This is a genomic window from Rhodococcus sp. IEGM1428 (assembly GCF_050321865.1).
GTDB lineage: Bacteria > Actinomycetota > Actinomycetes > Mycobacteriales > Mycobacteriaceae > Rhodococcoides.
Window position 1 is genome coordinate 114,713 of sequence record NZ_JBNQFW010000008.1, and the last position, 57,671, is coordinate 172,383.

49 protein-coding genes and 2 pseudogenes (2 of these 51 running past the window's edge) are annotated in these 57,671 nt (G+C 61.1%); 27 read left to right on the top strand and 24 right to left on the bottom strand.

Annotation, left to right across the window (positions count from 1 at the left end):
- The 3 genes in view from ACQR3T_RS26275 to ACQR3T_RS26285 are tightly spaced (at most 46 nt apart) and all read left to right on the top strand, a layout consistent with a single transcriptional unit that may run on beyond the window.
- Positions 1-314, top strand: partial view of a PucR family transcriptional regulator gene (locus tag ACQR3T_RS26275; protein WP_428695494.1) — the final stretch only. 1,294 nt of this gene lie to the left of the window's left edge; the window shows 314 of its 1,608 coding nt (coding positions 1,295-1,608); the start codon falls outside the window, past its left edge; it ends in the stop codon at positions 312-314.
- A 30-nt stretch (positions 315-344) separates the two neighbouring features.
- On the top strand, positions 345-686 hold the full coding sequence (locus ACQR3T_RS26280) for a cupin domain-containing protein (RefSeq protein WP_428695495.1): 342 nt from the start codon (positions 345-347) through the stop codon (positions 684-686).
- Between the two features lie 46 nt (positions 687-732).
- Positions 733-2,157 carry an aldehyde dehydrogenase family protein gene (locus tag ACQR3T_RS26285; RefSeq protein ID WP_428695496.1) on the top strand — a complete coding sequence of 475 codons (1,425 nt, stop codon included), beginning with the start codon at positions 733-735 and terminating at the stop codon, positions 2,155-2,157.
- 59 nt (positions 2,158-2,216) lie between these two features.
- Here the strand turns inward: ACQR3T_RS26285 and ACQR3T_RS26290 are convergent, their stop codons facing one another.
- From ACQR3T_RS26290 to ACQR3T_RS26320, 7 genes are read right to left on the bottom strand one after another with little or no spacing between them, the layout of a single operon-like run.
- Complete coding sequence (locus ACQR3T_RS26290) at positions 2,217-2,687, bottom strand: DUF3237 domain-containing protein (RefSeq protein ID WP_428695497.1); 471 nt, start codon at positions 2,685-2,687, stop codon at positions 2,217-2,219.
- Positions 2,684-4,360 carry a CocE/NonD family hydrolase gene (locus ACQR3T_RS26295; protein WP_428695498.1) on the bottom strand — a complete coding sequence of 559 codons (1,677 nt, stop codon included), beginning with the start codon at positions 4,358-4,360 and terminating at the stop codon, positions 2,684-2,686. Before ACQR3T_RS26295 ends, ACQR3T_RS26290 begins: the two co-directional genes overlap by 4 nt.
- Before the next feature lie 4 nt (positions 4,361-4,364).
- Complete coding sequence (locus ACQR3T_RS26300) at positions 4,365-5,249, bottom strand: ABC transporter ATP-binding protein (protein WP_428695499.1); 885 nt, start codon at positions 5,247-5,249, stop codon at positions 4,365-4,367.
- Positions 5,246-6,055 (bottom strand): ABC transporter ATP-binding protein, encoded by an 810-nt coding sequence (locus ACQR3T_RS26305; protein WP_428695500.1) that lies wholly within the window; start codon positions 6,053-6,055, stop codon positions 5,246-5,248. The genes ACQR3T_RS26300 and ACQR3T_RS26305 overlap by 4 nt, the downstream gene beginning before the upstream one ends.
- Complete coding sequence (locus ACQR3T_RS26310; protein WP_428695501.1) at positions 6,052-6,912, bottom strand: ABC transporter permease; 861 nt, start codon at positions 6,910-6,912, stop codon at positions 6,052-6,054. The genes ACQR3T_RS26305 and ACQR3T_RS26310 overlap by 4 nt, the downstream gene beginning before the upstream one ends.
- 2 nt (positions 6,913-6,914) lie before the next feature.
- A complete protein-coding gene (locus ACQR3T_RS26315) occupies positions 6,915-7,868 on the bottom strand; it encodes an ABC transporter permease (RefSeq protein WP_428695502.1) in 954 nt (317 codons plus the stop codon).
- A complete protein-coding gene (locus ACQR3T_RS26320) occupies positions 7,868-9,499 on the bottom strand; it encodes an ABC transporter substrate-binding protein (protein WP_428695503.1) in 1,632 nt (543 codons plus the stop codon). The genes ACQR3T_RS26315 and ACQR3T_RS26320 overlap by 1 nt, the downstream gene beginning before the upstream one ends.
- 277 nt (positions 9,500-9,776) lie before the next feature.
- On the opposite strand from ACQR3T_RS26320, the gene ACQR3T_RS26325 reads away from it, so the two are divergent.
- A complete protein-coding gene (locus tag ACQR3T_RS26325) occupies positions 9,777-10,376 on the top strand; it encodes a TetR/AcrR family transcriptional regulator (protein ID WP_428695504.1) in 600 nt (199 codons plus the stop codon).
- A 408-nt stretch (positions 10,377-10,784) separates the two neighbouring features.
- Here the strand turns inward: ACQR3T_RS26325 and ACQR3T_RS26330 are convergent.
- Positions 10,785-10,990: pseudogene (locus ACQR3T_RS26330) on the bottom strand (hypothetical protein).
- Between the two features lie 297 nt (positions 10,991-11,287).
- Here ACQR3T_RS26330 and ACQR3T_RS26335 point away from each other — a divergent pair.
- Both ACQR3T_RS26335 and ACQR3T_RS26340 read left to right on the top strand, forming a co-directional pair.
- Positions 11,288-12,568, top strand: a complete 1,281-nt coding sequence (locus tag ACQR3T_RS26335; RefSeq protein WP_428695505.1) for a hypothetical protein — start codon at positions 11,288-11,290, stop codon at positions 12,566-12,568.
- A gap of 514 nt (positions 12,569-13,082) precedes the next feature.
- A complete protein-coding gene (locus tag ACQR3T_RS26340) occupies positions 13,083-14,120 on the top strand; it encodes a YncE family protein (protein WP_428695506.1) in 1,038 nt (345 codons plus the stop codon).
- A gap of 359 nt (positions 14,121-14,479) precedes the next feature.
- Here the strand turns inward: ACQR3T_RS26340 and ACQR3T_RS26345 are convergent, their stop codons facing one another.
- Positions 14,480-15,697 (bottom strand): DUF3761 domain-containing protein, encoded by a 1,218-nt coding sequence (locus ACQR3T_RS26345; protein ID WP_428695507.1) that lies wholly within the window; start codon positions 15,695-15,697, stop codon positions 14,480-14,482.
- A gap of 1,125 nt (positions 15,698-16,822) precedes the next feature.
- Between ACQR3T_RS26345 and ACQR3T_RS26350 the strand changes: the two genes are divergently transcribed.
- From ACQR3T_RS26350 to ACQR3T_RS26370, 5 genes are all read left to right on the top strand, one after another.
- Positions 16,823-17,518, top strand: coding sequence for a peptidoglycan-binding protein (locus tag ACQR3T_RS26350; protein ID WP_428695508.1), 696 nt, complete (start codon positions 16,823-16,825; stop codon positions 17,516-17,518).
- A gap of 218 nt (positions 17,519-17,736) precedes the next feature.
- Positions 17,737-18,033 (top strand): hypothetical protein, encoded by a 297-nt coding sequence (locus ACQR3T_RS26355; RefSeq protein WP_428695509.1) that lies wholly within the window; start codon positions 17,737-17,739, stop codon positions 18,031-18,033.
- Positions 18,034-18,169: 136 nt separating this feature from the next.
- Positions 18,170-19,207 (top strand): DUF4185 domain-containing protein, encoded by a 1,038-nt coding sequence (locus ACQR3T_RS26360; protein ID WP_428695510.1) that lies wholly within the window; start codon positions 18,170-18,172, stop codon positions 19,205-19,207.
- A gap of 295 nt (positions 19,208-19,502) precedes the next feature.
- Positions 19,503-21,161, top strand: coding sequence for a glycosyltransferase family 39 protein (locus ACQR3T_RS26365; protein ID WP_428695511.1), 1,659 nt, complete (start codon positions 19,503-19,505; stop codon positions 21,159-21,161).
- Positions 21,162-21,652: 491 nt separating this feature from the next.
- A complete protein-coding gene (locus ACQR3T_RS26370; RefSeq protein WP_428695512.1) occupies positions 21,653-22,624 on the top strand; it encodes a cytochrome D1 domain-containing protein in 972 nt (323 codons plus the stop codon).
- A 357-nt stretch (positions 22,625-22,981) separates the two neighbouring features.
- On the opposite strand, the gene ACQR3T_RS26375 is transcribed toward ACQR3T_RS26370, so the two are convergent.
- Together ACQR3T_RS26375 and ACQR3T_RS26380 are read right to left on the bottom strand one after the other, a co-directional pair.
- Positions 22,982-24,223 (bottom strand): sigma-70 family RNA polymerase sigma factor, encoded by a 1,242-nt coding sequence (locus ACQR3T_RS26375; RefSeq protein WP_428695513.1) that lies wholly within the window; start codon positions 24,221-24,223, stop codon positions 22,982-22,984.
- Between the two features lie 1,049 nt (positions 24,224-25,272).
- Entirely contained in the window at positions 25,273-26,061 is a 789-nt protein-coding gene (locus ACQR3T_RS26380) for an RNA polymerase sigma factor (protein ID WP_428695514.1), read from the bottom strand.
- Between the two features lie 510 nt (positions 26,062-26,571).
- On the opposite strand from ACQR3T_RS26380, the gene ACQR3T_RS26385 reads away from it, so the two are divergent.
- The gene (locus ACQR3T_RS26385; protein ID WP_428695515.1) at positions 26,572-27,975 is read left to right on the top strand and encodes an SIR2 family protein; all 1,404 of its coding nucleotides are present in this window, start codon (positions 26,572-26,574) and stop codon (positions 27,973-27,975) included.
- A gap of 398 nt (positions 27,976-28,373) precedes the next feature.
- On the opposite strand, the pseudogene ACQR3T_RS26390 reads toward ACQR3T_RS26385, so the two are convergent.
- Positions 28,374-29,550 (bottom strand): annotated as a pseudogene (locus ACQR3T_RS26390) (site-specific integrase).
- Positions 29,551-31,015: 1,465 nt separating this feature from the next.
- On the opposite strand from ACQR3T_RS26390, the gene ACQR3T_RS26395 reads away from it, so the two are divergent.
- From ACQR3T_RS26395 to ACQR3T_RS26415, 5 genes are all read left to right on the top strand, one after another.
- Positions 31,016-31,819 carry a ParA family protein gene (locus ACQR3T_RS26395; RefSeq protein ID WP_428695516.1) on the top strand — a complete coding sequence of 268 codons (804 nt, stop codon included), beginning with the start codon at positions 31,016-31,018 and terminating at the stop codon, positions 31,817-31,819.
- A 590-nt stretch (positions 31,820-32,409) separates the two neighbouring features.
- Positions 32,410-32,877: a hypothetical protein gene (locus tag ACQR3T_RS26400; protein ID WP_428695517.1), complete on the top strand. Its 468-nt coding sequence runs from the start codon at positions 32,410-32,412 to the stop codon at positions 32,875-32,877.
- A 90-nt stretch (positions 32,878-32,967) separates the two neighbouring features.
- Complete coding sequence (locus ACQR3T_RS26405; protein WP_428695518.1) at positions 32,968-33,906, top strand: DUF2637 domain-containing protein; 939 nt, start codon at positions 32,968-32,970, stop codon at positions 33,904-33,906.
- 236 nt (positions 33,907-34,142) lie between these two features.
- Positions 34,143-34,955, top strand: a complete 813-nt coding sequence (locus ACQR3T_RS26410; RefSeq protein WP_428695519.1) for a DUF6924 domain-containing protein — start codon at positions 34,143-34,145, stop codon at positions 34,953-34,955.
- Positions 34,956-35,797: 842 nt separating this feature from the next.
- Positions 35,798-36,310: a helix-turn-helix domain-containing protein gene (locus ACQR3T_RS26415; RefSeq protein WP_428695520.1), complete on the top strand. Its 513-nt coding sequence runs from the start codon at positions 35,798-35,800 to the stop codon at positions 36,308-36,310.
- A gap of 28 nt (positions 36,311-36,338) precedes the next feature.
- Here ACQR3T_RS26415 and ACQR3T_RS26420 read toward each other — a convergent pair whose 3' ends face one another.
- The 7 genes from ACQR3T_RS26420 to ACQR3T_RS26450 all read right to left on the bottom strand — a co-directional run bounded on the left by ACQR3T_RS26420 (position 36,339) and on the right by ACQR3T_RS26450 (position 43,902).
- Positions 36,339-36,671 carry a transcriptional regulator gene (locus ACQR3T_RS26420; RefSeq protein WP_428695521.1) on the bottom strand — a complete coding sequence of 111 codons (333 nt, stop codon included), beginning with the start codon at positions 36,669-36,671 and terminating at the stop codon, positions 36,339-36,341.
- Positions 36,664-37,257 (bottom strand): hypothetical protein, encoded by a 594-nt coding sequence (locus ACQR3T_RS26425; protein ID WP_428695522.1) that lies wholly within the window; start codon positions 37,255-37,257, stop codon positions 36,664-36,666. The genes ACQR3T_RS26420 and ACQR3T_RS26425 overlap by 8 nt, the downstream gene beginning before the upstream one ends.
- 1,114 nt (positions 37,258-38,371) lie before the next feature.
- Complete coding sequence (locus ACQR3T_RS26430) at positions 38,372-39,169, bottom strand: AAA family ATPase (RefSeq protein ID WP_428695541.1); 798 nt, start codon at positions 39,167-39,169, stop codon at positions 38,372-38,374.
- Positions 39,166-39,975 (bottom strand): DUF3658 domain-containing protein, encoded by an 810-nt coding sequence (locus tag ACQR3T_RS26435; protein WP_428695523.1) that lies wholly within the window; start codon positions 39,973-39,975, stop codon positions 39,166-39,168. Before ACQR3T_RS26435 ends, ACQR3T_RS26430 begins: the two co-directional genes overlap by 4 nt.
- A 1,172-nt stretch (positions 39,976-41,147) precedes the next feature.
- Positions 41,148-42,584 carry an APC family permease gene (locus ACQR3T_RS26440; protein WP_428695524.1) on the bottom strand — a complete coding sequence of 479 codons (1,437 nt, stop codon included), beginning with the start codon at positions 42,582-42,584 and terminating at the stop codon, positions 41,148-41,150.
- A complete protein-coding gene (locus ACQR3T_RS26445) occupies positions 42,581-43,147 on the bottom strand; it encodes a RidA family protein (protein ID WP_428695525.1) in 567 nt (188 codons plus the stop codon). The genes ACQR3T_RS26440 and ACQR3T_RS26445 overlap by 4 nt, the downstream gene beginning before the upstream one ends.
- Before the next feature lie 164 nt (positions 43,148-43,311).
- Positions 43,312-43,902 (bottom strand): response regulator, encoded by a 591-nt coding sequence (locus ACQR3T_RS26450; RefSeq protein WP_428695526.1) that lies wholly within the window; start codon positions 43,900-43,902, stop codon positions 43,312-43,314.
- 128 nt (positions 43,903-44,030) lie between these two features.
- On the opposite strand from ACQR3T_RS26450, the gene ACQR3T_RS26455 reads away from it, so the two are divergent.
- The 6 genes from ACQR3T_RS26455 to ACQR3T_RS26480 all read left to right on the top strand — a co-directional run bounded on the left by ACQR3T_RS26455 (position 44,031) and on the right by ACQR3T_RS26480 (position 47,851).
- Positions 44,031-45,290, top strand: a complete 1,260-nt coding sequence (locus ACQR3T_RS26455) for an NAD(P)/FAD-dependent oxidoreductase (protein ID WP_428695527.1) — start codon at positions 44,031-44,033, stop codon at positions 45,288-45,290.
- Positions 45,291-45,824: 534 nt separating this feature from the next.
- Positions 45,825-46,178, top strand: coding sequence for a DarT ssDNA thymidine ADP-ribosyltransferase family protein (locus ACQR3T_RS26460; RefSeq protein ID WP_428695542.1), 354 nt, complete (start codon positions 45,825-45,827; stop codon positions 46,176-46,178).
- A 557-nt stretch (positions 46,179-46,735) separates the two neighbouring features.
- Complete coding sequence (locus tag ACQR3T_RS26465; RefSeq protein ID WP_428695528.1) at positions 46,736-46,972, top strand: hypothetical protein; 237 nt, start codon at positions 46,736-46,738, stop codon at positions 46,970-46,972.
- A gap of 52 nt (positions 46,973-47,024) precedes the next feature.
- The gene (locus tag ACQR3T_RS26470; RefSeq protein WP_428695529.1) at positions 47,025-47,324 is read left to right on the top strand and encodes a hypothetical protein; all 300 of its coding nucleotides are present in this window, start codon (positions 47,025-47,027) and stop codon (positions 47,322-47,324) included.
- A 36-nt stretch (positions 47,325-47,360) separates the two neighbouring features.
- The gene (locus tag ACQR3T_RS26475) at positions 47,361-47,690 is read left to right on the top strand and encodes a hypothetical protein (RefSeq protein WP_032393544.1); all 330 of its coding nucleotides are present in this window, start codon (positions 47,361-47,363) and stop codon (positions 47,688-47,690) included.
- Complete coding sequence (locus tag ACQR3T_RS26480; protein ID WP_155289013.1) at positions 47,687-47,851, top strand: hypothetical protein; 165 nt, start codon at positions 47,687-47,689, stop codon at positions 47,849-47,851. Before ACQR3T_RS26475 ends, ACQR3T_RS26480 begins: the two co-directional genes overlap by 4 nt.
- Before the next feature lie 75 nt (positions 47,852-47,926).
- On the opposite strand, the gene ACQR3T_RS26485 is transcribed toward ACQR3T_RS26480, so the two are convergent.
- The 3 genes from ACQR3T_RS26485 to ACQR3T_RS26495 form a co-directional block, all read right to left on the bottom strand.
- Positions 47,927-49,108, bottom strand: coding sequence for an IS30 family transposase (locus ACQR3T_RS26485; RefSeq protein ID WP_428695543.1), 1,182 nt, complete (start codon positions 49,106-49,108; stop codon positions 47,927-47,929).
- A gap of 461 nt (positions 49,109-49,569) precedes the next feature.
- A complete protein-coding gene (locus tag ACQR3T_RS26490; RefSeq protein WP_428695530.1) occupies positions 49,570-50,319 on the bottom strand; it encodes a hypothetical protein in 750 nt (249 codons plus the stop codon).
- Between the two features lie 308 nt (positions 50,320-50,627).
- Complete coding sequence (locus ACQR3T_RS26495) at positions 50,628-50,834, bottom strand: hypothetical protein (RefSeq protein WP_428695531.1); 207 nt, start codon at positions 50,832-50,834, stop codon at positions 50,628-50,630.
- Between the two features lie 701 nt (positions 50,835-51,535).
- On the opposite strand from ACQR3T_RS26495, the gene ACQR3T_RS26500 reads away from it, so the two are divergent.
- From ACQR3T_RS26500 to ACQR3T_RS26515, 4 genes are all read left to right on the top strand, one after another.
- Positions 51,536-51,823, top strand: coding sequence for a hypothetical protein (locus ACQR3T_RS26500; protein ID WP_428695532.1), 288 nt, complete (start codon positions 51,536-51,538; stop codon positions 51,821-51,823).
- A 98-nt stretch (positions 51,824-51,921) separates the two neighbouring features.
- Positions 51,922-53,631 (top strand): ParB/RepB/Spo0J family partition protein, encoded by a 1,710-nt coding sequence (locus ACQR3T_RS26505; protein WP_428695533.1) that lies wholly within the window; start codon positions 51,922-51,924, stop codon positions 53,629-53,631.
- Positions 53,632-53,944: 313 nt separating this feature from the next.
- Positions 53,945-55,159 carry an IS110 family transposase gene (locus ACQR3T_RS26510; RefSeq protein ID WP_428695534.1) on the top strand — a complete coding sequence of 405 codons (1,215 nt, stop codon included), beginning with the start codon at positions 53,945-53,947 and terminating at the stop codon, positions 55,157-55,159.
- Between the two features lie 45 nt (positions 55,160-55,204).
- Positions 55,205-55,528 carry a hypothetical protein gene (locus ACQR3T_RS26515; RefSeq protein ID WP_428695535.1) on the top strand — a complete coding sequence of 108 codons (324 nt, stop codon included), beginning with the start codon at positions 55,205-55,207 and terminating at the stop codon, positions 55,526-55,528.
- A 71-nt stretch (positions 55,529-55,599) separates the two neighbouring features.
- Here the strand turns inward: ACQR3T_RS26515 and ACQR3T_RS26520 are convergent, their stop codons facing one another.
- Positions 55,600-56,745 carry an LGFP repeat-containing protein gene (locus tag ACQR3T_RS26520; protein WP_428695536.1) on the bottom strand — a complete coding sequence of 382 codons (1,146 nt, stop codon included), beginning with the start codon at positions 56,743-56,745 and terminating at the stop codon, positions 55,600-55,602.
- A gap of 741 nt (positions 56,746-57,486) precedes the next feature.
- On the bottom strand, positions 57,487-57,671 hold the 3' portion of the coding sequence (locus ACQR3T_RS26525) for a hypothetical protein (protein WP_428695537.1). The gene runs 91 nt beyond the window's last position; the window shows 185 of its 276 coding nt (coding positions 92-276); its start codon lies beyond the right edge, outside the window; the stop codon is at positions 57,487-57,489.

Here is a 57,671-nt window from a genome sequence, read left to right on the forward strand (position 1 = left end):
TGATTGGCCTGTTGGCCGGAGACACCAGACTCGACGCGTTCGTCGGCCGCGAGTTGAGTCCCTTGCGTCGGCACGACGCACAGGCAGGTGCCCGTAAGAACGGTACGTTGATGCCCGTTGTGCGGGCTCTGCTTCGACATCCCGTGAGCAAGAGCAGCGCTGCAGCCAGTCTGCACCTGTCCCGGGCGGCGTTCTATGACCGGCTGGCTCGAATCGAGCGCCTACTCGGAGTCGATCTGGACGATCCTGAAGTGCGAACCTCGCTCCATGTGGCTCTGCTAGCCGACGAAATGTCGGATTCTTTGAGCGATTGACGACAAACCGATGCCTGTGTGTGGAAATCGATGACGGACCATTGGGGTATGCAACGACTACTCGATACGGCCGTTCCTCTAGCCCGTACCCCGATAGCTACCGAATTGACGGTCTCGGGCGCGCCGGAGGCCGGTTTCCGTGCGCTCACCGCGGTCGCGGGAACCGAAGTGGGCGTGTGGGAGATGACGCGAGGCGTCGCCAGAGATATCGAAGTGGACGAAGTCTTCGTGGTGCTGTCCGGGGCTGCGTCGGTGAAGTTCGAGAACGGCGACACCATCGAGCTCTCCCCAGGCGTTGCAGTTCGTCTGCGAGAGGGAGACAAGACCACGTGGACGGTCCACGAGACCCTCAGAAAGCTCTATCTCACCTAATCGCGTTCAGCACCATCCAGGGCGCACCACACGGGAAGAACCGAACATGACCGATACAATCAAGAACTACGTGAATGGCACACTCGTCGACTCGGCTTCGTCGACATTCCTCGATCTCGTCGATCCGGTCACGGGATCCGTGGACGGAGTCGTTCCAGTGTCTCTTCCGTCCGAGGTCGACGCCGCGTACGCCGCGGCGGCGCGGGCATCACTGAGCTGGAAGCGGCTGCCACCGAGCGCACGCCAGAAGTACCTACTCGACATCGCCGACAGTGTTGCGCAGCGCAGAGACGAACTGGCCGAACTTCAGTCGAGGGATACCGGCCAGCAGGTTCGGCATATCCTCTCCGAGGAAATTGATCAGGGCGTGGACCAGCTTCGATTCTTCGCAGGCGCGGCGCGGCTGCTGGAAGGAAAGTCCAGCGGTGAGTATCTTGCTGGACACACCTCGAGTATCAGGCGTGAGCCCATCGGTGTCGTAGGTCAGGTGACGCCGTGGAATTACCCGTTCGCTATGGCGATTTGGAAGATCGCACCTGCGCTCGCCGCTGGAAACACGATCGTCCTCAAGCCGAGTGAGACCACTCCTCGGTCAACTGTGTTGCTCGCCGAAATCGTCGGGGACATCGTCCCCGCGGGTGTATTGAACGTCGTCAACGGAGACGCTACTACCGGCCGAGCGCTCGTCGAACACGGCGCGGCAGGACTCGTGGCTATCACGGGCTCGGTCCGTGCAGGTGTCGAAGTTGCTTTGTCTGCAGCACAGTCGGTCACACGAGTGCACCTCGAACTGGGGGGGAAAGCTCCTGCTGTCGTGTGGCCCGACGCAGACCTGCCCGCGGCAGCTGCGGCGATCGCGGGGGCTGCATATTTCAACGGTGGCCAGGACTGCACGGCAGCGACCCGAGTGATCGTGCACGAGAGCGTGCACGACGAGTTCGTGGAACTGCTTGTTGCTGAGGCCGCCTCGACGACTCCCGGGCATCCGGCCGACACAGCCGACTACGGTCCGCTGAACAACGAGAGTCACTTCGAGAAGGTGCGCAGTTTTTTCGTCGGCGTTCCCGAACACGTCACGGTGCGGATCGGCGGCCATCGGGTGGGCGAACAGGGATACTTGTTCGCCCCGACGGTCATCACCGGTGTGAAGCAGGATGACCGGCTGGTACAGGAAGAGGTCTTCGGACCAGTGTTGACCGTACAGAGGTTCGACACCGCGCAGCAGGCACTCGGGTTCGCGAACGGTGTGCCCTACGGTCTCGCTGCCAGCGTCTGGACCAAGGATCACGGCACCGCCGAGTTCATGACGAGAGAGCTCGATTTCGGATGTGTGTGGATCAACACCCACATCCCGTTCGTATCCGAAATGCCGCACGGCGGCTTTGGCGTATCCGGATACGGCAAAGACCTCTCGGGCTACGGTTTCGACGATTACACGCGGATCAAGCACGTCATGAGCGCACACTACTGACCCCGAACACACCGCAGGCCCTGACTCATTTCAGAGATAGGGCCTGCGGTGTCGGGCATCTATCTCAGTACAAAGAACCTGATACAGATCTGGCCGTCCTCGTCACGAGCCATGCCGATGAACTGGTTCTCGGCCAACCAGCGATATTGCGGCGCATCCGTTTGCATCACCGGTGCGGTGCGGAAGTAGTACTTGCTTTCGGGAATGTTCTCGCCGTCCTCCATGCGACGCTCCAACTCTGGGTCGGCTCGGTAGTAGCCGCGGTTGAGTATGTCGATCACAGCTCCGTCGTCGGTTTGCAGGAGGTATCTCGCTTCGAGTGTGGTGGTGTCACCGCGCTTGACGGACCAGTCGGCTCCCAGGGCCAGGACGATTCCGTTGAGTAGCGGCCCATCGACCGTTCCGCCGGTGATGGGAGTGACATGCAGCTGCTCGTCCGCGCCTCGGCCGACGTGCCAGCCGTCGTCGACCGACACTCGTGCTTCGAAAGCGAACTCGAGAACAGGCGTCATGAATTCTGCGTTGGTCATTTCTGCTGTGCCTTCGTGGATGTGGTGGGTGGTAGGTCGGCTGCGTCCACTGTGTGCACGATCAATCGCGCTCCCCGTGCACCGCCGAGCTCGAGCGACTGAGTGGTCGTCGCGACAGTCGTTGCTGTCCAGGGTGATTCATCGGTACCCGGCTGAGGTATGAACTCTGGAAAGTCACTACTGCAGACGTGGAGTCGCAATGCGTGGCCGACGTCCAAGGCGTAGCCCAGCTGACCCATATCGATGCTGATCGGTGTGCTGTCCGTGGTGTCGAGTATGCGCACTTGGCCGCGCGCAATTCGAGTCTGCTTACCGTCGCTGCTGAGGTCGTACAGTCGAGCGAAAACATCTGTGGCGGGGCCGGTGCTCGATACGTTCGCTTCCAGCGACACCGCGCCCACCAGGTACAGTGCTGCATCCCGGATCGGGGAGGTGAAGACCAGGACGTCTGCTCTGGCTGCGAGGGCGCGTTCGTCCGGGAGCTCCTCGAGGAAAGCAAACGGGTTCTCGGCCGTCGATGGCACCAGATTGTCGGGATCGTGCACCCAATCGGCGGTACGGGCAAGTGAATCGGGAACCGAGGACAGAAGGGAATCGGCGTCGAGGTAGAGGTCCAAAATCTTCGTGTTCGGGGGTGGCCAGGATGCGCTTTCTCTGATGCCGGCGGTGTTCGCGAGGTTCCACCGAACCTTGGGGATCGACGATGCGGGAGCAAGGCCGCGCACGAAGACATCGAAGAACTCCAGCGCAGGGTCCAGGTAACGCGGCAGCATCTCGGCACGCTGCTGTGGACTGTTGTCCAACGGCAACTCGAACCGGTTGTTCTCGTGATCGATGGACTCGATCATCAGGTACTCGTTGTGTGCCCACGCGGGTCGCTTCTGTATCTCCGCGTGATCACGCCACGACCATGGAGCACAGTTGTCCCACCATCCGATGGTGTTCAATACTGGAACCGCCGGTGCGTCGAACGGGCTTCCATTCGGAAAGCGTCGCAGCACAACGGGTTGCGGATACCACAGATCGAACGACGGCGACCGTGCACCCACCTGCCGCTGAAAGCTCTCGAGATCGTCGATGTACGGGCGGGTCGACCAATCGGGCTCCCACTCGTAGGTGTCCGCAGAGTGAAAATGGGTCAAGGGGTACATCAGAATGATCGACATCTCGACATCGGAGGTGTTGGCACCTGGGGCCGCAACGGGTAACTCGCCCAGACCTGTTCCGGTCACTCGTGGGGCGATGGCTTTGAGCGCGGGGTGCCGAGACGATACCGCCGCCCACTGGGTGTACCCGTAGTACGAGTCTCCCCACATCGCGACGGTGCCGTCGGACCACGGCTGCTGGGTAATCCACTCGATGGTGTCGTATCCGTCGTACACCTCGTTGACGAAGAGCAAGGACTCGCCCTCGGACCGAAACTTTCCCCTGACATCCTGTGCTACGACGTGGTAACCGCGCTGCACCATGTAACGAGCGATGTCGGCTATGAACGTGTACTCGCCGTTCTTGTCGTACGGGAGTCGGATCAGAATCGTCGGTGCCAGAACTGTGTTCTGCGCGACGCTGTAGTGGTCCGTGGCCAGCCGAATACCGTCCCGCATGCGCACGTCGTAGGTGGTGGCGTCGTCCGGCACAGGGCCTGGCGTCACCGATGTGTAATCGATAGTCACGGTTCTACTTTCGCGAGTTCGGAAGTGTATTCGAGTCGTTCGCGCCTGCCGTGGTGGTAAACGCGTGATCGGTCGATCGTCGCTGCGGAATCCAACCCGGACGCGGGATCGATTCGATCAGAAGCTGTGTGTAGGGGTGTTGTGGCGCGGCAAGAACGGATTCGGTCGGTCCGCTTTCGACTATGGCCCCGTGCCGCATGACGATCACGTTGTCGCACACCTGCCGAACGACAGCGAGGTCGTGCGAGATGAACAGGTAGGCGATTCCGGTGCTCGCCCTGATGGTGTCCAACAAGCGAAGGACCTGCGCTTGGATGGCCACATCGAGCGCCGCCACTGCCTCGTCGAGAATGAGCAGGTCCGGCTCGGCTGCCAGTGCGCGAGCTATGGCGACGCGTTGGCGTTGTCCACCCGAAAGGTCTCGTGGCAGTGCGTCGGCCATCCGGTCGTCGAGCCCAACCTGGTCCAACAATTCGTCGACGCGGGACCTGCGTGCCTCTGCGCCCCGTTCGGAATGCAGACGCAGGCATTCGTCGATGCAGTCTCGGACCTTCTGCCTTCTGTCGAGGGATTGATAGGGATCCTGAAAGACCATCTGAACCTGTCTGCCGCGGCCCCGCCGTTGGTGACGCGACGCCCACCGAGTCGGGGTCCACTCCGAGCCACCGACTGCAATGCTGCCCGCTGATGCACGTTCCAAACCGACGATGATCCGGCCGATGGTCGATTTGCCGGAACCGGACTCACCGACAACGGCGAGCGACGAGCCTTGTTCGACCGAGAACGTCACGTCGTCGACAGCGACGAAGTCCCCGCTCGAGCCGAGTCCATCCGAGGCCGTGCGGAACCGTTTCACCAGACCGTCGACTTCCAGAATTGGCCGACTCATGCCACACCGTCTTTGGGGCTGAAGGGGACGCGTGCGTCGAGAAGCTGCCGCGTATAGGGGTGCGTGGCCGCACGGCCAGGGTCCCGGGCGTCGAGTTTCTCGACCACGCACCCGTCTTTCATCACCGCGAGGCTGTCACACACCGCAGAAGCGAGATCGAGATCGTGGGTTATGAACAACATCGCAAGTCCGCGCTCGCTACGAAGTTCGCTCAGAATGGCCGCGACTTCTTCCTGCGTGGTGACATCGAGGGCCGTCGTCGGTTCGTCGGCCAACAGCAACCGCGGTTCGATGGCGAGCGCCGCCGCGATCATGACTCGTTGAAGCATCCCTCCCGACAGCTCGTACGGGCGCTGTCGCAATCGCCTCTGCGCGCCCGCGACTCCGACATCGTCGAGCAATGCTGTCACTGTCGCGGTTGCCTCGCGTCGACACTTCCCATGATTGGTCACCAAACCTTCGACGAGAAACTCGCCGATGGTCTGCAACGGGTTTATATAAGCGCGAGGATCCTGGAATACCATCGCGACATCGTGGGAGCGAAACCGACGAAGCTGCGTCCTGTCCAGCGTCAGCACATCGTTCCCACCGAACAGAATTCGGCCACGCGTCACTGCGGACGGCGGAAGCAGCCGAGTGATACACCGAGCCGTCATGGACTTTCCGGAACCCGATTGACCTACCAGACCAAGGCTTTCACCGGCTCCGATGGTCAAAGACACCTTGCGGAGAATCTCCACGGTATCTGTCCCTGCGCGTACCTCGAGCTCGAGGTCGATGATCTCGAGTACCGATCCTTCGGTCATGCTTGTTCCACCTCGAAGTGTTGAGCGACTCGGTCGCCGATCAGGTTGACGGACACCACCACGACGACGACCAAGATGGATGCGTAGAGCGATTGCTCGAGATGTCCTCCGAGGATCGAGGACTGTCCGTCCGAGATCATCAGGCCCCAGTCCGAGCTCGGTGGCTGCTGGCCCAACCCCAGGTAGGAGATGGCGGCCAGATCGAGTAGTGCGTATCCGAAGGCGATGGTGGCTTGCACCATGATCAATGGAGCCAGATTGGGCAGAAGATGTTTGAGGCAGATGGAGAACGTGCCGGCTCCCTGAACGTAGAGCGCGTCGATGTACGGCAAATTCGATTCGCGCAGAGCCGCCGAACGCAGTACTCGCGCTACGACCGGAACGTACGTGACCGACAGCGCGACCACAGGAGCCGCCAACCCGGTACCGAAGATTGCCACCGCGAGTATCGCCAGGATCAACCCGGGGAAAGCGAACAGGATGTCGAGGACTCTGCTGACCAACGAGTCGTACCAACCCCCGGTCCACGCGGCAGAGATTGCGAGAGCGGCACCTACTGCCGTCGCAATGATCACGACGATCAATGGTGCGAGCAACGTCGGCCGAGCACCGTACAGCAGCCGGGAGAGGATGTCCCGACCCGTCTGATCGGTGCCTAGCCAATGCTCCCAGGATGACCCCGCGAGGGCATTCGACAGGTCGATGGTACTGGGGTCGTAGGGTGCCAGGGCCGGTCCGAACACTGCCAACACCACTGCCAAGCCGAGGACGAGTCCCGCTGCGATCGTCACGCTGTCGAACGATCCGGCACTGGCGCGTAGCTTCGACTTCTTCCGACCGGACAGTACTTGTGCCACGCTCACGACCGTGACCCCCTCGCAATGCGAGGATCGATCGCCACGTTCGTGACGTCGACTATCATGTTGACAGCGACGAACGCGACAACCATGAACAAGCAGATTATCTGCACGACTGGTAGATCCCTTCGATTGGCTGCATCGACCAGCAGCGATCCGATTCCGTTGATTCCGAATGCTCGTTCGGCCACGGCAGTTCCTGCAAAAAGTCCGGCAACGGTAATCCCCGACACCGACAGAATCTCACTCGACGCATTTCGCAGTACGTGCCGAAACACAATCAACCGCTGCGGGATTCCGCGGCTACGGGCAGTTTCGACATGCTCGGAAAACATCTGAGACCGCATCGATGCGCGGGTGATGCGAGAGACGAAGGCCAAGTACGCAACCGCCATCGCCACTGCAGGCAATGTCAGATGCCACAGCTTGTCGACGAGGCCCTCGCCTGTTCCGTAGACCGGAAACCACGGTAGAACCCGAGAGAAGATGAAGATCAACACGATGACGACGACGAAGGTCGGGACTCCCATGAGAACGGACGTCACGACGTTGATTGTCTTGTCGACGGCTCTGGAACTCAAAGACGCGACGACTCCTGATCCGACGCCGATGACGATGATCAGAAGTGCCGAGTACGCCACCAGTAGCAACGTGGTCTCCAGGCGCGGCGCCAGCAACCCCCAGATATCGGAGCGGTACACGAACGAGGTACCCAAGTCTCCGTGGGCCGTCGAGGTCAACCAGTGCCAGTAGCGGGCCAGCAGTGGATCGTCTAGTCGAAACTGAAAACGGATGGCGGCCAATGCATCAGGGTTCGGCGTCGTTCCGCCCACCATGGCGGCCGCTGGGTCCCCCGGTGCCAATGCGACCGATGCGAAGATCACGAAACTCGCGATGAACACGGTGGCCAGCACAACGATCAACCGGCGAGAGAGTGAAGAAAGGACTGTTCTCATCACTTGCCTCCGAGGTTCAGTGCCCACGGTGAATTGATGTATGCAATGGACACTGTTGCTCCGGTGAGATCGTCGTTCAGATACAGCGTCGAGAACTGTTGGGCGAGCGAGACCTGCAGTCGAGCCTTGGCGAATCTGGCTTGAGCTGAGACGAACTCCCGAGCCGACTCCTGGGGGTCGCGCGCCATCCGGGCTGCGGCGAGGTCCTCCGTCACCACGGGATCGTCGTAGCCGGACCAGTTGTACAGGCCCTCAGGCCTTGCGAATTCCGTTGCGTAGGTGAGGACACCGGGGGTATCGACGTAGCCGATCGTTCCCACGAAATCTATCCCGTCGCGGGCTTCCGGCGAGTAGAAGAGGTTCGCAAAGTCGGTGGCCTGCATCTGGCGAATGCTGATGTTCAATCCGATTGCACGAGCGGCCGACTGCACGATCGTCGCTGCCGTCAGACTCGCCTGCTGACCGGCTTGCACTGCGTAGACGAGGTCGGTGCGGTCCAACGACACCGTCGACATCAGCCGCTTCGCCTCATCCAAGTCGTACCTGCCAGGTTCGAGCGCGTCGTAACCTTCCTGGTAGACGTCCGCTGCGTCCATACCGGCGAACGCAAATGGTGGTGTGAATGTGGCGAGCGGCTCGCCGTATCCACCTAGCGCCGTGGCAATGTACTGCCTTTTGTCGATGGCCAAGTCCAACGCCTCGCGAACCACAGGATCAGCCGCCGGGCCTTCCGACGTCGTAGGTCCGAAACTCAACGACGCGGTGCCGGGTCCGAAGTAAACCGACCCCTTGTTGGATCCCCGAAGAATGTTGATGCTGGCGTTCGGGATCGTATATGCACCGTCCACTTCGCCCGAGGCGAGAGCAGTGGTCAAAGTCGAATCATCGGGGATGAACTCGAAATCCAGGTTGGCTACTTTCGGAACAATTCCTTGCCAGTAATCTTCGTTGGCCTTGGTGGCGATCTTGTCGCCCGGCCGCCAGTAATCCAATTCGAACGGGCCGGTGCACATGAGTCCACCGTCCGGTGTACCCACCGATTCACCTTCGTCTTCGACGTACTGCCGTTGCTGTAAGGCACCGGCCGGTGATGCCAGTGCATTGAGGAACTGTGAGTCGTGCGCGGAAAACTGGACCGTCACCTCGTTCGGGCCGCTCGCATCCACGGTGACCACGTTCGTGTACGCGGACGAGTACACTGATTCCCCTTCGGGATCGAGGTTGCGCGACATGCTGTACGCCAGGTCCTCGGCGGTTGCAGTAGTACCGTCCCAGAATCGGATATTGGGCCGCAGATCGATGACGAATGTGGTGTCGTCGACCCACTGCGCACTGTTTGCCAGATTGGGAGCGACCGAGAAGTCCGGCTCCAGGCGCATCACGTTCTCGCACAAGTTCGACTCAACGGTGTTGGACGCGTCGTCGCCGATCTTGATGGGGTCTAGGCTCGTCGGTTCACCGGACGGCAACCCCCAGGTGACGTGGTCGACCGGTGTGGAACCGGGCGGAGTTGTCAGGATCAGGTCAGCAGGGGTGATCGGTTCCTCCTGCTGACTCGCATCCGCGCACGACGCCAGGACTGCCAGAGACAGAATCACGCCCATCGTCACGGTCGTTCTCTTCGAGATCATTGAGCTTTTCTCCTAGCGAGGGCATCAGCGGTGGGTAAGCAGCGTCTGCACTCGGCCTTCTCCCGATGAACGACGCGACCGCACGTGCGCGGATTGGCCCGTGATGTGAGCTGCATCATGTAGCTGGTTTCGAACATAGGTCGCGCGGGTGTTAATAGTCAATAGTGACTAACAATGGTCTTCTGAACGCAACACCGTCGTCATCAGCCGTAACATCGAGACGCCAACGTGGTAGCTACACACCACTTCGTCGACAGTGAAAACCGGGAGACCATCGATGGGCAGGCCCAACCTGGCTGATACGCGGAGGGAGGAGATTCTCGAATCGACGGCGCGCTGCATCGCCATGTATGGGTTTTCGGCGACTACTCTGTCCAAAATTTCCGAAGAGTCCGGTATGAGCCGTGGCCACATCCGCCACTATGTAGGCAACCGTGATGAACTGATGAAGGAATTCACTCACTGGCTGCTTGGTCAGCAGGAAGATCAAAGCCGGCGGATCCAGGAGCATCCAGATTTCGAGTCCGTCGCATCGATGCTCGACTACTTGTTCGGTCCGGAACTCTCCGACTCCAACGACGACAATACGATCATTCTGGAATTGCTGAAGGCCTCCAGAACGGACGAAACTCTTCGCGGTGCCTTGTTTTCCGAGTATGGACGGATGCAGGAATCGATTCGAGTGACTCTGGAATCTGCAGTGCCACATGCCTTACCTTCGCTCCTGGACGCCACCGCGTATTCACTTCTCAGCATCGCCCTTGGAAACGCGTTGCTGAGCGATCTGAACCCCGAGAACAACTCCGACGACATCGTCAGAACTGCAGGCGAACAGATCGTCACCGCGCTGATAGCGGCGTCGAGTATGCGCGGCTGATCCGAGAAGCCAAGTAGTCAGTCGACCGAGAACCGACAAAAGGCGCGGTAATCGACTGGACTCATATGGGCAGGGATGGCGTAGTTGTGGTGCAACCTATTCACGCGCGCGCAGTTCGAGAACAATGATCTAACCGTTCACCGCGGACCAGGTACGTCTGCTCGACGCGTCGACGCGAATCTGTACCCCGGTTCCGCACGGACCGTCATAGTCAGCAGTTACCGCACCGTCAGAGATCTTGACCTGAGCGCGCGGTCGTCTAGCGGGTCTGGTTCGCGCCGCGAGCCGTGAAATCTATCTTCTTAGGCTCAGGTCGTCGACCGAAGTCGACGGTATTAAAGGCGGATTGCCGACTAGAGCCACAGGCTCATGCTGCTCTGTGGCTCCCGACGACGGTACGAGTAGCAACTACTCGGCGAGCTTGGCGATCGACTGCGCCCACAGGAAGTACTTGTTGCGTCCGAATCGCCGATGGTCTTGATGTTGAACGCGGCCTTGAGATGCTCGGCATCGCCCGGGCTGACGCCCTGCAGTGCCTCGACGGGTGCGTCGACGAGCTCGGTGAGCGGCTTGTCTTCGTATGCTTTGTCGAGCTTGTCAGCGATTCCAGCCATGGAGGTGCCTCCTTGCGTCTCGGATAGCGGCCGGTTCGGCCGCCGCCACTGGAGGGTACGGAATTCCGCTGGGAGCAGGCTGTCCACTCGTGCCAGAACCGACGACGCTCGACGGACAAGGTCTCTCACTGGCAAACCGGTTTTCGAGACCCAGGTCATCGTGGAAGCGGAGAAAAGCGGCAGCTGCGTGCAGGGCTTGCTGACCTCGAGTCCGGCCTGTCGTGTAAAGAGCCCAGGCGTAGAAACGATCGGTCAGTGTCGTGTACACAGCCCCCGACTGATGGCACTGTGTTCGCCATGAGTGAGCAGACTGGACGCCTCGTCAATTCCGAGCAGGTCGTTCTGATGATGGATTACGGACAGTTCTACCTTCGAGGCGGCCTCGCCGACGGCGAGAACGAATACCCCCTACTCGAACAGGCGTTGGCCAACCAACCGAATGCCGGTGACGGTCAGACAATGGTGGTCTTGAGCCCTCACCAGAACAACTTCGAGATGCAGATCGATGTCGAGGTGTTCACCGCGCGCCCGCCGATCGATGACGATCAGTGGCAACAGATCATCGAAGACCACCTCGACATCGGTCCGGACGGCGTCTTGCAGATCGATTCGCCCACCACGTCCCCGGTGGACTGCGTTGTCCCGCCCGGCAGTTATCTCGTTCAGGTCAGCGGTCGTGGTTTCGTGAACTATGGGTGGCCCGGGGGAACGACACCCGGTGACGTGTGGCGAATCCGCCTGTGGCCCAATGACGGGACGGATGCTCGCGCAGCAATTCGGTGGGACATGCCAGGCTACGGCTTCCCCGAGAACGAACGCTCGATCGAGGGCGCTGCGGGGTCGACGTCTCACCCGGCCCCCTCGATCACCGACATCCACGGCGACAGTGCAGAGCCGGATTCCCAACCAGCCAAATGGATCACGGTCTTTCACGAGGACGGAACAACGCAACTGGTGAACCGGTCCGAGCTGAAACAGCAGGCACGAGAGCGCGAGTGGGCAGCGTGGGGAGGCGGCGAGCCTATCCACCACGTGCTCTCGTACAACGGTGGCCAGGAGCTCGCCCGATACGACCGAGCATTGGTGACATCGATCCTCGCAGTAGACGATCCCACCGCGCGCAGTATCGCCGCATGGTGCGCTCGTGCAGCGTTCGACTTCGCCGGCCTCTCGGACCGGCCCTGGGTGCGGCCGGCGCTCGACGCACTTGCTGCAGGTCAACCGCTGCCGTCACCGTTCGCGTCCTACGCCGAGATCGGCACGGTCTTCGCGCAACTCGGTGCGGACCGGGAATCGGAACTGGCGGCCGCAGACGATATCGACGACGACAGCGAGTCGGATTCGGTGGTGTACTCCGGATCGTACGAGCCGCTCGCAGACCGGCCGGACCCGTACGACATGGTGGTCGACGCGCCTTCCATGGCAGTCCCGGCCTTGTTCAGCGCGGTCGATGTCGATCCGTACAGGGCAGCGATCGAGACACTGGGACACTCATCGCACGCATACGCAGCACGTGCGGCGGAGCTCCACTCCCACCTGCGTTCTACATTTCCGATCTTGCAGAAGTCTGAAGACTGACGGTCATTGCCCCGGGGGTGCGCCGGGTAGCCGATGTCGAGGTCTGCCGCAGTCAGTTGTATCTGTCACCGGCAGTGCCGGTTGCAGTTCCACCGGACGCTACCTGTGCTCGGGGCGTTGTATTCGCAGCAGCATCAGCAGCTCTCGACGGCGGGTCGACTTCGGTTGGCGCAAGGTGTGTCCCGGTGACGCCTCTCCCCAGTCGTGTGAGCGGTGCCCAAGCTCGAGTAGTGCGAGGAAGTGTCGGGATCTGCGCCGAGCCCGCACGGTGCTCCCTGGGGGACTCAGGCTCCCGGGTGGGTAGCGCAGCACATCCTCGTGTCGACCTCCCGCTAGAAGGCCGCGCGCACAAAGGCTTTCGGGTAGTCGCGGGGCTGCGCCCGTGTCGAAGACCCGCTAGGTGTCGACAAACCGAGCGCCATGACTTTTCTTCTCCTTAACGAGACGAACCTTCAGGCTGGCGGATACCGTCGAACCACCGACAATCCGACAATTACCCCGAAAAGGAACTTTAGTGCTGACCTCACCGCGACCGTCCACGGTGCCCCGCCACCACCGCCTGGCCAGGCTGGCAGCATTGCCTGCACTCACTGCGATCGCCCTCGGAATGGTGCACGCTCCGGTCGCCTCCGCGCAGCCGGCCGCTGTGTGGGCAGTGTCCACCACCATCGACGTCGGCACAACTCCCACCCAGTTCGCATTCAGCCCCGACGCAACCCGCCTCTACGTCACAGCGGGTGACGGCTTCGACGTCATCGACACCGCGACCAACACTGCTATCGACAAGGTTTCCGTTCCGACGGTGGGCGGCATTGCAGTCGCTCCCGACGGCGCGATCTATGTGTTGGGTATCGATGGAACGGTGTCCGTCATCGATCCCGTCACCTACGCGACGATCGCTTCCGTCGACGTTGGAACCAACACCCTCGGCATGACAGCATCCGGTGATGCTGTGTACGTGACCAATCACGGCAACGAGTCCGTCGAGGTCATCGACACGACCACCAATACAGTCGACGCCACCGTGCCGGTCGGACAAAACCCCATCCAGGCAACTGCGCTCGATGGCACCGTCTACGTGACCAATGCCGGCTCCGGCACGGTCTCCGCCATCGACGCCGCCACGAACACCGTCATCGCGACCATCTCCGTGGGCGGGGTCCCGATCGGAGTGACGTCGGCGGCTGGGCGAGTCTATGTCGTCGAAGGGGTCAGTCAATCCGTTGCTGTCATCGATGGAACGAGCAACACCGTTGTCGAGACCATCCCTGTCGGCGGTGGTTCCCTGACCGGAATCGCCGCCACAGCCGACGGATCGACCGTCTTGGTGAACCAGTCCGACACCGATACCGTCGCCACCATCGACCTCGACGACCCCGCCGCTCGCCAATCCGTGACTGTAGGTGCACGACCAGGTGGTGCCATCGCCGCTCCCGACAACACCACCGCCTACATCACGAACGGCGCAGCCGCCTCGATCAGCGTGCTGACCACAGCAGATGCAGGCTGCACCGGCATTGCATGCATTCCCACAGGGTCCTTCGGCGGCTGATCGTGCCGCATCTCCCGGCGGCGCGATCGATCGTGTCGCCGGGAAGAGCACTGATCGCGGCACGCAGTGGTAGTCGAACCAGCTCGGGCCAGGAATGGATGACCTCACTGAGCGACACTGCGGACTCGAATCGGGCGAACGAAGTCGAGGCTCACAAGAGACCTGTCCCCACTGCGCTCTGTTCGCCCGACCAGCACCCGAGCGAGCTCGTCGCGCCTACCCTCGGCCTCGAATCCTCGACAACAGAATTCGATCGTCATGTTCCTCGGAACGACGTCGATACCGATCGGAGTCCTGTGAGGCGTTCCGTTCCTCGCGCGAATCGCGTCGGCTGGTCCATCGGTTGTCTGCTGGTGTGGTCAGAGCCAGGACGAGACTCCACCATGGTGCGAGCAGGTACCTCGTCGGCTCTGCGAGTACGAGTACGTCCCGTCCGAGCATTGGGCGGTTGCACCTGCCGGGGCAGACGGTGCCTGCACCGGCGAGTGCACGCAGTTGCCCGCGGAGTTGATGTACGAGTCTGCTCCGCACGATCCTCCTCCCCCGCCGGGATTCACGGTCGCGGCCTGCGGAGCGGGCAGAGGTGCAGGTTCGGGGGTGTAGACCTGCGGGGGTGCCGGGGCGGGAACCACGGCTTGTTCGATCTGAGGTTCTTCGGTCCAGGGTGCCGGTTCGGGCGCGGTGGTGATTATTGCTGTGGTGCCGGCTGCACCACAGGAGGTGAGAATCCCTGCGATGGCGTCGCGTTCGGCGTCGGTCACCCACAGCCGGTACTCGGCTTTGATTTGGACCTGTCGAGCGACGTACGTGCATCGATACTCGTGATTGGGTGGTAGCCACGTCGCTGCGTCCCCGTCGCCTTTGGCGGAATTGGTCGGGCCGTCGACGGCCTGCAGGTTACGGGGGTCGTTGGCGAGGTTGCGGAGTGTGCCCGAATCGAGCTGCTGGGCACCTTTCTGCCAGGCATCCGACAACGCAACGACGTGATCGATCTGCACCGCGGACGAGGTGTCCTCGCCGCGGGTAAATGCAATCGAGGTTCCGGTGTACGGGTCGGCGAGTACACCGGCGGACACCACACAGCCGCCGGACCGATCCGTGGTGACGATCGCGGTGAGGTCTCGCCGGAGAACATCGTTGCGGGTATCGCACCCGTTGTGTCCACCATCGACAGTGACGTCGTCGGACCAGCTCTGCCCGAACAGATCGCGGTCGTAGCCGGTCTTTGGTGCCCTACCTTTGACCTCGAGCGTGCCCAGTTGGGTCAACGCGGTGGTCGCTGCCGCGGGTGAATCGACCAGTACAACCGCCGCAGGTGCCGCCAACAGTGATACCGAGGTAGTTGCCGGCGGAACGGTCGTGGACGCGGGCGTCGTAGGTGCCGCCGAAGTGGTCGTCAACGACGTCGAGTCGGCAGCCTGCACGGGCGGAGTGTCGGTGTCGGGGGCGATCCTGCCGATCATGATCAACAGTGCGATCACGGCGGCCGCAATCCATGGCCACCGGCGACGCGCTTTTGAAGCCGGAGGTTTGGGGACGATCGGGTAGTGCGCGGCTGGGTCGTGCGGGAAAGTCATCGACATCCTCGGAGAACAAGAGCATGAACTGCGCCTGGGCGGCGCTGATCCCACCATCGAGCAAACCGAGGAGTTCGTTACGGAGTGCCCATGCAGCGAGCGGACAATCGAGCCTGACCGCACTAAGACGTCGCCAAGCACGGTCGTGGAATCCACCGAAGTCGTGGCCGATACGAGGAGGGCTCAGGTGGCGTCCTCTCGAGTCTCCTCGTACTTTCCTCAGTCTTCTCGCCGACGCATCCAGGCTCGGCCAGTCATCGATAATCAAGCCTCCATCCTTGATCTTCCCGAATCCAGTTGTCTCCCTTGATATACTGCGCGGTGCTACGACCGTCTGCCCGCATGCCGATCAGGGGCGGGTTGTGCCATGTCGATCACTGGGGTGTGTGGTCCGGTTTTCGTCCCGGCGGCAACGTGGAGGACGTCGGCGCGCCGGTCCCCTCTTCAATCGTTCCCTGTACCGGACGTCTCGCGCCGCTTGCGCTGCACGACGGGCAGATGCGGAATCGTTGTGGGCTGCTTTCAGATGCTGGCCCGCCAAGTCCCATGCTCCGGCCCTCGAACCTGCAAATACGCGCCATCCGCACGTACAAATAACCACTATCGAAAACTGTGTTGCGTCGATCTCTATGTCCTCCATATGGATTGGCCTCCTTCGAATCTATTCAGCTAGCAGCGTGCGGGTCTGCGGACGTCGGGGCATTCCTCCGGTGCGTGGCGTGGTGGCTATGGCATCGCACTGCAGGGCAGCGCCCCATGCCTCGTCGCAGCCTCGTGCTCGGTAACAAGACGGGTGCCAAAACGTCAGTGAGTGGGAGCCCTGCTGCGGTGTGTGTCAGTTCGTCCACCCGCGGCTCGCGCGGATGATGCACCAGCCTCCCGCCATGCTCGACCTACTCGTTCTATCGAACACATGTTCGATAGAACGAGTAACCTACAGCTTGGTCTGATGAAGTGCAAGCGCTCTGGATCGCGCCGCTGCTCGCAGCTTCGATCATCGAAAACGAGTGCACTGCAACAATACTCGTTCCTGTGAACCACGTAGCTGGGCGTGGACGCGACAGGTGCAGCGGGGTTGCGATGTGGCCTTCGCATCTCGACTGAATCAGAGAAGGAGGGCACACGATGAGCGACGTCTCACAGAACGGCTGGACCCTGATTTGGGACAGCTCCGGCCTCGATCGGTCGCCGATCCCGGGAACCACGCGAACGATCGAGCTACGTGCCGGTGCCGTCCGTGTTGTCCTCGACTACCTATGCGCGGAGTTTCACGACAGAGTCGAAGCTCTCGACGAGGGACAGCGGGACGACTGGGGTTGGGCAAAGCCGGTTCCGATACCGGGCAGCTCCATTTTCAGCAATCACGGGTCCGGCACAGCGGTGGACCTCAATGCCACGCGCCACCCCTGGGGCGAGAGAGGAACCTTCGGTGCGGCTCAAGTGGCTGCCATTGAGGCCATCCTGCTCGAGCTGATGGGCACCGTGCGGTGGGGAGGTCATTACACCGGTAAGGCCGATGAGATGCACTTCGAGATCAATGCCTCGGAAAGCAGAGTGAGCGAGGTTGCAACTGCGTTGGGCGGATCTCGTGGAGATGTACCGCACTCGCGACCAGGTCTGCTGTCGCTGGGCTCGACGGGTTCACAGGTCGCCGCTGTGCAGGCGCGACTGAATCGAGATTATCCGCGATACTCGCGCCTTGAAGTCGATGGCTACTACGGGCCGAGCACCGAAGCGGTGGTCCGAGAATTTCAGTTGCGATCCGGTCTTTCCGTGGACGGGGTGGTCGGTCCAGAGACCAGGCTGAGGCTCGGGTTATGACGTGGCTCCTGACGTCGGCGCTTCCGCTCTTGCTGTACGGACTGAGCGACCTTGCAAATCGACTGCAACGAGCTTCCGGATCTCTAGAAGGGTAGTAGCGACGATAATTCATTCTTCTGTCACGGTAATTTTATTATGTTTGGTCGCCGTCATTCGGTGGATTCGGAATGTCGAGATTCAGTCTGAATCCGAGACTCTCGAAGAGAAAAGCTGAAGTCATGTCAGATCAGAATTCGGATCAACCAACCCAAATTCGCAGACCGTGGCGCGCCACGCTGCGGACTGTCGTCGCGACAGCTCTCGCAGCGATACCGCTACTCCCGGTGCTGGCCGAGTACCTCGGGCTCGATACCTTTCCGGTAGTGGCGGCTGCTCTGGCCGGCACGGCGGGTATAACGAGGTTCCTTGCGGATCCGCGCACCGAGCGGTTTCTTCGAGTGCATTTTCCCGCCATTGCGGCAGACCCAAATGGAACGCGGAGTAACGATTCGGACGAGCGCAAGACTCCAGAATAGTCCCGCATCGCGAACGAGTGCATCGAACTTATTGTTTATTTGTCAGCGCGAGAGTTACGCGCAATCAATTCTCAAAAGCCTTGATGCGGTAGCTCTCGATATTCACCTCGAAAAAGAGAATGGAAGTGTAATTACAATGGCGACTTACCTCGACCGAATCACCGGAGCCGACAAGTCTTCGAACAACTTCGGAGTAGCCGGAACCGACCTCGGTATTCCGTATTCGACAGGCAACGGACGAATCTGCATGCTGTTCGGAGACACGTTCAGCAGCCCCTTCCCGGGTGGCCCGGACGAAGCACCCGGAAGTGGGGCCAACTGGCGTAGCCCGACCATCCTGACCACCGCCACACCACACACCAGTCCGCAGGTATTCGACTACGCCGTTGGCGGCGGGACATGGGCGAAAGAGGCGTTCTACAACGCTCACAACAGGGCAGGAACCTGGAACCCCCTGACCGAATTCACGGTAATTCCCAACGACGGGATCTTGATTCCAGAAACGGGACGACAGATCGTGTCCTGGATGAGCATGAATCGTTGGGACGGTGGCGATGGGTCGCTGGGTGGGAACTTCCGTTCGGGCTATGCATCGCTTGCTTACTCCGACAACGGGCAGGATTGGTACCGAGTATCGAATCTCGGATGGTGGAACAACCGTGAGAACACCGACCCCTTCCAGATGTGGAGCATGCACCGAGAAGGCGATTTCATCTACATCATCTCGGTGCGTGCCGGTCGCCAAAACGGCCCGATGATGCTCCGACGAGTGCACTACATGCACATGTTCGATCAGTCGTGGTACGAGGGATGGGGCTGGAACGGCGCCAACTGGGGTTGGGGTCGACCGTGCACTCCGATCTTGAACGGCACGTTCGGTGAGCCTTCTCTGCGGAAGATCGGTAACAAGTGGGTGATGGCATACGTGAACTACGCGCACCCGCTTCACGGGGCTGCTCTGGTGACACGCACTGCCACCGCTATCGACGGAGCCTGGTCTTCTGAGAAGGTTCAGGTGACAATTGCCGCTGAGCCGAACCTCTACGGCGGGTTCATCGACCCGAGAAGCACGCTGGCCGTCGACGGTCTGACGATGTACGTGTCGCGTTGGTCGAAGGACGCGGCGAACCGGTCCACTCACTACCACGTCAGTCAGTACCGCGGCACCGCGTAGGAGTCGGTAGTTTCCGGGACCTGAACTGAGTCAGCAGGTTCCGGACGTGGCGTGAAAGCCCCTGCCTCGCACCCCCGAGGCAGGGGCCTTCGCAGAACGGGTCCTGAACGCGCGGGTGTATCCATGTCGGGTTCGACGAGCCTGCCGGTCGGCGGGGCACCCACGCCAGGCGAGCTCTGATCGGCATACTTACGACGTTGCCAGACTGCGGGGCGTCGTCTTCCCACACCGACGCTCCAGTGGATCCGAACTTCAGCGAGCCCTACGCGGGCGAACTGACCGAACGAGGTTGTCGATGACGCGAATACCTTCCCCCGCCACAGTGAACACGTCTGGGGGCGAACCCCCACGTGCCGGCGAAGGCAGCGTCAAGGCGACGGGTCGTGCCGTCTGGGGATTGCTGGCGTTAGCCGGATTGTTGGGTGTGGCGGTGCCGCTGGTTCTCGCGACGATCTCCGGAGGACTCGCCATTCCGCACAACGACGCGTGGTCTTACGGCCGGATCGCGCAGACTTTCGGATACAGCGGGCACATCGAACTGCTGGGCTGGAACAGATCGGCGCTGTTCGGCCAATTCGTGGTGCTGGGGCCGCTCGCCCGTTCCCTGGTGGCCCAACATCTCTTCGTCGCAGCGTTGAGTGTGGTCGCACTCGCGGCGGTGTACGACCTGGTCGTCACCGCAGCAGGACGGGTCCGAGCCTCGCTCGCGGTACTGATCGTCGCGGTCTGGCCCGGATTCGGATTGCTGGCCACGAGCTTCATGCTCGACATTCCCGCGACGGCAGCGATCATGGTCTGCCTCGCCGTCGGCCGTAGGGCTCTGCAGAGCCAGTCGATACTGCTACTCGCGGCGTCGATCGCTGTTGGGTTCTGGGGCTTCACCATCCGCGAGCAAGCACTTGCAGCGCCTGCAGCAGTGCTCCTGGCCGCCATCGCGTTCGCGTTCAGGTCACATCGGCGGCGCAACTTGATCGCCATTGGCTGCATCGGCGCGGTACTTGGTCTGGCAATGGTCGGATTCGAACTGTGGCGCCAGTCTTACGGTGCCGGAGACCCGCCGGTAATTGCGGTTCCAGAGAATCTGATCAAGGTCGGCGGAACCGTGTTGGTCCAGGGCTATTTCCTTCTGGCACTCGTTGTGTCACCGGCATTGCTGTTGGTCGCCCGACCCTGGAGGTGGAGGCGGGTCGCGCTCGTGGCCGCAGTGGCCGCGGCAGCTGTCGCGGTTGCGGCCGTGGACTACTTCGGCAGGAAAGCCTTCTTTGTCGGCAACTACCTCGATCCGGCGGGCCCCTACTGGGCAGCCGGCAACGGCCGTCCTGCAGAGATCTTCCCCATCTCCGTATGGACACTAGTTGTCTTGCTCGCATGTATCTCCGCAGTGCTGCTGGCCGGCATCCTGGTGCGGCAGGCACGCAGTACCGACCCGGTGTTGGGGATATTCGTGACGCTGGTGGTTCTGGGAAACCTCGCCAGTGCATTGTCCGGTCAGACTCTTTACGACCGGTATTGGCTGCTGGCGGTGCCGCCGCTGCTTGCGATGGTGCTCGCCAAGCGTCCGGAGCCTTCTATTGCCCAGGTTCCGGGTATCGAGCTGATCGTCAGAAGAGTAGCGGTGGCCGCTGGGCTTGCATTCCTTGCAGTTTTCTCGACGGCGATCACCGCCGCCGGTTTCGCCTACGACGGTGCACGCTGGGATGCTGCTGAGGCGTTGGTTGCCGCTGGGGTTCCAGCGACTGACATCAATGCCGGTTTGGAGTGGAACGGCTTCCACTCGGCAGTGGGTATGTCGCCACCGGGATCGTGGCAGTTTCCAGGGAACAGGTCCTGTTATTTGGTGGCCGCGACGCCGCAGCCTGGGCGCGAGGCCGAGTCCGTCCGGACCTACCGTCCGTTTCTGATCTCGGGCGAAGCGCATCTGTGGGTCTACAACGAAGGGTGCCCCGCAGCGTAGCGAGGTGGGAAACCGTCGACGGTGACGTCGTCGAACCAACTCTGCCCGACCAACGGTCGTAACCGGTCTTACTGCCCTACCTTTGACCTCGAGCGTGGCCAGTTGCGTCAACGCGGTGGTCGTTGCCGTGGGTGGTTCGGCCGGTGTCGCCTCGCTGTCGACCCGCCCGGGAGCGGCGAATCGCGCGAACAGCGCGGTCAAGCAAAGAGCACCCCCGCATCGTCAAGATATCTTGACGATGCGGGGGCCTGCGCGGACATGCACGCGAGAACGAGGAGGGCGTCTAAGACGAGGAGGGCGTTCGCACTGAGCCTCCGAGACTTGACGTCGCCGCTGGTTACAGTAGTCAGATGCGCTTACAGAACCCAGAACTCCCGGGTCGGATCATCAGCTGCCGTTCCCCAACGGCTTGGTCGATTGGCCTAGTTCTCAGTGTTGGCGCGGCCTTGGTCGGATCGCCTGCCACGGCGGCACCCACCGACACCTATGCTGTGACCGGCACGCTCAATGCCCCAGGTCTAGCCGAAGGAATCGCATTTTCGCCAGATGCATTACGCGCGTACGTAACTCACGGTCCTGACGGTGAACCGGGCTTCCTCGGAATTTTCGACACCCGCACGAGAGCGTTACTCGCCGACGTTCAAGTCGGAACATTCCCAGTCGGGATCGCCCCCACCTCTGACGGCACACGGGTGTACGTCGCCAACAACGTCGACGACACGGTTTCTGTCGTTGATCTAAGAACGAACGCCGTCATCCGCACGATCCCAGTAGGAGATGGTCCCCTTGGAATCGCCGTAACACCAGACGGTCGTAAGATTTACACCTCAAGCCAGTACGACGGCTCTGTAAGTGTCATCGATGGGTCGTCACTGGACGTGGTGAAAACGATATCGCTCGGCGAGGCGGGCGCGCCCTTCATCGACCTCAGTCCGGACGGTCGGTACGCCTACGTCACAGTCGGCGGAGGTGTCGCGAAGCTCGATACAAGCTCAGATGAAATCGTCGACCGAATCGACGGACTCGGCGGCAGTCCACTTGATTCCTCGATCACCGCCGACGGCGATACGCTGTTCGCAGCCGTTGAAGACACTCTGTACGCGATTGACCTCAATGATCCCACTAGGCGCACAGCAACAGTGCTACCAGTCGCGGACAGTGTTTGGGGAGGTTTAGGGAGTGTGGGGGTCACTCCGGACGGCACGACCGCCTTCGTGGAGGCTTCGGGATTCCCCAGCGAGCTGATCGCCGTCGACGTTGCATCCGGGTCTGTAGAGGCGCGATTTGAGATTCCTGGAAGCGCCCAATTGGTTGCAGTCTCCCCGAACGGCAGTGATGCCTACGTTACTAGCCAAGACAGCAACGTGACCATTGTTACCAAGAACCCGCAGACAGGTCCGCCTGTTGTGCCGCCTCCGCCTTTCGGTTCGGTGGATCTCCCGAGCACCGGATCGGCCATTTAGGAATTGGTCGTTTACAAGTCCGCTTGCCATCCGTGAACAACGGCGCTGCGTGCCTACCGATGCGACGAGCCAATCGAAGGCGACCTACACCTGCAACTCGGCGATGACAATTCACCGAATCCAACGGACAAGAACCCCGTGATTCGATGTGGCGACCATCCCAAGCCAGCGGTGCGCGATCCGCAGTTACCGCAGCGTCAAGATGTCTTGACGTGAGGCCCGCCCGATATTCGGTTTCATGTCAGGCCAGGTAGCCGTCCATGGCTCTTGGCGTCGTGGAGCAGATCGAGAATGTGCTTGCAGCAAATGTTCCATGCCGTCTTCACACAACGTGCTAGTGATTCCAACGAACGGCCCTCAGTCGGTGAAATATACCTCAGCAATTTTCCGTATTTTGTTCAGTCGCTTCGATATTGCACTGTGGTTGGAATATCCGAGTACCGACGCGATGTCCTGCTGTCGGGTCCAACCGCTGTTCAGTAGAAATACGATCTGCCGTTCCTTCGGGTCGAGCAGAGCCATGAAGTCGCTCGTCACCACTCGACCCTGAACGTCGGTGTCCGGGCCCTGGATGGGGATTGTGTCGGTCATTTCGACGAACCGGACCTTCACTTTGACTCGCTTGTTGCGCAGTTTGCGTTCGAAATCTTCTCGCGCGAATGACCATCGATCTGAGAAGTCGTCTTCGACCCGGTTCGACTTCACAGCGTCCAGAATTCCACGAAGGCGACCCGTAGAGTCTGCTTCTTCGACGGCCATCTGCAGGATATCTGCTGCGTCTTCCTCGCCGCGCCACAGATCCCCTCCCTTACGAGGGTTGCCGACGGTCGCTTCCAGAATAGATCCGTCCTGCAGGACCGCTGGCTGCGGTTCGACTCCTTTGTCGATTTCTGGGAAGTCGCCGAGGAGTTGTTCGATTGTGGAAGTAACTGCTGGAAGCCAGAAGTCGAGATTGTGGGCGAGCAGTCGCAGTGGCTCGTTGCGCGAGAAGGCACTGAGTCCGGATCCGGAGTTCAGAAGTGGCCACACCTGCCACGCCCATGCCTTGGAGAGTTGATCGGCGAATCCCGCGGGCAGGTGACGGTCTGCATTCGCCCAGTCGGCGAGGAACGGCCACTGACCCGCCCTGACCAGTGGTAGCCCGAATCGTTCCAGGGTTGTTTTGGGGAGCAGATGCATTAGTGGGGCGTACTCGAAGTAGCGCGAGCTTGTCCGGGGGACGACGACGATGTTCCGGTCCCCGAGATCTGCGAGCTGCCCGAGCTTTCCTGGTAGCTCGGTCTCCAAGTCAAAGTGGCGGCGGCGAAATTGGGCAGATTCCCACGCCATGTTCCATCTACCGACTGCCCCCGCCATCTCCAACGATCGATGATCCATTCGGATCGCGACGTAGTCCGCAGGCTCGGGAGTGTGTGGACGTAGTACGGCGTCGAACATAAACCCCGCCGACATGTTGGTCATTCGAGGATACTGATCTGCGGTTGCGTCCTCGGGGGAGATGAACAGCCCCTCGCGCTGCCACTGCCTGATCTCGGACGCAGTTGGTTCGGGCTCGTCGGCTGTAGTTGGGTCCACCGTACTTGCTTTCGTCTGTGTCATACCTTCTCCACGACAGAACGGTCTGGATTTGTTCCGTGCGGTCATGATTTTTTCGACGGTTCTCGGAGGGCGGGGCTGCAGATCCAATGTCGAGTTCCTCGTCGAGATTCCTTGACGGACACGGCGCTGGCGCCACCGGGCGAGGCACAATACGACCAGTTTGGATGAATCGGCAAGCTCTGACAGGGACGCTTACCGCTTCAATCCCAGCTTCTGTATACAGCTTTCTGGATCGAGATGTGCCGCGTTTACTCATGCCGACGGAAAGCGTCGGGCAACTTTCCGGTTACGTGCCGGAACGCAACGATGAACGCGCTGTCGGAGCTGCAACCCACAGAATTGGCGACAGTTGAGATGAGGCCGGTTCCGGTGAATCGCCCGTACAGGCGTATCGACCATGATCCCTTACCGGCAGGCGGTCATGGCGACGACCGTCGTGCAGTTGGGAGTACGTTTTCGGCTGCGCCGGTGGGGCGGTAGCCCGACGAAGGCACCGCCCCACCTAGTACTGCTGTCAGCCGTTTTCGGTAACCGTCGTGTTCGGATGCCGACGGGCGGTACTTTCGGTGACGTAGCGGCCGCTGATAGCCGAGCGGTGAGCGGTGCTCGAGCCCCGATTCCCGCCGCTCTCGACGACGGTGGTTCGGGGGTGCCTCGCAGCCACGGCCGCCGAGACGTACCGACCCGTCCTCGCACTCCGAGCGTGACCTCCGGTTTTAGCCATCAGACCCTCCTATTGGGCCTCGTGCAACCGTGAATCGAGTAACCTTCGAGTGTCTAGCAGGAAGATTCGTCGACCAAGGTTGCGGTTGACGGGCCTCGCGGTATGCGGGGCCCGACAATCGTCCTGTAAACGACTGTCATCTACCTCTTAGTAGTGACGTGCGGTCTATCCCCCAGAACTCAGGAAGATTTTTTAGGCGTCTTTGCTAACTCGGCCGCATGTGCGACCACCCTGGATGCGTCGACAGTAGGGATCGTTCGCCTCGCAGCGACAGCTTTGTCGGTCCCGAAGGAGCTGCGTTCGAAAGTCTTCTTAATGTTGGTGCTCATCCTGCCTTCCTTCCTCGCTGTCGTTCTCGTTCGTTTGCCAGCATCCGCTCGACAGTTTTCGGGGTGACGCCCATCGTGTAAGCGATCTCGGTCTGACTTCGCCCGTTTGCTGTCATCACCATGACAACGCGCACCCGCGGATCTTTCACCTCAGCCAGCGCCCGATCTATGAGCAGGCGATCAATTGCGACCTCGGCAGTGTCCTCACGGCCCGGGCCGATCTCGTCGATCAACCAGGCGTGGTCATCGACATGGGCGAATTTTCTGTGCCGGGCTTCACTTTCGTACCATCCCCGGTAGACATTGGCGAAGCGAATGATGCACTGTCCTATGAAGTAAGTGCGCAGTGTGGCACCTTTGGTGCTGTCCCATTTTCGCTTCATCAGTACGTCGACTCTGAAATGGTGCAGCGCCTTGGCGACCGTCTCGCCTTTGAGCTCGTCTATTTCGTCGTCGGTGAAATCGCGGTCCAATCGTGGAAGTCCGAACCCCTTCTGACGGCACCTGTCGTAGATCAGGCCGGTGTACATCCAACCGCCGAAGACTGCGAGTCCATAGCGAGCGAGTTCGGTGGAGAAGTACGTCCAGTCACGGCCTTGGTAACCCCCAAGCGCGAGGAGCGTCACCAGCTCGTCGTCTCCGGCCAGCCGGTCTATCCTGTCTGCCAGTTCTAGGTGGTCGGATTCGAGCAGCCAACTGGCCGGTACGCGAATGTCTTCTGCCCGTTTTATGGGCTCGGCTGAGGTGCCAGGGACCCCCGGCGCGCGCTTTGGCTCATGGGCCATAACGACTCCTCAATGTAGCGACGTCCGCGAGCGAGCTCGTGGTTGTCGCTTTATAAGTGCCGACTCGTCGGTCATCCCCCAACTTTTCTGAAACTTTTTTCAGACGGTGTTACAGGCTGTAGGTGTGGTCTTGTCGGCAGTCTCTGATCGTACCGTTCTCAAGGCGTCAGGGACTAGAATCTCTAGGCGCTGACCAGCTGAATAGGCGCACTCTGAGTGGGTTGGTGCGCTACGCGAGCTGCCGCGCAATTGCCCGGGCTTGGGTGGCACCTACTTGTGTCCAATCGTCCCGTTGCCTCGAATTTTAGTGACCACCCACAGGCGTGAGTCGGTGAAGCTGCAGTCCTCTTGTGGCGAGCTCGTACGCCCCGAAAGCCTCAGAGCCAATTATCGGTGATCAAAGGTGACGGCTCATCCGCCGGTGCATGCGACGCCCAGCTCCGGAGGTCGGTCCCGGTTCGCCGGTTCTAGGACAGGGATCATTAACAGCGGCTGTGAGAGGCTTACGCTGTGAGCGCTGTTGAGATTCAGCCCAGAACCGTGGGTCCACTTGCAGCCCTGAGTACCGATTCGCATGTCAGCGTATTGCTAGGGGCAGGGGCCTCGGTTGCCGCTGGTCTGCCGGACTGGAATACGTTCGCAATCGAACTACTGGTGAACAGCGGTGCCATCAAAGACCGCGCAACTGCCGGCGCGTTTCTCGAAGGCCAGGATCCTGCAATCGCAGCGGAAGCCGCCAAGCAAGCCGCAGGGGCCGATTGGCCCAATTTACTGCGTTCAACTTTGTACGGCGACACACCTGTCGATCCAGCACCGCTTCACGCCGCGGCCGCAGCACTGGCGGCGGCGAGGGATCCATCAAGCATTTCGTTGTTCACGCTGAACTACGACGATTTGCTGGAAGAGTCGCTGCGCGGCATCCTCGACCAGCCCTCCGACCCGAAGGTTTTCAGTCGCTGGGATTTAAGGCCGCGCGCATCTCCTAGCGAACACGAAGTGCATCACCTTCACGGATTATTGCCACGCGCACCGTCCACGGCAGAGGCGGTGGTTCTAACGTTGGGCGACTATCACCGTCTCGGCCAGAAACAGGCGGCATGGCAAGTATCGGCACTGCAAGAGGCTATCCAGAAAGGGCCACTGATTCTTGCCGGCACGTCATATCGCGACCCGGATATCCGGCAGTGGATCCACGACCTGATTTCAGAAGATGATGATGCGAAGGTTCTGGTCTTCCTAGCCAGGGAGGGCATGAAGCTCGGGCGCGAGCAGTTCGAGCTGGTCAGAGGCGCTCTAGAGATGCAGTGGTCTGCTCTCGGGGTTCAAGTGGTAGCCACACACGACCACGCCGATGCCGCTCAGGCACTCAGAGAATTGCCCTACATCAACGGTGCCGGGTATGCGGCCCCAAGTCAGCGGGCCGCGCATCTCTGGCAGGTGCACGTTGACCAGTTCACAATGTTTCAGGAGGGTGACTCAGACGAACTGGAGCAAGACTTGTTGATCCTGCAGGAGCAGTTGCCTGACTTCGGAAATCTGACACTGTGGGTCGCCGATAGCAACGGGTCACTGGTCCGGTGGGCCGCGAACGATCGGGTCTATCGCAGTCCCAACCACTTGCGTCGTGTTTTGACCGGGCATGACAGCTATTGGATCGCTGGTCAGTGTCTGGGCCGAAACGACACCCTCATCAAAGACGTCGAGGGGCCAGCGTCTACGGCCAGATGGCGATCGGTGGTAGCCGTACCGGTAGTGGTGGATCTGTGTGGTGGACCTCCGCTACCCTGCGCGGTCATCTCGGGGGCCTCAACGAAGACTCGAAGCGATGCACCGCTTGACGAGTTGAGCACGGTGTTCGCTGAGCTGTCAGAAAAATGGTCATCGCTTCTGAAGCTTCGACATGATGGGTTATGAGCTACGAGTCTCCGCTAGCCATGCTGGCTTGAGCTACGCTTGAGTGGTACACATCGCTACTGGATGAACGTGGGGTGAACAGGTGAAATCAACACCACGCACGACTGTGCGTGAGGTCTCGGCCAACACGTTCCGCGTGAGCAACACAACTACTCGCAGCGCAAAGACTGGGAAGTTTGTCGCAACGAACCCAGCTAACCGTTTCGTCCGCCAGCCTGCGGCCTCTAAGGACAAGAGCAAGTAGGTTAGGGCGCCGCTACAGTCAGCCAGCGTTGTTGGCGTGCACCTACTCACTAAATGCGTTCTTTACACAAAGACTGTGACCAGGCCTGCCCTTGCTTGTAACTACTACTCGTCACCCGGCGATTGTTCCGTCAAGCATGGCCGACCGACTGTTCCTACAGTCCAATCTCGTTGACGGCGTTGCCGATCAGTGGCGCATGCTCGCGCCGGTACACCTCGACAGAGTCGAGGCTGGCGTGGCCGGTCTGCCGGGCGATGGCGGATCCATCGGCACCGTTGCGGGTGCCTTGAGTGACGAAGCCGGCGCGGAGCGAATGCCCGCCCAGCTTCGCGAGAGCGGTGGGGTCGAAGCCGGCGTGTTCGGCTCGGCGACGGACGGTCTGATGTATCGCGGCCCCGGACAACGCAGTTTCGCCGAGGTTACCGTTCTTAGAGACTGCCCGGAGCAGCGGTGACCGGGCGGCGGTGCGCGGCACTCCCCCACGGCACACGTGAGCGTCGAACGGTTCTCGCTTCCGGAGTAGGCGGATCACGGACGGACGGCCACCGGCGTCGAACGCAGCCACGACCTGCACCCAGCGGACGTAGGCGCACGGTGGGCAGGTCTCGTGGGAGTCTGTGTACGGCAGGGCCTTCGTTGCTCCCCTGCCCTCTTGGTCGGTCTTCGACTTCCGCAGCCGCACATGCAATCCGTCGTGCCGGTGCACGGTGATGTCGCCACACACGAGGTCGGAGAGTTCGCTGCGCCGGAATGCGCCAGCGAACCCGAGGAGCAGAATTGCGGAGTCGCGACGTTCGAGGACCTCGTCGGCCCAGCCTCGGCAATCGGTCCCGTGCCGTCTCGACGAGGAGTTTGATGTCCTCGACGAGCAACGGGTCTCGTGGGGTACGGGGGCGGTCCCCCGCCGCGGCATACTCACGCCGAATTCCGGACAGTGTCGCGGTGACGAGTTCGTGGGCTGACGGCGACAGATGCCCGGTGGTGCGGTGTCGGTGGTTGATCGCGGCGATCCAGGTACCGAAGGTGGCGACGGCGTACGCCCGCTCCCCTGTTTCGGTTCGGGTGTCGGCGGCGTCGACGAGGTAGGCGGCGACGGTGATGGGGTGTGCTGGAAGCGTCACGTGACCATTCGTCTCGCACCAGCTGGTGAAGCGTCGCCACGCCGCGGCGTAGGTCTTGCGGGTTCCCTCGGACCTGGAGGACTGCACGGCGGCCGCGATCCGCTTCGCGACGGCGGGTGGGATCTCCGGTTCGACCGCGATCGACCTGCCAGCGTCGGCAGTGCCCGCAATGTTGGTCACGGCAGGTGTTCGGCATGGGTGGAAGTCCATATCGGCAGCCTAGCGCAGGTCACCGACATGCCTGCAGAGCAAAACTGTGCTGAGCTGGCGGTTTGGCCTAGATGGTGCGGAAAATGCAATTTACATGGGTCTATTCCATGAAACTCTGGGTGACAACGAATGCGGTAAGAATGACCCTGCTGCTCAACTTGAAAAAGCCGCCGTAGTAGACCCCCAGTTTGATCTGGCCCGGGGCTGCACCAGGTGATCATGGCGGTCGTTGCCTCCCCCGGTGGGTACAACTACCGGCAGTTCCGCATCTGCATTTGGGGCCCTCGAACGGTGGGATTTCCTCGTGGTCGTGGGGCTGGCCGGTTACTCCGGTATTCCACCGACTCCTTGGCTGCGTTCGGGCGCAGTGTTTCCGGCCGTTCCTACGACCTAGACAGGAACAGCCGCGCGGTGCAGCTCTCGTGTCTTGGGGTCGGCCTGGCGCACGTCGCGCACCTTGTCAAATGGTGCCGAAGGCGCTTGTGCATACCCGCCAACCGTCAACTTTCCATACTCGACGCTGAACTCGCCGCAGGGAGTCAGTTGCAGCCAACGGGTCGCGCGACGTCCTATCGGTCATCATCGGGTGGGACGATCGTCCAACCTGTTGTGTTGGCGACAGTGCTAGTGATGATAGCTAGCAGTGCGAGCAACGCTAGAGGCGTAAACCCCGAGTATCATTTCGCACAGGTCGGGTTGAACAAAGCACCCAATCCGTACGGGATCACCGTGCACGGTCGCGATCATTTGGGCTGCGATGTTGCTGCCTGGCGCAGTCTGTCGTACTGATGTCGCCTCTGAATGCAGTCCGCCGACCAGAGGGTCCGGCGACATTCGGCTGACGCGCTGCGTGGAGCAAGGTGTTGCAAAACTCTGCAACGCCAGCTCTCTACGGGCCCTCTTGGGCTTCGGTATATGCGAGTGCTAGTCCATCTAGCATTGCTATTTGTCGTGGTCGGGGCCGTTGCATGCGATTTGCGGCTGCGTGCAGAACGGTCAGTTAACCGGGTTCGCTCCAGGCGTGTTCTATTGCGCCGAAATTGGTTAAGTACGAGTGCAAGGATAGCTAGCAGAGCTAGCACAGGACTCAGAGCGTGCGGAGCGATGAAAGTGCGCTAATGTAGCTGACGTAGCTAGCAAAGCAACGCGTGATAAGTGTGCTGTGCTAGTTGCAAGTGCTACACAAGCTTTGATAGCGAAGTAAGTGAGCGTTGCTGGTCTAGGTTGCGTGTCTTTCTTAGCTAGCGACACTTGGCTAGATATGCAAGGTACTGCAGCTCGGCGTGCAAACAGTGCGAGACAAGCGAAGCTAGCAACGCAAGTGAGCAGAGCGCTCGTCGCAAGCTTCGCTCCGCGTGTTAACGCAGCACACGAAGCAATTGGTTATAGCGTAGCGAGCCTGAAGGCTTGAAGGGCATAGGTCCAGGGCCTTGATCCTCGAACACAGAAAGGAACGCGAATCCCAGTGTCGACGTCGTCGAAGCAACCCAGGAAGTTCGCCATATGCAACCAGAAGGGTGGGGTTGGGAAGACAGCGACAACACTCGGACTGGCGAGTGCATTGGCAGACAAGGGCAAACACGTCCTTGTCATCGATATGGATCCTCAGGCCAACGCGACGACCGGTCTGGGAGTCGACGTTGAGGACGACATGCGAACTACCTTCGACCTGATGTCGGTCACTGGCGAGGGCGCGGCAGCGGATGCGGTAGTAGCAACCGAATGGGATCGGGTCGACCTGATCGCGGCGACTCAGAGCCTCGCCAATCTTGAGGCTGACGGCGCAAACGACCTGATCTTTCGGTTAGATATCGCGCTTGAGGGTGTCGATCTGTCGCCTTACAGTGCAGTCTTCATCGACTGCCCGCCGTCGCTTGGAAAGTTACTTTTCGCGGTCCTCTGCGCCTGCGACTCAGTCATTGCGGTCACCGAACCCACCATCGACAGCGTGCGAGCGATTACCAAGGTTGAGGAAACCATCACCAACGTCAAGCGGCGTGCGAACCCTCGTCTCGAACTTGAGAAGATTGTCTTGTCGAAGAAACGAAGGACCTCGGAGCATCAGTATCGCGAGGACGAGTTGCGTGCTGCATACGGCGAATTGGTTGCAAGAGCGGGGATCCCGGAGCTGGCGGCGCGCCAAGACGCTCATAGCAGCCACACCCCCATCCATTCTTACAAGGGAGGCCGAGCGATAGATCTGCAAGTCGCCTACGACGCCCTGCTAAAAGAACTGTCTATCGATCTTGTAGGAGAGCCTGCCGCATGAACGCACAACGCGAACCCGCCATCCGCCGCCACCCGGCTGCAGACCTCCCTTCGCGACCGGCCGTTTCACCCCGGCGCGTTGGGCACGAAGCACAGCAAGAATCAACCGGGTCGCCGAGCGTCGACGTTTCGACCAGTGCTGGCGGTATCGGACGGACAAACGAGCCCATTCTTCCGGCATCGAACGAACCTTCGGCTCCGCACAATGCGCGGCCGGCGGCAGGACCAGGCGCGGAAAAATTCACTGAGCAGCACAATGTGCGGATACGGAGTTCGACCAAGCTTCGTTTGAACAGAGCCGTCGACAGGCTGCGGTACGAGACAGGGGACCGATCAATCAGTATTGCTTCCTTGACCGACGCAGCGCTCTGTGAGTACCTCGACAAGCGGGGCATCTAGACCGCTGAATGAGAGGATGCCCGCTTGCTGTGCTAGCTAGCGTTGCTAGCACAGCCCTTTTGGCCACCCATCACCATTCAGTCGTGTACATGTGCGCGATGGCAGACCTGCGGCGGGGCCGAGACTTCAGGCACCCCAACGAGGCGCGCTCGCACTCGCGAGGGCGTCGCAATCGCTAAAGAGCAGGGCCGAATGACCGGCCGCAAGCCCAAACTCACTGCACTGCAACACGAACGCCTTCTCAAGGACTACGAATCCGGCGAATTCGGTGCCGTGAAACTCATGGAGCTGTACGGGTTGAGCCGATCGGCCGTCTACGCCGCACTCATCCGGGCCCGCGAGCAGCGTGACGCCATTCCCTCCCGCACCGCGACGACCAGGAGCCGACTCCCGATGATCACCGCCCCCGCCGATCGCTACGCCACCGACTCGCTCGAAAAAGCCCAGTTCGCCCGCACCTATAACGAACTCGGCGAACCCTGGCCCGCATGGTCAACAGGCCAACACCTCACGGTAGCTGTCCTGCTCCAGGACATGAGAAAGCTTGCTGACCTTGACTACACGGAAGTCGATGCACTGGAACGACTTCGGTACGACATCGAGCTACCAGACCTGAACGCAGCGGCGCAGCGGTTCGCGGATCTCCGCGACCGCTTGTGAGCACATCAAGTACCCCATCCGGCCACAAAAGGCCCCGGCAGTGCTGGAACACCGCCGGGGCCGGTCGATCACAGAACGGACCTGCGATCAATGCACAACGCTAATACTCACCCTGATCAGAACACCACCGAGGACACCCGGGAGATCCACCCTGCTGTCATCAGCTGGGCGCTCGTCATCGGATTGATCGTCGCCTTCGCGGTTACCGCGTCCAGTTTCAAGCTGAGCTTCACCACCCTTCTCGACCTGGGGTCCATGGCCGGGCTGCGCGATTCCGCGTGGGTCATACCGGTCGTGCTCGACGGACCGATCCTGGCGGCCAGCATCTTCCGTATCGCGTTGTCCCAGCACACAGACCGCGCCACCGTTCGCGGCCGCCGATTCATCATCGCCGTCTTTGCCCTCGCTGGAGTGGCCAGCATGGCAGGAAACGCTTACCACGCCGTCCTCACCGTCACCGACCTGAATGCGGCCGTTGCCGCCATGATGGGTGCCCTCGCTCCGCTGATGGTGATGACCATGGGCGAGATGATGTCCGTCGCTATCAGTGCTCCGCGTCGACGCATCATCATTGCGGCACCGGTTGCAGGCGATGATGCTTCGACCGGGCCGGCCTCCATTGCCGACGCACCGGATCCCGCCGTCGAGCACCCTGCATCGCGGCCTTTCGAGGCAGTGGGAGTGGAGGAAGACTTGGACAACGGCCTGCTCAAGCCCGCCGTGTGGACCAGTGTCCATCTCTACCTCGCAAACCCCGACTGGTCATTCAGTGATATCGCACGCCATCTCGAGCTCCACACCTCGACTGTCTCGCGGCACATCAAGACCTGGACACAGGTCCAGCAGAACATCGCCGCGGAACGCAGCACCGCAGCCCCCACCGTCGCAGCTGACCAGGCGCACAGCGCCACCACCGACGTCGATGGCGACCACAGCGCCGACGACGCCATCGAAGCGAGTTCGGGATACGACGCGGACGACTACGACTCGATAGCTGCCGGTCGTGACTACGCGGGCGCGACGTGGTGACCGAAGAGCGCTCCGCCAGAACAAGTGCCGACGTACTGAACTGAACGGCAACAGAATTCACGCCTGACTCGGTGATCACGAGCATCGCGATCCCTGCCCACATGCGGGCGGCGTCTGTAAGTGTCGCGTTGGATTGTGTGACCCGCTGCGGGAGTGAGACATCGTCATGTCGTGCGCGTCCGTCGATGGTTCACGACTCGATGCGATGTACCGCCCGTGCGTCCTATAGTGCGGACATGACGCGAGAACTGCCCGACGGGCAATCATTGTTGATCCGCACAGACTTCTCCGACGACGCCCGATGGAGTGACACTGTCGAGGCGGCGACGCAGCCGACAGATGAGGGGTTTCTCGCCGGTTTGACCGTGGTCGACGACGCGGAGTTCGACCGACTCACGCTCGGCGAGTTGGCCGTGATCATCGGGTCCCCGCCGCCGTACTACGTGTTTCTCGCCGACGCTGCGACGATCACCGATCCGGAACACGCGATCCTTGCCGTGGACACCGCAGACGGTTCGTCGGGCTACCCGAGTTTCCGGGTGCATCCGTCGCAGATGGCGTCGGTGGAGAACAACCTGTCGTTGGCGAACATGGACTTCGAGGACTTCTCGTCGGCGGCCGGTGCGGATGGGGTGTTTCGCGGATTCGAGCCACCGGCTACGACACGCACTCCGTCCACGGCAGCACTGCTCGACGCCATCGAGCAGTCCTCGCTGTCGCCGGAGGCGATCGAGGTGTACCGCGCCTCGCTGGAGCAGTGGCCTCGACCGGAGGTGGACGGGAACTACATCCCGAACGTCGCAGTGGGTCAGGCCGAGTTGCTCGGTCAGCAGCAACGCAACGAGTACCGGTACAACTCGTGGGTGATCGGACTGGGCGAGTCGATCGCGGCTCTCGCCGGTGGCGGCGCAGCCATCGGATTCGCGATCCCCGCCGCGAGTATTCGCGATCGCGTCGGTGGTTACTGCAGCGCGTGGGTAGACCCTGTTTCCCTGGCACCGGTCGCGGTTTTGGCGATGGGGCATCCACCCCGGCGGACGCCCACCTGAGCGAGGCGGTCACTCTCAAAGTGCTTGGGCGGCACCACCGCCCCGGCAACGCCGGTCTTGGTGACTGCTGGTCGCTATCACCGAACACTATTCGGGGCGAGCACACCGTAGGTCGAGGATCGGATTACGTGCTCGGGGACTAACCCTCGTCGTATGTACCGACGCGACTGGGTCGACCCAACGCACAACGATCTTCAGCAGGGTGTTCGGTGGTGCTTCCTTCCACGGCGCTAAGGACACCGTGTGCGTGCTGCCCTCAGGGCCAGGCACCACACCACCCGACTGTTCTAGAAGGGTGCGCCAAGCGGCGAGCGTCCTGACTCCTATCTCTTCGCGCGCCTGTTCAGCGCTGAGCTCTTCAACAATCAGTTGGCCAATGTCGCTCACGCCGGCAACCTCCTCTCGTGGTGTAGAGCCTGAGGGTAGTACGCCAACGCACGCCCTGCCCGGCGGCGACCGGATCGAAATTCCGGACCTGTCGTGGAGATGCGGTCACAGCCGGGTAAGTGGGCTGCGGGGTGGAAGCAGCCCTGGAAGTGAACGTGACAAAAACGAACGTTTGTGACACCCGTGTCAGGAGTGCGTTTGGTGGCGCGCCTCCTCCTCGGGGTTCAGCGCCCCGTAACGAAAGTGATGAAGTCGTAATGATTGGAACCCGACCGTACGGTACATATTAACTACTGTTGGTCAATGCTTTACTTTCTGGAGAGTGCCGCCACGACCGGTCGTGGCAAGTGGGCGCGTGGTGCGCGACAGACCAGTCACCACTGCGGTCGATTCCACGCGATGCGCCAAGTTCAATCTATGTCCTATATGCCAAGACTCCGGGGTGGTGATGAAGGATGAACATCGACGTACACCACCTGATCCTGGGGGAGTTCCTTGCTGCTAGCTACGACGTGCACGGTGGATACAGCCCCGTCATTGCCGTTGGTGGGTTGGCTACCTTGGCCAACATCGAAGCAGGTCTAAAGCTTTCACCAGCGGAAATCGCTTGCTGCTGGGAATACATTCGTCGATCCGACGTCCCCGACGGATCGAGCGAGTGTCGTTTCAATGGGACAGCATGCACGTTTCGTCTCGATACAAAGAGCATCTCATCGAACGGAGCTAGAGTGGGCCGGATCGCCCGTGTGGAGCGTGTAAGAACTGGCGGCGGTCTAGATCCGGCGGTGGCCGACAGTGATGACCCCAGAGCGCCGGTTGAACACTCCCTTGATCTAGCCATCCGAAATCAGATAGTCAAGGTTCTCGACTTCGCCAACGGAAACAGAGTCAAAACCGCTAGCCTACTCGGTATTTCGCGCTCAGCGCTCTACCGCAAGCTAACGGTCTATGGCCTCGAGTGGAGGTGACGAACCGGCCTTGAAATGCACGCGCTTGTCAAGAACCGGATTTAGATCCATCGATGGTGGCCACGATGGCCCGTAACACTTCCGCTTCGGCGGAAAGTGCGGCTTCGCCGGCCGGTGTCAGTTGAATCCAGGACCGAGAACGCTTGCCCAACGACGTTTTTCGGACGGAGACGTAGCCGTGCCTGGCAAGCAACTCAAGATGGCGTCCCAGATTTCCATCGGTCAATCCCAAGGTGGCGCGCAAGTATGAGAACTCTACGTCTATGCCGCCGCTGAGAATTGCCATAACCGCCAGGCGAACTCGCTGATGGACGGCGTCGTCAAGGCTGGTAAAGGGATGGGAGTCGGAGGAACTAGGCACCGCGCAACTCGTGGTTTTCGGCTACTCGAAGCCAAGCAGCTCCAGTTACTGCAACAACCGCGAGAATCAACACGGCCACAGCAGAAGAAGCAACGCTCGTTGGGGTCTCATCCAGACCAACGATTCGACGTATCGTTCCGCTGGACGTGATAAGTCCAACGATGATCGCGGTGAGTGCCGTCGCCCAGACAGGCCAGCTTCTTTCTCTCACCCCAATGATGAGGAATCCTGCACCCAGTAACGTCAATGCGCCAATGCTGTGGGACAACGGTAACAGGCCGAAGAATATGGAGAAGGCTGCAACCAAGGCGATCACGTAGTAGCCGACGCCGCGTCGCCGGACCCCGGCAGAGGTTGATTGTCGGTAGACAATGACCCACAAGACTAGGAAGACGACGGGAACCGTCAATACCTGAATCCACCCGCTGAACTGCGAGTGTGTCGCCAGAATCGACAATCCAATCACCAGAGCGCCAACGCCAAGCATCGTCAGGTTCGTCGACCCGACTCGGCGAGCCGCACGGGCTCGTCGTGCCATCGCCAATCCATCGGCAAGCGCGGCCGTGGAGTTACTGGGAGTTGCCATACAGCTCACTCTGCACTGCAGAGTGAGCTGCGGTCAAGTACTGAAGGGTCGGCACTGCGACCCTGTTCGGTCCGAAGCGGGGCGGGGCGTTTCATCCCCGAGACATGTTCCGGCAGGACGTATTCAGCTGCCTGGGTTGAGTACACCGCCTATAGATGGTGTCCCAAGGTGGGACACAAGTACCAGTAGCGGGTGCGAGATCCACGCTGATCATCAATCGTTATGACAGCACCACAAAGCTCAGAGAAAGACTCGTTCGAGCGCGGGCTCGCCGCGCTGACACGTCCTCGGGACACCCCACCAACTCGGAGGTTCATCAAAATGCGCAAGACAGTTGCAGTAGTCGCCATGGCTGCCGGCATCGGGTTGGTCGGCAGTCCTGCGATTGCGCAGGAAGCTGTGGCACCCGCGCCCGCCCCTCAGACGCAGTCCGAGACTCAGGGTGGACCTGATGTGCAACCGCTCGGAGTCACGTGTATTCAGAACTGCGCTGGAACCATTTCCGCCAACATTACGGGAAAGTTCAGCGCGCAATCGTTCACTTACAGCGTGGGCTTCAATAGCGTTCCAGGAGTAGGGAATGCACGAATGCAGGTCCGCATGCTCAATAACTTGGGCAATACGGTGGCGGAGGACAATCACTACTCCCCAGCTGGCTACCGGCACAGTGATCAACGCAATGTCGGGCGGTCGTATTTCTCGGCAGTATCAAGCGTATGCCACACATTGTGGGAGGGTGGCATACGACTCGGAACAGCTTGCACGATCGTGTAGCCCGTCCATCTTGGTCAACTATCTGTACTCCTGTGACTGCCGCAGGTCGGCGAAATGGACACCGCTGGCCTGTGGCAGTGGCACCATCTTTGCGCTGGTAGATCCTGTGGCTTGCGGCTCACCGCGGCGGCGCAGGCTGCAGGTGGCGGTGGATGGTCGGCCGTGTGACTCCAAAGTCGTCGGCACTAAAACGCATGTCCTGGTCAGTCTGCGGCGATGCAGGGTCGCGGGCCTTGCTTCGGACGACACCGGCCGCGGGAAGCTACAGATGGGCGGCCAAAAGCGCTATCTGGTTTTCTTCGTCAAAGAGGTTGCCAGCGGTCCGGTTTTGACCCAATGATCAGACGTCGTCAGGACTGTGGTCAGTGCTGGTCAAGTGGCGTAAATAGCGTTCGGGATTGCTGAGAAAACTCCGGGTCAGCCGAACTGGCTGTGCGTCATCGTAGTCGGTGAGCGCGATAGCGCCATCGTCGGAGATCTCGTAGATCTCGGCACCTGGTAGCGCAAGCAGGATCGGTGAGTGGGTGGCGATCACGACCTGGCATCGGAGCGCGACAAGGTCGGCCAGTCGTGTGAGCACGGCCAGGCATGCTTGGGGGGACAGTGCCGCTTCGGGTTCATCCAGTAGATACAGACCGTTGGGGTGGAATCGGTGCATCATCAGATCGATGAACGACTCACCGTGGGACCGCTCGTGCGGAGAAGTCCCACCGAGGGCGGCGACCTGGTCCGGTCCGAGCTTCTCGGTTTCGGTGGCGACGTTGTAGTACGTCTCTGCACGTAGAAAGAACCGGCTACGCGGCTTCTCGGTGCCCCACACAACAGTGATGTGGTCGCTGAGAGAGGATTCGCTGGACCGTGTCGAGAATCGGTAGTTTTGGCTCCCGCCTTCAGGATTCATCCCCGCAGCGACTGCGACGGCCTCGAGGAGTGTGGATTTTCCGCTTCCGTTCTCACCGACCAAGAAGGTGACACCTCCGTGCAACGGAAGTCCCCCCGCTCGGCGGAGATAGCTGATCGCCGGAAGAGAAAACGGATAAGTCTCGGTAGTTGAGTGTGAGTCGACTCGAATGTGGCGCACAAACCGCGCAGCAGCCGGTTCGCCGCTCCCGCGGAAGATCGAAGAAGGGTGGCTCATCGTCTCGCGCGGGATATACGGCACGACCCCATGTTGAGTGGGGGGCCTTCGGCAGTCATAGTGCCGTTCTCGACCAAGGTGATCAGCCTGCGATGCAGCACGTGGTCCGCCACTGGGAACTGCTGCGAACCCATGGTGTCGGCAATGACGCGTGCCATGGGAGTCGGTGCGGTAGGGGAGGTGTGCTCGATCAGTGCTCTGTCGAAGTAGTCCGCGGACACCGACAGCAGTCCATCGTCGGTGAGCACCCGCAATGGCGCGTTATCGGCCTGCAGTTTGCTCCATCGTTCGACCATTTCCTCGACGTCGTGTCGGCTTACTGGTTGCTCGGTACCGAACAACGATCGCAGTCCAGAGGGATGCGACGCCGCAACCGATTCGGCGGCAGAGCTTCCGGCGCTACCGTGGCTAGGGCGATCGCTGCTCCCGTCGCCACGAACGTCGGAGACGTCTATGGCGGACCAGGGGAAATCAGTAGCGAGGGAGGCGAAGTGCAGCTGAAAGATCACCTCCTGTGCTGAGGTCCGGCTGACCCACAGGATCGGCCGGGCCTCAGCGTTGGCCGAGAGCGTATTCCGCAGGTCATCGGCCGGAAGCCATCCGGTGTGATTTGAGTGCTCATCGTGTACATCGACATAGCTGACCATCCACCGAAATTGATTCCTGTGCAACGCTACTGAGTCGATCGGGCCGTGACTCAGATCGTCGTCGTTGATCAGGACCGCACCTTCGATCCTTGCATCGGACAGTGCGGCGCGTATCGCTACGCCCGCCGAATAGCTGGGCGCGATGTGCTGTGCTGTCATACCTACTGTCTTATCCGACAGCACAGGCAATGTCGAGTTCTCAAGAGGGGTCGTCAGCCAATGGGTCTCGGTAAAGGTCGTGGTCAACTCGGCGGACACGGACGGGGCGAGGACTTCACCGCACATGACAGCAGAAACCGGCCTGAAATCTTCGGGGACGACACCTGCCTGGGATTCGACTTGCGGCACCAGCTCATCAGGGAGCGCCAGCCCGAGAAACACTGCCTGATAAGGCATTCGACAGACAGGCCCGTCGACGATCTCAGCGCTCTCACGCACCGGAGCAGGCCCGCGCGCCAACGAGCACGCACTTATCGCCATCACTGCGAAAACCATGAACACAAGCATCGTGCGCCGATGTACCGACCCGGTGCGCTGATCAACGACCTGTTCGGCAGCCGCTACGCATAGGCGATCGGCCTCCGAAGGAGCTGACAAGCCGGTCGCTGGTGAAGCATTCCATGGGCGAGTCGGCATCGTGAAACTCTACTGCGGCAATCACATACCGTTGTTGCTAGCGCTACTTCAGGTATCGGTACAGAGCGCCTACTCACCTGCAACCTCGCGTGCAGACCCGGCGTCCGGAACCGCAGGCCGCTCTGGAACCTGCATCGACGGCCGTACTCGATTCCGGCTATTACGAACGCGGAACACTCGCGCGCAGAAACGCTCACGATCTTCTCGGTGACTTCGAATCCTTACTCGACGATGTCGAAGCCCGTGCGGACAAAGTGTTGACAGAACTTCTGGCGTTCCTCGAATCAGACTTGCCGAACCCTGACACCAGCTCGCCCTCTTCGGAGCGATGCGCACCGATGACCGATGCGCGCACGCCGGCGGTGTAGGTCAGGATGTCGGCGAGAGCGCGGACGATCTCACCGACAACCCCCGCTATCGGCCCTTGCGCTGCCGCGACGCCAAGCGTTGCTGATATCCGCCGTTTCCCGCACAATTACCCGCGAGCTGCACGACCAGGAGGTGGCCACACCGCCAGCGTCGACGACTGATTCTGGTGTTCCGCCTCTCGGCCGTGCAGGCCACCTGCGGTGTCCACCGAACTGAGCTCCGCTGCGCCGAGTGCTACTACCGCGCCGATGCCCGATCACATGATTGGGGCCCGTGTTCCGGTGGGTGCCGAAGGGTTCCGCCGGATGCTCTAGTCGTGGCCGCTGTCACTCCTTCGTGCCAGCTGCCTCATTGGATGTGGTCTTGAGTGTTGTTGCGCGCGTCATTATTTTAGTGATGAGCCATAAGATGAGGCCCGCCAAAAGTAGTCCGCCGGCGACGAGGTATTGCTGTTGTTGTGAATCGCTGCGAGCCCAGGGGCCGGCGAGCGAGACGCACGTCACCGCGCCTACGTAAGGCATAATCCTGGGTGCACGGAACGTTTTGCCGTCATATGGACGTCGACGGATGATGATGAGTGCAACGTGCACAAGAGCGAAGACGCATAACAGCAGCAGTGCGGTGGTCCCGCCCAATAAAGCGATTGCGTCGGCGTCGAAAAACTTGACGACGAACGTGATGAGTGCGAACGAGATCAAGGTGGTTCCAAGGATCGCTGTGCCGGGTGTTTGACGGTCACGGTGTACTGAGCCGAGCCATCGTGGAAGCACGCCCTGGCGTGAGAGGCCGTAAAGCAGTCGACTGGCCATCATCATATTTATCAGCGCGGAGTTGGCAACGGCAAACATGGCGATGAACGGGAATATATCTGCGAATGGCATACCTGGAGCGCCTTTGGCCATGACTTGAACCAAGGCAGAGCCGTTTGCGGGATTGGTCAACTCACCGACTGGGACAACGGCGACGGCACCGACTGCCACCAGAACGTAGATCACTCCGGTGACAGTAATGCCGGTCAGCATCGTTCGGGGAAAGTCGCGGACGGGATCTTTACATTCTTCTGCCATATTAACGGAATCCTCGAAACCGACCATGGCGAAAAAAGCAAGCGACGCTCCAGCCGTGATTGCGAGAAAAACGTTCTTGTCAGTGCTGGTCTCGAATAAGACAACGCGCCCCAAGTCGGCGTTGTCGCCAAAAATGGCCCACGCGCACACTAGGATCACAAGAAGAAGGCCGGAGAGTTCGACGGTCGTGAGAACAATATTTGCTTTCACGCTTTCGCTTACGCCTCGATGATTTACTACGGCTACTAAGGCCATGAATCCGAGCGCCACGAGCAGAATGCCGTTGCCGCCGGGTTGCAAGCCGAAATTGAATGCATCATTGACAAACCCTGCGAAAGCGTTGGCAGCGGTGGAGGCGGAGGTGATGCCTGAGCACATCACTGCGAAGGCCACCAAGAAAGTCAATATGTGCACACCGAACGCTTTGTGTACATACAGTGCAGCGCCCGCGGCCTGTGGGTAGCGTGTGACGAGTTCGAGATAGGAAAAAGCGGTGATCATCGCTACAATGGAAGCTATCAGGAACGGAACCCAGACCGCACCGCCGACCTCGCCTGCAACTGCACCAGTCAGCGCATAAACACCGGTTCCGAGTATGTCACCGACAATGAAGAACAGTAGTAGCTTCGGACCCATTACCCGTCGGAGTTCGGGTTGGGTGGAAGTAGTTTCGGTAGTTTTTCTCTGGTCTGTCATTGTGTCGGATTCGATTCTGATGTCGCCCGCACTGGCGTCACGGATGCGGCAACTTCGACCTCAACGGGCACATTTCGAGGGAGTGAGACCACCCCGACCGCTGTGCGAGTGTGCATTCCCGCTGCAGGTCCAAGGACATCGATGAGGAACGCAGACGCTGCATCGGCTACTGCGGGTTGACCGAAGAATCCCTCACCGCTGGCGACAAATACGGTCAGTTTGATGAACCCTTTGATGCGGTCGAGATCGCCGATCTCGGCATAAATCGCAGCCAAGGCGTTCAGAACGCATTGGCGCGCGCATTCTTGAGCGATCTCGAAGCTCACGACGGTGCCGACGGCCCCGAGGGCGATCGGGACTCCGTTGCGAACTGGTACCTGACCCGACGTTCGGACAATTCCGTCATGGAGCTGAGCGGGTGAAAACAGTTTCGACGGGCTGACGGGCTCGGGAAGCGTGATTCCAAGAGCTGCCAGCCGGGCCGATGCAACGTGGGGGACACTGCCTGGCACCGACACCTCTTGCCTTCGATGTCCATCTACCTGAAGTGTGTTCTGAGTCATAGATCGAACCTTAGGGATGTTCCTGTACGCGGCGGATCCCCCCAGGGGGAGGAGATCGCCGGTCAGGCTGTGCCCACCGAACGGATATCGAACGCCCTAGACAGTGTGTGCCATCGAGCGAGGTCAACACCGGTGTCGTTGACAATATTTATCCGGGCGACCGATCACCGCGAGCGAAACAAATCTCGTCGGCTATCTCGTTTGAGCTTACGTAGGATGCTCCTGACGTGCGTCTTCACCGTGGATATCTCGATAGACAGACGTATCGCGATATCAGGATTGGTCAGCCCCTCGGTCACTAGCTGCAGGATCTCGTCTTCACGCTCGGTCAACTTTTCCGACCCCTCGAACTGACGCGCTTGCGACCACGAAACGATGTCTTGGCTGAGCACAAGCGCCTGAACGCCAGCGGTGACTTGCTGCAGCGCACCAATGAAGGCCTCACCGGTGGCGGTCTTACTCACAAGTGCATCCGCACCAGCCAGAAGCGCTACTTGGATATCGACATGCCGAGTAAATGAGGTAAAGACGATCACTCGTGCCGGGCAGACAGTTTTGATCGCTCGGCACAGCTCGACGCCGCTGTGTGTGCCCCCGAGTCGCACCGGCAAGACCACAACGTCAGGGCGTAAGGTCTTCGCCAGCTCGAGTGCCTCAACCGCGGTGGAGGCCTCGCCCGCCACAACGAACTCATCGTGCTCGTCGGTGACCGCCCGGAGCCCGCGAAGAACAACAGGGTGATCTTCGACGAGCAAGACTGTCGTAATCGGAGACAATTCGTTCCCTTCGCGCGGTGAACCAGCGCCTTGGCTCTACCGACTTGTCGAAGATCCTCCCGGTAGGGGGACGCATAGTACGAGTCGCCATTTCTACCATGTTAAGCATGACCCCAACTCGTTTGCACGTCCTTCACCGCACTGGAATTTTGGTCATCGGCGCTGGTGTAGTCGGTGCCAGCATCGCCAGGGAGCTCGCTGTTCGCGGCGAAACCGTCACGATCATCGACGAGGCTTCCGGTATAGGCGGTGGATGCTCGTATGCAAACGCGTCCCTGCTCGCACCAAGCCACGTCGGTCCGCTGGCAACGATGAGCCTGCTACGCGAAGCGCCGCTACAAATGGTTCGACGTCCGCCAGCAGTGCGCATCAGTCCCTCACTCGATCTTCTGCCGTGGCTAGGCAAACTGACTTCGTCAGCGTTCCCGCGCAAGGTGGACATCGAGCACTACCTCAAACAACTCGCCACTGAAAGTGCGCAGCTCCATTGCGATCTAGCGGCCGAAGGGCTCAATCCGACGTTGAAGAAGACCGGGGCGGTCGATGTGTACATGCGCCGCCACCGACGAACAGCTGCTGGCTCGTTGCCGGCAGGCTCCCTCCGCGCCATCGAGCCGGGCTTGGGCCCAGCAGCGATCGGTGGGGTGCACCACACCGAAGAATGGGTAGTGGAGAGCCGCAGCTACGTCAAAGCCATGCTCGATGACGCTGCGAAACATGGTGCTACAGTGATGCACTCAACCAAAGCTGTTCGTTTGAACAAGCAAGACAACACGATCGTTAGCGTCGAGACGGATGCCGGCACCATCGAAGTGGACCGCGTAGTTCTAGCCGCTGGTGTAACTGCAGGACAACTTTCCCATCAGGTCGGTCTCCGACTCCCTCTACGCGGAGGCCGCGGATATGTGATCGACGTCGCCGCCCCCCGTGACCTGCTGTCCATGCCTGTGCGGCTGAAAGAGAACCGTGTCGTCGTAACTCCACTCGATGATCGGATACGAGTCTGTGGCTCAATCGAGTTCGGCGATGAGGGCCGTCGAGTAGACCTGCGCCGAGCCGACGCTCTGTTGGAACTCGCAGTGCAAGCAGTGCCTGGCCTCGCCGGTCGACCGGTTATCGATCGGTGGGCTGGCGAAAGACCGTGCAGCGCTGACGGCGTCCCTGCAATCGGAACCTCGACCGTTGTTGCAAATCTGTCGGTCGCGGTGGGTCACGGCATGTGGGGCCTGATATTGGCCCCCGTTACAGCGCGCATCATTGCAAATCAAATTTCCGCTGAGCAAGTCGAGAACGAGACGGCGAATCTGCACTTGCTCGATCCGGACCGCTTCACGAAGAATGGAGAGACAATTCGCGTAGCCGTATGAGGTGCGTCGGTTCGGTCCGTCATCGCGCGGGGCATGAGGTGCCTGAACCGTTCATCCCGCATAACCACGACGCTCGCCGTTGTGTCCACCAGCGGTGAAGAAGTGGCAGTGTAATCGACTCCAGGTGTACGAGACGCGGCAGTTCAAGATCGAAACACTCTGCAAGAAAACAGGATTGAAACGACCCGCCCTCTACAACAACCTCACCCTCGATGGGAAGAGCGAGACGCCCCGGCAGTAGCGAAGCTCGCCGTGACTCCGACCTGAGTGATACCGAGAGGTTAATAGTGCGTGCAGTCCTCTTCTGAAGAAGTGCAGTCGTCTTCTGAAACTGACACCCAAAAACTCGCCCATGAGCGTCGAGTGTGTCAGAACTCAACCATATGAACCATCTTTACTCCGGAGTTTTGGCCGCCCCTGCTCAGCATTCCAGTTGCAAGACCCCGAGCTTGACTGAACGCAATCCGTCGAAGGTCAATCTGGCTCCTCGAAGGCCGCTTTCCTGCCCAGCCTGACGTTCACCGCGATCGTACTATTGATATTCCGCCGGGTGGTTGCGTTGCCGACTACATTCCTTTGTATTTCGCTCCACGTAGTCCGATGCTGTACTCGCTGAAAATGGGAAATGTTCCGACATTCCAAGGGGACACCCATGATTTTGTCTACATCGTTACCTCGACCGAAGTATCGCGTCCATGTCGCTGCATGAAGGCTCGCTTTCTCTGGACGCTCACACGTCCGATTGAAGGGATTCGACCGCCTGCAGCAAATGCAAAGCAGATGCAAAGGTTCTTCACAGGTAACAGCAGACCGCGCGGTATTGCAAGACCCAGCGATACCGGTACGAGAATCGAAAGTTGTTGCTTTGAATGCTATTTCGTCAAATAGTGGCCACTCCGACCGGTTTCTAAAACAACCCGTGATACATGCCGGTTTCAGTTGGCAGTGGCGGTGGATGGTCCCGTATAGCTGCTCACAACCTGACTAATCAGAGATGGTGTGCTCCCGCGACGCCGAGCGTGGACGGTCTTGATCGCTCCCGCACAGTCACCCGAAGTGCCCCACAGGTGGGAGGTGGACGTCTGTCGAGGTCGACGAGCGTCCGCGTATTTCGCCTGCCAGCGGTGCCGGCCACCCTGCGGGCGTCCACCCGAATGGAGCTCCGCTTCGCTCTGCACCGTAAATGAGAATCGTTCTTTCGGGCATCTGGCTGCCGGCGAGTCTGCGTCACCCGTGCCCGCCTTACCCACCCCTGACTCCGCTGCGCTCCGGCCCTTCGGGCGCCGAAAACTTTTCATAGACGCCTCCGGCTGAAAACTTCCCGGCCCAGGGGCAGGACGCCGTTCCCGTGCGCCGCCTACTCTCCCCACGCCAGATGACGTCGAAAGAACGTGGGGGAGGACGCAACACCGACCCGGCACGAGTTCCGAAGGGCAGCAACAGTTATGACCGAGACCACGAACACCGAGACCGTCACCTGCATCGCGGACGGCCCCGACTGCGCCGGTGACGTCGAATACCGGGACGCGCTGTCCGGAACCGGGGTAGCGCACCCGAGGTGTGACAAGCACTGGCAGGACCGCCTCGACCTCGAGGACGACCTTCGACGCCGCTACCCGGCCCACGCACCCGCCGACTTCGACCCCACCTACGCAGGGGAGCGGTGGGACGAGGACTACTGACTCGGCCCGCTCACCACCCCGATCCGACCGACCAGACCGAGGAGTACAAGCCATGACCGCCAACGACATCGACGACTACTGGACCATCTACGACAAGGCCCTCGACGCAGCTGCAGAATGCCGGAGCGTCGAATCGCTGGTCGACACCCTGAACCGCTACTACCCGCCCTCGTCCGGAGTGGCGTTCTTCCCCAACGGGGCCGACCGAGACCTACTCGGCACCCTCGCCGACGCCGGACACTTCGATACCGTCTGGGTCCACGCGGACTACCACTTCGCGCTCCGTGACGGCCGCGGAGACGGATTCACCTACATCGAAGGCGACATCGTCCGCGGAACCTCACGACTGTGACCACCCGCCCCGCACCACCTGGAAGGAACGCCCCTGATGCCCGCTCAAGCATGGGTGACCCTGATCGTCGGCGTCCTCGCCGTCGTCGGCGTCGCCCTGACCGTCCGTCAACGCACCGTGGCTGACAAACGCGCCCAAGCCTGGCAACGGATCACCTGGTGCCTCGAACGCACCACCAGCGAGAACGAGGCCGAAGCAGCCCTGGGCTGGGACATCTACACACCGGTGACCGACTCACCGCTCATCACCCGAACCGAACGAGACGTCCTGCGCGCTGTCGCCACCCGGGCATTGTGGCGAGCACTGGCGTCACCGGCACAAACCGAGGACACTGACAACCAGAACGAGCAGGAGGACCCACGATGACCACCACCGAGAAGCGCACCACCGCAGGCCGACCACAGGTCGCACGGGCCGCAGCACGGGCATCGGTCGCGTTGTACGAACGTGACGGCCTCGAGGTACCCCAGTGGATCCGCGACGCCGCCGAAGGGCGCCCGACCACCCCACCGGCAGAACAGCCCTGACACAGGCACCAGCCGCAGACCGATAAGGCCCGCACCCGACAGGCGGATTCTAGGGGTCCTCGCAACACCTGATGGTCAGATGCCTGTCAGTAGATCACGTAAACGCTCGGCTGGAGTTTTCCAGCCGAGCGTTTTGCGTGGACGGGAGTTGAGGCGGTGGGCAACGTTCTCGAGGTCGGTGGCGCTGTACACGGACAGGTCCGTGCCTTTGGGGAAGTACTGGCGTAGCAAGCCGTTGGTGTTCTCGTTCGATCCGCGTTGCCATGGTGAGTGTGGATCGCAGAAGTACACCGGCACCCCGGTGGCGACGCTGAATTGCTTGTGCGCTGCCATCTCGCACCCTTGATCCCACGTCAGTGAACCGCGCAAATGCGTTGGGAGAGAACCGATCAGAGGAATCAGGACGTCCCGGACCTCCTCTGCAGTGTGCCCGCCGGGGAGGTGACCGAGAAGCAGGTACCGGGTAGAGCGCTCGACCAATGTCACGATCGCCGACTCCGATCGAGTACCGACGATCAGATCACCCTCCCAGTGCCCGGGCACGGAGCGGTCGGCGACTTCTGCCGGCCGCTCGGAGATCATCATCACCATCGCATCGACGAATCGTGAGGTGCGCTGCTCGGGTGAGCGATGCTGTACGCGGCGAGTACGTCCGGTGCGCAATGCGGCAGCGACTTCTCGGCGTAGTCCGCCGCGCGACTGCACGTAGATGGCCTGGTAGATCGTTTCGGTGCTCACACGCATCGCCTTGTCATCGGGGAAGTCGACAACTAGAGCGTGGCAGATCTGCTCGGGCGACCACTGCAGGGCGAGTTTGCCGGTGACGTAGGACCGGAGCGAACCCTGTGCCGCCAGCTTCGCCGGTTTCGGCCGTGCCCGCGAGATCGCCCACAACCGATGTGCCCGGTGCGGGTGGTATCCGTCGGCGATGCCGTGGTTGTCGATCTCGCGTTTGACGGTCGAGGCCGGCCGGCCGAGGCGGCGTCCGATCTCACGCAGAGAACACCCGGCTCGACGCAGGTCGGCGATCTGTTCACGCTCGGTCACGGTCAGATACCGGGGGTGCAATGTGGACTCGATGCGGGCCAGCGACGGCCTCTGAGCAGCGGTGACCAACGTTGTCATTCCGGTTTTGTAGTCGATACGTCGACCATCCGGGTGCAGGCGCGCACCACCGATCTTGCGGATGCCCCCGTCCCAGTCCTGTGCGGTCCGGAGGTGGACCCCGACCTCCCGAGCAGCCTCGCTCCGCGAGATTCCCGACGAGCGAAGTTCCTCGTATCGTCTCCGTCCCGAATGCTCGGCCCTGCCGCTCTTTCCGCGCCCTTGCACACCCGCCTGACGAACCCACCCGAAGGCAGTGTTCCGGTTCACCCCGACACGGCGTGCAGCCGCGCTGACATTCCCGTCCTCACGGTCCAACGCCTCGAAAAACCGCACCTTCAACCCAGTAAAAACCACGATCCCCGCAACTCCCTCAAATTGGGGGTGTTGCGGGGATCATTAGAACCCGCCCACCAAGGGGACGGGCCTTCGTCGTACCGCGCCCGTCGGCAACGATGCCGTCGACCGCCAAGAAGAAGCGGACACCCTGCGGGAGGCCACCGAGTCGAACTCCGCTGCGTTCCACCCTGCCGCCGCATAGTAAAGAGCGAACAGGAAAGCTCGTTCACGCCAGGTTCAGGGCCTTCAACTCGTTGCAGCACAACACAGTACTGTCAAACCTTGTCGAGTCTCCACAACGCCGGCTGCAGTTCCACAAGGCCGTCCGGCTGGTCTCCCAGCCAACGCTCGAGCTCGTCGGTCACGGCCAGCGGTTCGGCGACAATGTGGTTCTGCCCCTCGGCGTCGGGAGACTCACCGAATCCGAACAAGATGTCCGACCACGGGGAACTGTCGTCGATGAGCGCACGCATCGTTTCCCGCTGCGTATCCGCAGTCCATCGAGCCAGCGCGACGCATATGGAGTTCGCGTCATAGAGTCGGTGAAGCACTGCCGTTGCGGCGCTACGATCCGTTACCAGAAACACGAAAATGTAACTGCCATCGTCTATCTCGAAGGACCGCCTCGAAACCAGGACGCCCGAACTGCGCAACTGCTTCTCTTCGTCCGTCCACTCTTTTCGCCGATCCGGAAAGCCGATCCACCCACCGGAAGGCTGATCGCACGGCAGTGCCGGGCGGTCCTCAGAATCGCCCGACACCGGCGACCGATCGAGGAGCTCCACATCGCTCAGCTCTATTGCTCGACCCTGCCAGCGACCGCGAATCGCCACCCAAGGGCTCGCCGGATCCACCTGTGTCGCCAGGGCCTCCGCAGTCGAACCCGTCAACGGAATCGCCTTATCCGACACCCCCTCTGGCGGCTCGAAGCCCGCACCCATGAAATAGGGCTTGCCGTCGTCGATAGCAACAGCGCCGTGTCCCGCAATTTCGACGCCGTCACCGAAGAGCTGCCGGTCCAACATGACGATCTCCTCGTACCTCGGTCGATCAGTTCGCTACCCGGTCCGTTGTACCGTCGTCCGCATACAGAACGAAGTAGCCCGGACTTTCCTCACGGCAGAGGTGGTAGGGCGACCCACTCGCCTCACCAGCGTAGACGCATGCCCGAAGGGTGGAAAACGTCCCCATCTTCACGATGGACGCCGACGCTGAACCTGCACCCACTGATGCCGAGAGTGCACCTGCCATCACTATCCCGGTGACCACAGTCAAAATCTTCTTACGCATAGTCCTTGGTCCTCTCATTCCCGACTCCGCAGTCGGCTCAGTCCTATTCGTCGATGTACAAGTGCCACAGACCAGTCCGCTCCTCCCTGCAGGAGAACTTGTTGGTCGCCCCCTCATCCACGAGAGACAGACCTGCATCGTTACACGCGCCCGATGACGGATAGTAGGCATACGGCAGCATCACCGCGTTTGCGACACCAGCGCCGATGCCGAACATCGCAGCGATCGTCACAGCGATCGCAGCAACCATGCTTCGAACTCGAGTGAACATCGAAATACCTCCGGGTTGAACGCGTTTCGTGACACGGTCCCAGGTCGATCACCGATCCGGACAGCTGCTCGGCGGAGCGGGCTCGTGCTTCGGATGGAAAGTGAATCTGTTACTGATGCTAAGACAGTACCGGTCGGTCTGTCTAGGCCTTCGTAGAAGGAACGTTTACGAAACATTTGTCCATCGATGTCGCGCCACGGCAGCGCTGTCTCGATGTACGAACGACTTCCAGCGCTACCGCGACACCGAGCGTGGCTGGTTTCCGTCGCTCCCGCACAATCACCCGTCCATCTCCACGGCCGGGAGGTGGCCACGCCGCCGGCGTCGACGAGCGGTCCCACATTCCGCCTGCCGGCGGTGCCGGACACCTGCGGTGTCCCCCGAAATGAACTCCGCTTCGCTCCGCACTCACAAGAGCAAAGACGTTTTTTCACTCCGGTTCTGGCTACCGGCGAGCATCCATCACCCGTGCCCGCCGCCTCAACCCCTCGCTCCGCTGCGCTACGGCCAAGGCTCCGAACACTTTTCGTAGAGCAGTCGCTGCGCTCCCACGAAAACTGTCCGAGACGAGGGGTTGCCCCGTCGTCCCCGTGCGCTGACTTCTCTCCTCACGCCAGAAACGGCGAAAAAACGTGGCAGGGCAAAGGGCCAGGCCACCAGTTGAGGAAGGAAGTAGCGACATGCACGACACCATCACAGGACCGAGGACGGTGGGACTGCGCACGGCAATCATGGCTGCGATCGGTCAGGTACCGGCCCGGGTCAAGACCCACGCACTCGCGCAGGTCACCGCCTACACCGAGCAGGTCAACCGAGCTGCTGCGGACGCGAACTCGACGACCGTCGATGCGCACCTCGAGCGAGCCGCGTTCTGGGCGTGCACCGCACGTGAAAACGGAGCCAGTGAGGCCGAGATCCACGCCGCACGGCTCGAAGGCCACCACCAAGTAGCCACCGCTCAGCAGTAACCCCAGGCCCGTACAGGCCCGGACAACAAGAAAACACCGGACAGCTTCTATCTGCCCGGTGTCTCCAACCGAAGAATCTACCAGGGAGAGACACCACCATGACCGCCAGCGTCGAAACCACCACCGCCGCAACCGAAGCCCCCACGACCGGCACCACGCCGGTCGTGGGGGCGGGCGAGGAGTTCGCCCGCCTGCACCCCACCGCCCTCGAGGTCGGACCGAACGTCCGCAACGAGGTCGACACCGAATCACCGGCATTCCGAAACCTGGTTGCCTCCATCATCGAACACGGAGTGCTGCAAACGATCTCCGCAGTCCGCGACGGCGAGACCGTGATCGTCATCGACGGCCAGCAGCGGACCCTCGCCGCGATCGAAGCCGGGGTCGAGAGCGTGCCGGTGCTGATCAGGACCGCCGCCAGCAAGGCCAAGGACCGCGAGATCGAACGCCTCACCCAGCAGGTCGTCGCCAACGACCGCAGAATCGGCCTCACCGAAGGTCAGCGCGCGAAGGCAGTGACCGACATGCTCGAACTCGGTCTGTCGGTGCCCAAGATCGCCAAGGCCGTCCAGGTCAAGCGTGAGACCGTCAAAGCGGCAGGGGCAGCGGGCCGCTCGCAGACTGCGATCGGTGCCCTCGACGCGGGGCAGCTCACCCTCGATCAGGCGTCGATCGTGGCCGTGTTCGACGCAGAGGGCGACACCGCCGCCGTCGAGAAGCTACTGGGAGTTGCGCGGTACGACTTCCGGTGGACCGCGCAGCGGCTCCTCGAGGACCGTGCCGTCCGCAAGGCCCGCGCCGCAGCAGGCGCACCGTATGTCGAGCGAGGGCTGACCATCCTCGAGCAAGAACCGGCCTACGGCGGCCCGTACCTGCGTGCAGACGATCTGGTCACCGTCGACGGTGATGCAGTGACCGACGCCGTGATCGAGGCCGCAGCGGGGCACTGGGCGGTGTGGCTGTCGAAGGAAGACCAGTTCACCCTCACCGCGACAGGCGCAGTGATCGAGGAGGACAGCATCGACTGGGACACCAAGGGCGACCCGGAAGCGACACCCGATGAGGGGCTGCACCACCACAAGGACATCACCGCCGCCGAGGTGTGGGTGCCGGAGTACTTCACCGCCGACCCCGACGGCGCCGGTGTGAAGCCGGGGCCGATCCTCGCAGCCGCGCTGGCCGAACCCGCCGCCGATGTCGACCCCGCCGACGCCGAGGCAGTCGCTCGGGCGGTCGAGCAGAAGCGGCTCGCCGCTGAGGCAGCAGCGAAGGAAGCAGAGCGGGCAGCCCGTCGACGGACCAAGGCGCTCAACGTCGCATCGACCGCAGCGACCGTGGTCCGCAAGGAATTCGTGACCAAGTTCCTCACTCGCAAGACCCTGCCGAAGGGGGCCGCGAAGTGGATCACGGACACCCTGGTCGACGAGCCGGGACTGCTCACCCAGAACAAGGCGTCGCAGTACCTCGCGGAGCTGCTCGGAGTGACCGTGGCCGAGCCGACGACCACCCTCTACGGCGACTGGAAAGAGCGGGCCGCACGTGATGCGCTGGCACCGGTGATCGACAAGGCGAGCGACTCACGCGCGCAGGTGATCGCGCTCGCGCAGATCCTCGCCGCCTACGAAGCGCGGATGAGCGGGACCGGTAAGGACTGGTGGAAGCGAGTGGGAGGCTCCAACCAGGACAACTACCTGGGACTGTTGGCCGAGCAGGGCTACGAGCTGACTCCGGTCGAGCAGGTCGCAGCCGGGACGATGACACCGGAACAGGCGTACGACGCGCTCAGCGAGGAGAGCGTCACCGATTAGGACCGGCATCGGTGGCGGGTACCTCTACGGTGCCCGCCACCGGTGGCCTCGTCCCCGGCCCGGGTCGAGGGGGCCTGCGGCAGCCCCGTTATCTTCTTTCCACCCTCGTGAGCTGCGGGGGTGGGTCGTCTGCTCCGGTATGGCTCCGGCAGCCCGGACGGAACGCACGTCTACTCGAGTGTTGCCGCCGGAGCAGAGGGCGTCGGATCACCGCTGATAGAGGCGTGGCCGCATGAGGGAGCACGGCCTGCATAACGTGAGTGCCGGGAACCGATGCCGCGACCGCCGCGAAACATGTTGATGCGGAGAGTATGTGAACAACAAGCGATACGACATCTACTGCGGAATCGACGTCGGCAAGAGCGCCCATCACGCGATCGCGCTCACCTCCGACGGGCATCGAATCCTCAGCCGCGATCTGCCGCAGGACGAGGCGATGCTTCGCGCATTGTTCTCCGAGCTCGCGGAACACGGGTCGGTGCTGATGGTGGTCGATCAACCCCGCAACATCGGGGCACTGCCGATCGCGGTGGCCCGCGACAGCGGTATCGACGTTGCGTACCTGCCCGGCCTGCGGATGCGACGGATCGCCGCGCTGTATCCAGGGCAGGCGAAAACCGATGCCCGCGATGCGTTCATCATCGCCGACGCCGCCCGCACTTTGCCCGACACCTTGTTGCCGGTCACCCAGAACGACGACATCGTCGAAGGCCTGCGGATGCTCGCCGGGTTCGATGCGGACCTGGCGACCGAGGAGAACCGCATTTCGAGTCGCATTCGGTCGGTGCTGCTCTCGGTGCACCCCGCCCTCGAACGGGCCATCGGCAAGCATCTGTACCGTCCCGTCGCCCTGACACTGCTTGCCGAGTTCGGGGGATCGGTCGGGTTCGCGGCAGCAACCCCGGCGGCACTTCGACGCGTCGCGAAGCGGTCGGCACCACGTATCGGGGACGAGATCGCGGAATCGATCATCGCTACGCTGGCCGAGCAGACCGTGATCGTGCCGGGGGCGGAGAAATCGAACTTCGTGCTGAAAACCCTTGCGCGGCAGCTGAGTGAGGTCCGTCGTGCCCGCGCCGAGCTCGAGGAGCAATTCGAGTCGGAACTGAATAGACACCCCGCCGGGTCGATCTTGACCTCGATGCCGGGCGTCGGCGTTCGGATCGCCGCGACGATCCTGGTGGAGATCGTCGATGTCGAACGGTTCGGCAGTGCCGGCAACCTCGCCGCCTACGCCGGCGTGGCACCACGCACCCACCGTTCCGGAACGTCGATCCGAGGTGAGCATCGACAACGGGGCGGGAACACCAGACTCAAACGCGCACTCTATCTTTCGGCGTTCGCCTCGCTCCGTGAACCAGCATCTCGTGAGTACTACGATCGGAAGCGGGCAGAAGGAAAGGATCATCGATCAGCGCTGGTCTGCCTGGCCAGGCGGCGCACCAACGTGCTGTACGCGATGCTGAAGTCGGGAACCATTTACGAGCGCCGCGCACCTGGGCCGCGAATAGCGGTCGCAGCAGCGTAGGGAGCGTGTGGCTGGCGCGCCTAGCCTGCGGCGTATCTTGGGTGAATGGGGTCAAGCGCTCATCCACGCCCACGGGCGGTAGACCTGGCTTTTCAGATCAGCTGGTATTTGATCAGAAATCAGGACGCCGCAGCAGAGCAGCTGCAGGTTGCGGCAGAGGGGGAGGGCATCGACCGTTCCGAGATCTTCGCCGCCAAACGTATCGTTGCTGTGTGGCGTCTCGAGACGCGAGACGAAGCGAGTCTTCAGTCGAAGGTCCTGCAGTACTTCTACGACGATTCCGCTGCACGTGGCTATCTGCCGAAGGACGTGACGAGTCCCGACCTGGAGTACATGCGCAATCTGGAATCGCAGCACTATCGGAGGTAACACACCTCTTCCCGGTGTGGGGCTGACCTGCCAGCCCCACACCGGGAGAGAGATGCTCGTGAGCTATCCGTTCAGTGGTTCTTTCCCCCGTTGAACGGTGGTGGCAGGTCGTCAGAGCAGTACCCGACGATGTGGCTGGCTGGATCGCCCACCTCGCAGAACGCAGTTACCACACCGACGTCGTATTGGTCCGGTGCGCGACCTTCTGTGTCAGGGCCCTGCTGAACCACTACGGTAATGGAGTCGACGTAGTCTTCGTCGAAGTGAAGGGCCTCGGTGTAGGAGCACCGTTCCTTGTAGCCCAGTGGGGAGCAGAACGGAGCGTCCTGCGCGATCAACTGGAGGCTGTGGGGGCCGACATTATGGTCTTCCCCGGCATGGAGGCGTCCGAATCCGGCGTCGCTGAGTTCGGCTGAACCGTCGTTGTCGATTCGCGCTCCGCGTGCTTCACCTTTCCGCAGGCCCATTTCGTAGAAACTCAGGTCTTCGGTGACGCTTTCGCAGTTCCATTCTGATTTTTCGTAGTCCGTCGTGCCATCGGGGCATCCGGAACCGTCCTGTTGCTGCCTTGCCTGAGGCTCGGTGCCGTCAGATGAGCTTTGCTCGGGTTGTTCCGCTGGAAGGTCCTGCGCGCGGAGAGGTGGCAGAGAGGACGCGGCAACACTTGATGTGCTTCGAGCCGCGACGTTAGAACCCGGATATGCAGACCAGTTACCGACATGAGTCGATCCGTTGGTCAGGTCGGCTGTGATGACACCGGTTTGGAAAGTGTTCTCTCGGGTGCCGTACGGGTGATACCGGTCGGGTGTGTCCTGCTCGTCCGAGGTTGGAAACCCGAGGTAGCTGGTCTCTGCGCCGAGATCGACCCATGCTTGTTTGATCAGGCCGTAGATCGTGTGGGCCCCTGTCGCGAAACTGAAGTATATCGATCCACCTTGAAATTCCTGTCGCCTGCTGAGTCCATCGCCGAGGACGATCTCGTCGGTCGTTGGATACTGCAGGAATCCGGTTTCGTAGCCGTAATCTCCCCATTTGGTGAGGAAATCGTGCGCCACGAAGTGGGCTCCCGTATCGGGAGACCAGTAGATGTTGCCACCCACGAACTGAGAGCGGCGCCCGACTCCATCGGGGTTGACCAGCTCACCCGACGTCGGGAGCAGCAGAAAACTCTGCGGTCCGCCCAGCGCGAGATATTCGTCCAGAATCGCTCCACACACCTCATACGGTGACGGGGAGAAGGTTTGACACCCGGGGGTGGCTTGAACCTGTGCAGATCGCCCAACGTCGCTGGGGGCCGCCGGCGGAGCCTCCGTCGTCGTCGGTGCTGCCGTTGTAGTTACAGGCGTTGACGTTTCGGCTGGTGTCTGAGATTCCACGGCCGCCGAGGTCGTGGGTGTCGATGTGGTGGTCGGTGCTGGGGAAGTCGAGGCAGAGGGGGTCGCCGAAGAAGTCGGGGGAGTTGTCGAGCCGGTGACCGGCTCAGCGAACGCAATACCTGTGGAACTTAGAGTGATTGCGCCCACGGCCGCCAGTGACAACATCAGCAATCGATGTTTGGTCGGTAAGTGACGGGGCTCTCTACGCATCATGTTCGCTCGTTTCTGATAGAGGCACATGCGGGACCTGGACCGGACTCGACGAGCATATTGTTACTTCGAGTAAGTAGGAATACTTTTCCGATCATCTGCGCAGTTCGTCCCACTTGCCCGGGTGTACGAGTAGTGCCTCCATCCTCGATACGTCGAACCCGCGTATATCTCCTGCTCGGCCCTTGAGAGAGGTAGACCGCACGCGGACGGCCCGCACATCGAACACGATGTGCGGGCCGTCCGTCTCGCGCTCACTATCCCAATCAACCCCCGAATGGCCAGCTATCCTGGGATTGCGAAGAAGATAGAAGCACTCGAGCTCCCCCGCACCGCGCACCACCACCGCCGACCTGTGCTGCTCGCCGTAGCCTAAGGCCAGTTGCTCTGACGAGAATCCTCTCTGTAGTAGAAGAAGAATGCCGAACCAATGATCGGCACAAGCCAAGCTGCCAGAATCGAAATCGCCGTACGCCGCGCCGACAGAGGTGGCCCTGCAGCCGCGGACACATAGATAGCGAGACCGAACCACAGCAACACCAAAAGCAAACCGATAC

Coding starts and splice junctions, on each gene's coding strand:
- ACQR3T_RS26280 (WP_428695495.1), top strand. CDS start 345: ATGACGGACCATTGGGGTATGCAACGACTACTCGATACGGCCGTTCCT.
- ACQR3T_RS26285 (WP_428695496.1), top strand. CDS start 733: ATGACCGATACAATCAAGAACTACGTGAATGGCACACTCGTCGACTCG.
- ACQR3T_RS26290 (WP_428695497.1), bottom strand. CDS start 2,687: ATGACCAACGCAGAATTCATGACGCCTGTTCTCGAGTTCGCTTTCGAA.
- ACQR3T_RS26300 (WP_428695499.1), bottom strand. CDS start 5,249: ATGAGTCGGCCAATTCTGGAAGTCGACGGTCTGGTGAAACGGTTCCGC.
- ACQR3T_RS26305 (WP_428695500.1), bottom strand. CDS start 6,055: ATGACCGAAGGATCGGTACTCGAGATCATCGACCTCGAGCTCGAGGTA.
- ACQR3T_RS26315 (WP_428695502.1), bottom strand. CDS start 7,868: ATGAGAACAGTCCTTTCTTCACTCTCTCGCCGGTTGATCGTTGTGCTG.
- ACQR3T_RS26320 (WP_428695503.1), bottom strand. CDS start 9,499: ATGATCTCGAAGAGAACGACCGTGACGATGGGCGTGATTCTGTCTCTG.
- ACQR3T_RS26325 (WP_428695504.1), top strand. CDS start 9,777: ATGGGCAGGCCCAACCTGGCTGATACGCGGAGGGAGGAGATTCTCGAA.
- ACQR3T_RS26335 (WP_428695505.1), top strand. CDS start 11,288: ATGAGTGAGCAGACTGGACGCCTCGTCAATTCCGAGCAGGTCGTTCTG.
- ACQR3T_RS26345 (WP_428695507.1), bottom strand. CDS start 15,697: ATGACTTTCCCGCACGACCCAGCCGCGCACTACCCGATCGTCCCCAAA.
- ACQR3T_RS26350 (WP_428695508.1), top strand. CDS start 16,823: ATGAGCGACGTCTCACAGAACGGCTGGACCCTGATTTGGGACAGCTCC.
- ACQR3T_RS26355 (WP_428695509.1), top strand. CDS start 17,737: ATGTCAGATCAGAATTCGGATCAACCAACCCAAATTCGCAGACCGTGG.
- ACQR3T_RS26360 (WP_428695510.1), top strand. CDS start 18,170: ATGGCGACTTACCTCGACCGAATCACCGGAGCCGACAAGTCTTCGAAC.
- ACQR3T_RS26365 (WP_428695511.1), top strand. CDS start 19,503: ATGACGCGAATACCTTCCCCCGCCACAGTGAACACGTCTGGGGGCGAA.
- ACQR3T_RS26375 (WP_428695513.1), bottom strand. CDS start 24,223: ATGACACAGACGAAAGCAAGTACGGTGGACCCAACTACAGCCGACGAG.
- ACQR3T_RS26380 (WP_428695514.1), bottom strand. CDS start 26,061: ATGGCCCATGAGCCAAAGCGCGCGCCGGGGGTCCCTGGCACCTCAGCC.
- ACQR3T_RS26400 (WP_428695517.1), top strand. CDS start 32,410: ATGACCGGCCGCAAGCCCAAACTCACTGCACTGCAACACGAACGCCTT.
- ACQR3T_RS26405 (WP_428695518.1), top strand. CDS start 32,968: ATGCACAACGCTAATACTCACCCTGATCAGAACACCACCGAGGACACC.
- ACQR3T_RS26410 (WP_428695519.1), top strand. CDS start 34,143: ATGACGCGAGAACTGCCCGACGGGCAATCATTGTTGATCCGCACAGAC.
- ACQR3T_RS26415 (WP_428695520.1), top strand. CDS start 35,798: ATGAACATCGACGTACACCACCTGATCCTGGGGGAGTTCCTTGCTGCT.
- ACQR3T_RS26425 (WP_428695522.1), bottom strand. CDS start 37,257: ATGGCAACTCCCAGTAACTCCACGGCCGCGCTTGCCGATGGATTGGCG.
- ACQR3T_RS26430 (WP_428695541.1), bottom strand. CDS start 39,169: ATGAGCCACCCTTCTTCGATCTTCCGCGGGAGCGGCGAACCGGCTGCT.
- ACQR3T_RS26435 (WP_428695523.1), bottom strand. CDS start 39,975: ATGACAGCACAGCACATCGCGCCCAGCTATTCGGCGGGCGTAGCGATA.
- ACQR3T_RS26440 (WP_428695524.1), bottom strand. CDS start 42,584: ATGACAGACCAGAGAAAAACTACCGAAACTACTTCCACCCAACCCGAA.
- ACQR3T_RS26445 (WP_428695525.1), bottom strand. CDS start 43,147: ATGACTCAGAACACACTTCAGGTAGATGGACATCGAAGGCAAGAGGTG.
- ACQR3T_RS26455 (WP_428695527.1), top strand. CDS start 44,031: ATGACCCCAACTCGTTTGCACGTCCTTCACCGCACTGGAATTTTGGTC.
- ACQR3T_RS26465 (WP_428695528.1), top strand. CDS start 46,736: ATGACCGAGACCACGAACACCGAGACCGTCACCTGCATCGCGGACGGC.
- ACQR3T_RS26470 (WP_428695529.1), top strand. CDS start 47,025: ATGACCGCCAACGACATCGACGACTACTGGACCATCTACGACAAGGCC.
- ACQR3T_RS26475 (WP_032393544.1), top strand. CDS start 47,361: ATGCCCGCTCAAGCATGGGTGACCCTGATCGTCGGCGTCCTCGCCGTC.
- ACQR3T_RS26480 (WP_155289013.1), top strand. CDS start 47,687: ATGACCACCACCGAGAAGCGCACCACCGCAGGCCGACCACAGGTCGCA.
- ACQR3T_RS26490 (WP_428695530.1), bottom strand. CDS start 50,319: ATGTTGGACCGGCAGCTCTTCGGTGACGGCGTCGAAATTGCGGGACAC.
- ACQR3T_RS26495 (WP_428695531.1), bottom strand. CDS start 50,834: ATGGTTGCTGCGATCGCTGTGACGATCGCTGCGATGTTCGGCATCGGC.
- ACQR3T_RS26500 (WP_428695532.1), top strand. CDS start 51,536: ATGCACGACACCATCACAGGACCGAGGACGGTGGGACTGCGCACGGCA.
- ACQR3T_RS26505 (WP_428695533.1), top strand. CDS start 51,922: ATGACCGCCAGCGTCGAAACCACCACCGCCGCAACCGAAGCCCCCACG.
- ACQR3T_RS26515 (WP_428695535.1), top strand. CDS start 55,205: ATGGGGTCAAGCGCTCATCCACGCCCACGGGCGGTAGACCTGGCTTTT.